The organism is Evansella vedderi (assembly GCF_030813435.1).
Taxonomy (GTDB): domain Bacteria; phylum Bacillota; class Bacilli; order Bacillales; family Salisediminibacteriaceae; genus Evansella; species Evansella vedderi.
Genome location: NZ_JAUSUG010000007.1, coordinates 173,015 through 215,783, shown reverse-complemented (window position 1 = coordinate 215,783; position 42,769 = coordinate 173,015). Strand labels below are relative to the sequence as shown.

General features: G+C 35.8%; 49 protein-coding genes and 1 rRNA gene (1 of these 50 only partly in view). 23 read left to right on the top strand and 27 right to left on the bottom strand.

The window, feature by feature from the left end; genetic code table 11:
- A 16S ribosomal RNA gene (locus J2S74_RS10935) occupies nucleotides 1-383 on the bottom strand; the annotation flags it as partial.
- A gap of 748 nt (nucleotides 384-1,131) precedes the next feature.
- Here J2S74_RS10935 and ade point away from each other — a divergent pair.
- Entirely contained in the window at nucleotides 1,132-2,877 is a 1,746-nt protein-coding gene (ade, locus tag J2S74_RS10930) for an adenine deaminase (RefSeq protein ID WP_307325388.1), read from the top strand.
- A 29-nt stretch (nucleotides 2,878-2,906) separates the two neighbouring features.
- Here the strand turns inward: ade and J2S74_RS10925 are convergent, their stop codons facing one another.
- Nucleotides 2,907-4,244 carry a flavin monoamine oxidase family protein gene (locus J2S74_RS10925; protein WP_307325386.1) on the bottom strand — a complete coding sequence of 446 codons (1,338 nt, stop codon included), beginning with the start codon at nucleotides 4,242-4,244 and terminating at the stop codon, nucleotides 2,907-2,909.
- Nucleotides 4,245-4,376: 132 nt separating this feature from the next.
- Between J2S74_RS10925 and J2S74_RS10920 the strand changes: the two genes are divergently transcribed.
- The 3 genes from J2S74_RS10920 to J2S74_RS10910 all read left to right on the top strand — a co-directional run bounded on the left by J2S74_RS10920 (nucleotide 4,377) and on the right by J2S74_RS10910 (nucleotide 6,405).
- On the top strand, nucleotides 4,377-4,811 hold the full coding sequence (locus tag J2S74_RS10920) for a MarR family winged helix-turn-helix transcriptional regulator (RefSeq protein WP_307325384.1): 435 nt from the start codon (nucleotides 4,377-4,379) through the stop codon (nucleotides 4,809-4,811).
- A gap of 171 nt (nucleotides 4,812-4,982) precedes the next feature.
- On the top strand, nucleotides 4,983-5,543 hold the full coding sequence (locus tag J2S74_RS10915; RefSeq protein ID WP_307325382.1) for an FAD-dependent oxidoreductase: 561 nt from the start codon (nucleotides 4,983-4,985) through the stop codon (nucleotides 5,541-5,543).
- Nucleotides 5,544-5,778: 235 nt separating this feature from the next.
- Nucleotides 5,779-6,405: an FMN-dependent NADH-azoreductase gene (locus J2S74_RS10910; RefSeq protein WP_307325380.1), complete on the top strand. Its 627-nt coding sequence runs from the start codon at nucleotides 5,779-5,781 to the stop codon at nucleotides 6,403-6,405.
- A gap of 61 nt (nucleotides 6,406-6,466) precedes the next feature.
- Here the strand turns inward: J2S74_RS10910 and J2S74_RS10905 are convergent, their stop codons facing one another.
- From J2S74_RS10905 to J2S74_RS10885, 5 genes are all read right to left on the bottom strand, one after another.
- A complete protein-coding gene (locus J2S74_RS10905; protein WP_307325377.1) occupies nucleotides 6,467-6,628 on the bottom strand; it encodes a hypothetical protein in 162 nt (53 codons plus the stop codon).
- 166 nt (nucleotides 6,629-6,794) lie between these two features.
- On the bottom strand, nucleotides 6,795-8,147 hold the full coding sequence (locus tag J2S74_RS10900) for an MATE family efflux transporter (RefSeq protein WP_307325374.1): 1,353 nt from the start codon (nucleotides 8,145-8,147) through the stop codon (nucleotides 6,795-6,797).
- Between the two features lie 272 nt (nucleotides 8,148-8,419).
- Nucleotides 8,420-8,617: a hypothetical protein gene (locus J2S74_RS10895; protein ID WP_307325372.1), complete on the bottom strand. Its 198-nt coding sequence runs from the start codon at nucleotides 8,615-8,617 to the stop codon at nucleotides 8,420-8,422.
- A 243-nt stretch (nucleotides 8,618-8,860) separates the two neighbouring features.
- Nucleotides 8,861-10,081: a PcsB-like coiled-coil domain-containing protein gene (locus J2S74_RS10890; RefSeq protein WP_307325369.1), complete on the bottom strand. Its 1,221-nt coding sequence runs from the start codon at nucleotides 10,079-10,081 to the stop codon at nucleotides 8,861-8,863.
- Nucleotides 10,082-10,253: 172 nt separating this feature from the next.
- Nucleotides 10,254-11,672: a Na+/H+ antiporter NhaC family protein gene (locus J2S74_RS10885; RefSeq protein WP_307325366.1), complete on the bottom strand. Its 1,419-nt coding sequence runs from the start codon at nucleotides 11,670-11,672 to the stop codon at nucleotides 10,254-10,256.
- 336 nt (nucleotides 11,673-12,008) lie between these two features.
- Between J2S74_RS10885 and J2S74_RS10880 the strand changes: the two genes are divergently transcribed.
- The 4 genes from J2S74_RS10880 (at nucleotide 12,009) to J2S74_RS10865 (ending at nucleotide 14,767) form a co-directional block, all read left to right on the top strand.
- Nucleotides 12,009-12,827, top strand: a complete 819-nt coding sequence (locus J2S74_RS10880; protein ID WP_370875999.1) for a squalene/phytoene synthase family protein — start codon at nucleotides 12,009-12,011, stop codon at nucleotides 12,825-12,827.
- 256 nt (nucleotides 12,828-13,083) lie between these two features.
- A complete protein-coding gene (locus J2S74_RS10875) occupies nucleotides 13,084-13,608 on the top strand; it encodes a hypothetical protein (RefSeq protein WP_307325364.1) in 525 nt (174 codons plus the stop codon).
- A gap of 173 nt (nucleotides 13,609-13,781) precedes the next feature.
- Complete coding sequence (locus tag J2S74_RS10870; RefSeq protein ID WP_307325362.1) at nucleotides 13,782-14,087, top strand: hypothetical protein; 306 nt, start codon at nucleotides 13,782-13,784, stop codon at nucleotides 14,085-14,087.
- 191 nt (nucleotides 14,088-14,278) lie between these two features.
- Nucleotides 14,279-14,767: a YkyB family protein gene (locus J2S74_RS10865; protein ID WP_307325360.1), complete on the top strand. Its 489-nt coding sequence runs from the start codon at nucleotides 14,279-14,281 to the stop codon at nucleotides 14,765-14,767.
- A 79-nt stretch (nucleotides 14,768-14,846) separates the two neighbouring features.
- Here the strand turns inward: J2S74_RS10865 and J2S74_RS10860 are convergent, their stop codons facing one another.
- The 4 genes from J2S74_RS10860 to J2S74_RS10845 form a co-directional block, all read right to left on the bottom strand.
- Complete coding sequence (locus J2S74_RS10860) at nucleotides 14,847-15,431, bottom strand: GNAT family N-acetyltransferase (RefSeq protein ID WP_307325359.1); 585 nt, start codon at nucleotides 15,429-15,431, stop codon at nucleotides 14,847-14,849.
- Nucleotides 15,432-15,464: 33 nt separating this feature from the next.
- Nucleotides 15,465-15,953 carry a hypothetical protein gene (locus J2S74_RS10855; protein WP_307325355.1) on the bottom strand — a complete coding sequence of 163 codons (489 nt, stop codon included), beginning with the start codon at nucleotides 15,951-15,953 and terminating at the stop codon, nucleotides 15,465-15,467.
- Between the two features lie 187 nt (nucleotides 15,954-16,140).
- Nucleotides 16,141-16,356, bottom strand: a complete 216-nt coding sequence (locus J2S74_RS10850) for a helix-turn-helix transcriptional regulator (RefSeq protein ID WP_307325350.1) — start codon at nucleotides 16,354-16,356, stop codon at nucleotides 16,141-16,143.
- A 158-nt stretch (nucleotides 16,357-16,514) separates the two neighbouring features.
- The gene (locus J2S74_RS10845; protein WP_307325348.1) at nucleotides 16,515-16,820 is read right to left on the bottom strand and encodes a TIGR04104 family putative zinc finger protein; all 306 of its coding nucleotides are present in this window, start codon (nucleotides 16,818-16,820) and stop codon (nucleotides 16,515-16,517) included.
- Nucleotides 16,821-16,995: 175 nt separating this feature from the next.
- Here J2S74_RS10845 and J2S74_RS10840 point away from each other — a divergent pair, with 175 nt between their 5' ends.
- On the top strand, nucleotides 16,996-17,625 hold the full coding sequence (locus J2S74_RS10840) for an HD domain-containing protein (protein ID WP_307325346.1): 630 nt from the start codon (nucleotides 16,996-16,998) through the stop codon (nucleotides 17,623-17,625).
- 336 nt (nucleotides 17,626-17,961) lie between these two features.
- Here the strand turns inward: J2S74_RS10840 and J2S74_RS10835 are convergent, their stop codons facing one another.
- The 4 genes from J2S74_RS10835 to J2S74_RS10820 form a co-directional block, all read right to left on the bottom strand.
- Nucleotides 17,962-18,165 (bottom strand): hypothetical protein, encoded by a 204-nt coding sequence (locus J2S74_RS10835; protein ID WP_307325344.1) that lies wholly within the window; start codon nucleotides 18,163-18,165, stop codon nucleotides 17,962-17,964.
- A complete protein-coding gene (locus J2S74_RS10830) occupies nucleotides 18,135-18,314 on the bottom strand; it encodes a hypothetical protein (protein ID WP_307325342.1) in 180 nt (59 codons plus the stop codon). Before J2S74_RS10830 ends, J2S74_RS10835 begins: the two co-directional genes overlap by 31 nt.
- Before the next feature lie 29 nt (nucleotides 18,315-18,343).
- Complete coding sequence (locus J2S74_RS10825; protein ID WP_307325340.1) at nucleotides 18,344-19,030, bottom strand: RNA polymerase sigma factor; 687 nt, start codon at nucleotides 19,028-19,030, stop codon at nucleotides 18,344-18,346.
- A 431-nt stretch (nucleotides 19,031-19,461) separates the two neighbouring features.
- Complete coding sequence (locus J2S74_RS10820) at nucleotides 19,462-19,770, bottom strand: hypothetical protein (RefSeq protein ID WP_307325337.1); 309 nt, start codon at nucleotides 19,768-19,770, stop codon at nucleotides 19,462-19,464.
- A 208-nt stretch (nucleotides 19,771-19,978) separates the two neighbouring features.
- On the opposite strand from J2S74_RS10820, the gene J2S74_RS10815 reads away from it, so the two are divergent.
- A complete protein-coding gene (locus J2S74_RS10815; RefSeq protein WP_307325335.1) occupies nucleotides 19,979-20,410 on the top strand; it encodes a YndM family protein in 432 nt (143 codons plus the stop codon).
- A gap of 45 nt (nucleotides 20,411-20,455) precedes the next feature.
- Here J2S74_RS10815 and J2S74_RS10810 read toward each other — a convergent pair whose 3' ends face one another.
- A complete protein-coding gene (locus J2S74_RS10810) occupies nucleotides 20,456-21,118 on the bottom strand; it encodes a 2OG-Fe(II) oxygenase (RefSeq protein ID WP_370875998.1) in 663 nt (220 codons plus the stop codon).
- A 352-nt stretch (nucleotides 21,119-21,470) separates the two neighbouring features.
- On the opposite strand from J2S74_RS10810, the gene J2S74_RS10805 reads away from it, so the two are divergent.
- Nucleotides 21,471-22,466: a DMT family transporter gene (locus J2S74_RS10805; protein ID WP_307325333.1), complete on the top strand. Its 996-nt coding sequence runs from the start codon at nucleotides 21,471-21,473 to the stop codon at nucleotides 22,464-22,466.
- Between the two features lie 137 nt (nucleotides 22,467-22,603).
- Nucleotides 22,604-23,608: a stage II sporulation protein D gene (gene spoIID, locus J2S74_RS10800; RefSeq protein WP_307325332.1), complete on the top strand. Its 1,005-nt coding sequence runs from the start codon at nucleotides 22,604-22,606 to the stop codon at nucleotides 23,606-23,608.
- A gap of 454 nt (nucleotides 23,609-24,062) precedes the next feature.
- Here spoIID and J2S74_RS10795 read toward each other — a convergent pair whose 3' ends face one another.
- Both J2S74_RS10795 and J2S74_RS10790 read right to left on the bottom strand, forming a co-directional pair.
- Nucleotides 24,063-24,461 (bottom strand): hypothetical protein, encoded by a 399-nt coding sequence (locus J2S74_RS10795; RefSeq protein WP_307325330.1) that lies wholly within the window; start codon nucleotides 24,459-24,461, stop codon nucleotides 24,063-24,065.
- Between the two features lie 113 nt (nucleotides 24,462-24,574).
- Complete coding sequence (locus tag J2S74_RS10790) at nucleotides 24,575-25,024, bottom strand: hypothetical protein (protein ID WP_307325328.1); 450 nt, start codon at nucleotides 25,022-25,024, stop codon at nucleotides 24,575-24,577.
- Nucleotides 25,025-25,538: 514 nt separating this feature from the next.
- Here J2S74_RS10790 and J2S74_RS10785 point away from each other — a divergent pair.
- Both J2S74_RS10785 and J2S74_RS10780 read left to right on the top strand, forming a co-directional pair.
- Nucleotides 25,539-25,820, top strand: coding sequence for a hypothetical protein (locus tag J2S74_RS10785; protein ID WP_307325326.1), 282 nt, complete (start codon nucleotides 25,539-25,541; stop codon nucleotides 25,818-25,820).
- 406 nt (nucleotides 25,821-26,226) lie between these two features.
- A complete protein-coding gene (locus J2S74_RS10780; protein ID WP_307325324.1) occupies nucleotides 26,227-27,153 on the top strand; it encodes a DMT family transporter in 927 nt (308 codons plus the stop codon).
- Nucleotides 27,154-27,289: 136 nt separating this feature from the next.
- Here the strand turns inward: J2S74_RS10780 and J2S74_RS10775 are convergent, their stop codons facing one another.
- Nucleotides 27,290-27,604, bottom strand: a complete 315-nt coding sequence (locus tag J2S74_RS10775) for a hypothetical protein (protein ID WP_307325321.1) — start codon at nucleotides 27,602-27,604, stop codon at nucleotides 27,290-27,292.
- Between the two features lie 362 nt (nucleotides 27,605-27,966).
- On the opposite strand from J2S74_RS10775, the gene J2S74_RS10770 reads away from it, so the two are divergent.
- Nucleotides 27,967-28,197: a DNA primase gene (locus J2S74_RS10770; RefSeq protein WP_307325318.1), complete on the top strand. Its 231-nt coding sequence runs from the start codon at nucleotides 27,967-27,969 to the stop codon at nucleotides 28,195-28,197.
- Nucleotides 28,198-28,298: 101 nt separating this feature from the next.
- Here the strand turns inward: J2S74_RS10770 and J2S74_RS10765 are convergent, their stop codons facing one another.
- Together J2S74_RS10765 and J2S74_RS10760 are read right to left on the bottom strand one after the other, a co-directional pair.
- A complete protein-coding gene (locus tag J2S74_RS10765; protein ID WP_307325315.1) occupies nucleotides 28,299-29,789 on the bottom strand; it encodes a spore germination protein in 1,491 nt (496 codons plus the stop codon).
- 158 nt (nucleotides 29,790-29,947) lie between these two features.
- The gene (locus tag J2S74_RS10760; protein ID WP_307325312.1) at nucleotides 29,948-30,277 is read right to left on the bottom strand and encodes a hypothetical protein; all 330 of its coding nucleotides are present in this window, start codon (nucleotides 30,275-30,277) and stop codon (nucleotides 29,948-29,950) included.
- A 258-nt stretch (nucleotides 30,278-30,535) separates the two neighbouring features.
- Here J2S74_RS10760 and J2S74_RS10755 point away from each other — a divergent pair, with 258 nt between their 5' ends.
- Nucleotides 30,536-30,913, top strand: coding sequence for a potassium channel family protein (locus J2S74_RS10755; protein ID WP_307325309.1), 378 nt, complete (start codon nucleotides 30,536-30,538; stop codon nucleotides 30,911-30,913).
- An 89-nt stretch (nucleotides 30,914-31,002) separates the two neighbouring features.
- Here the strand turns inward: J2S74_RS10755 and J2S74_RS10750 are convergent, their stop codons facing one another.
- The 3 genes from J2S74_RS10750 to murA all read right to left on the bottom strand — a co-directional run bounded on the left by J2S74_RS10750 (nucleotide 31,003) and on the right by murA (nucleotide 33,223).
- Nucleotides 31,003-31,185, bottom strand: coding sequence for a hypothetical protein (locus J2S74_RS10750; RefSeq protein WP_307325306.1), 183 nt, complete (start codon nucleotides 31,183-31,185; stop codon nucleotides 31,003-31,005).
- 408 nt (nucleotides 31,186-31,593) lie between these two features.
- Nucleotides 31,594-31,905 carry a TVP38/TMEM64 family protein gene (locus J2S74_RS10745; RefSeq protein ID WP_307325304.1) on the bottom strand — a complete coding sequence of 104 codons (312 nt, stop codon included), beginning with the start codon at nucleotides 31,903-31,905 and terminating at the stop codon, nucleotides 31,594-31,596.
- Entirely contained in the window at nucleotides 31,898-33,223 is a 1,326-nt protein-coding gene (gene murA / locus J2S74_RS10740) for a UDP-N-acetylglucosamine 1-carboxyvinyltransferase (protein ID WP_307325301.1), read from the bottom strand. Before murA ends, J2S74_RS10745 begins: the two co-directional genes overlap by 8 nt.
- 499 nt (nucleotides 33,224-33,722) lie before the next feature.
- Between murA and J2S74_RS10735 the strand changes: the two genes are divergently transcribed.
- From J2S74_RS10735 to J2S74_RS10725, 3 genes are all read left to right on the top strand, one after another.
- A complete protein-coding gene (locus tag J2S74_RS10735; RefSeq protein WP_307325299.1) occupies nucleotides 33,723-34,985 on the top strand; it encodes an aminotransferase class V-fold PLP-dependent enzyme in 1,263 nt (420 codons plus the stop codon).
- A gap of 166 nt (nucleotides 34,986-35,151) precedes the next feature.
- Nucleotides 35,152-35,373 (top strand): hypothetical protein, encoded by a 222-nt coding sequence (locus J2S74_RS10730; protein ID WP_307325297.1) that lies wholly within the window; start codon nucleotides 35,152-35,154, stop codon nucleotides 35,371-35,373.
- A 576-nt stretch (nucleotides 35,374-35,949) separates the two neighbouring features.
- A complete protein-coding gene (locus J2S74_RS10725) occupies nucleotides 35,950-36,837 on the top strand; it encodes a hypothetical protein (RefSeq protein ID WP_307325295.1) in 888 nt (295 codons plus the stop codon).
- Nucleotides 36,838-37,026: 189 nt separating this feature from the next.
- Here J2S74_RS10725 and J2S74_RS10720 read toward each other — a convergent pair whose 3' ends face one another.
- A complete protein-coding gene (locus J2S74_RS10720) occupies nucleotides 37,027-37,476 on the bottom strand; it encodes a hypothetical protein (protein WP_307325292.1) in 450 nt (149 codons plus the stop codon).
- Nucleotides 37,477-37,679: 203 nt separating this feature from the next.
- On the opposite strand from J2S74_RS10720, the gene J2S74_RS10715 reads away from it, so the two are divergent.
- Nucleotides 37,680-38,198 (top strand): CBO0543 family protein, encoded by a 519-nt coding sequence (locus tag J2S74_RS10715; RefSeq protein ID WP_307325289.1) that lies wholly within the window; start codon nucleotides 37,680-37,682, stop codon nucleotides 38,196-38,198.
- Between the two features lie 262 nt (nucleotides 38,199-38,460).
- A complete protein-coding gene (locus J2S74_RS10710; protein WP_307325407.1) occupies nucleotides 38,461-39,501 on the top strand; it encodes an arabinan endo-1,5-alpha-L-arabinosidase in 1,041 nt (346 codons plus the stop codon).
- A 219-nt stretch (nucleotides 39,502-39,720) separates the two neighbouring features.
- On the opposite strand, the gene J2S74_RS10705 is transcribed toward J2S74_RS10710, so the two are convergent.
- Both J2S74_RS10705 and J2S74_RS10700 read right to left on the bottom strand, forming a co-directional pair.
- On the bottom strand, nucleotides 39,721-40,371 hold the full coding sequence (locus tag J2S74_RS10705) for an SDR family oxidoreductase (protein WP_307325287.1): 651 nt from the start codon (nucleotides 40,369-40,371) through the stop codon (nucleotides 39,721-39,723).
- Nucleotides 40,372-40,512: 141 nt separating this feature from the next.
- A complete protein-coding gene (locus J2S74_RS10700) occupies nucleotides 40,513-41,409 on the bottom strand; it encodes a patatin-like phospholipase family protein (protein WP_307325285.1) in 897 nt (298 codons plus the stop codon).
- Between the two features lie 229 nt (nucleotides 41,410-41,638).
- Here J2S74_RS10700 and cyoE point away from each other — a divergent pair, with 229 nt between their 5' ends.
- Together cyoE and J2S74_RS10690 are read left to right on the top strand one after the other, a co-directional pair.
- Nucleotides 41,639-42,577 (top strand): heme o synthase, encoded by a 939-nt coding sequence (gene cyoE, locus J2S74_RS10695; protein ID WP_307325283.1) that lies wholly within the window; start codon nucleotides 41,639-41,641, stop codon nucleotides 42,575-42,577.
- A 145-nt stretch (nucleotides 42,578-42,722) separates the two neighbouring features.
- Nucleotides 42,723-42,769: the beginning of a hypothetical protein gene (locus J2S74_RS10690; RefSeq protein ID WP_307325281.1), read on the top strand. Its footprint extends 100 nt past the window's final position; 47 of the gene's 147 nt are visible here — the first part of the coding sequence; its start codon is at nucleotides 42,723-42,725; the stop codon falls past the right edge of the window.

Sequence of the window (42,769 nt, the reverse complement as noted above, 5' to 3'; positions counted from 1 at the left end):
TGCGGATGATTCCCTACTGCTGCCTCCCGTAGGAGTCTGGACCGTGTCTCAGTTCCAGTGTGGCCGATCACCCTCTCAGGTCGGCTACGCATCGTCGCCTTGGTAGGCCGTTACCCCACCAACTAGCTAATGCGCCGCGGGCCCATCTCACAGTGTTAGGATAAATCCCAACTTTTACAATCGGACCATGCGGTCCAATTGGTCATCCGGTATTAGCTCCGGTTTCCCGGAGTTATCCCAGTCTGTAAGGCAGGTTGCCCACGTGTTACTCACCCGTCCGCCGCTGATCTCATAAGAGCAAGCTCTTAATTGATCCGCTCGACTTGCATGTATTAGGCACGCCGCCAGCGTTCGTCCTGAGCCAGGATCAAACTCTCCAATAAAGTGTTGAGCTTGATGTTCTGACATCAAAACCAGTTAAACTGGCTAATTTAAAAATTCATTGACGGGATATTTGATCTGTCGTATAAATACGACGTCCATATCCCACTTCGCTTGGCTTTTTGTTTAGTTTTCAAAGGTCAAAATTTCAGTTTGTTGTTTCAGTGACAACTCTTATATTATATCAAAATAACATTTTGCTGTCAACAACTTTTTTCGAAGTATTTTTATCGGTCGTTTTTAGCGACAAAAATAATCTTATCATTTTCCAACACCAAAGTCAACAACTTTTAAAAACATTTTGTTAAGCAATGTTTTGTTGTGTTAACGACCTTGGATACTTGGATAAATAATATAACAATTTAACAAAGAATCTGCAATGACTAAATTATGGAAATTAATTATACTTTATAGCCATTTACAAAGGATGTACCTTTTGGATAAGGACAATCATTTTATTGGGAACTTATTTTTTCATCTATTTCAACAGAAATCAAACATTTTTTTACTAACGAGAAGGGAAGAATATATAATAGAAGAAAAAAATTTCAAGTAATAACCTATTATTTTCATTAAACTGTTTTAGATATTATTTAATAAGGGATAAAAATAAAATTTACTATTAATGGAATAGAACCTTACATACATGTTGACCTTCATCCCTCACTTCCTTAAAATAATGAACTAATATACAATCTTTCCATTAAATAAACTAGCTTCTCTAAATAATGATAAAAAGGAGACAATATTATGAAAGGAACAACTACAATAGAACAACTCCGAAGAAGAATAGCTGTTGCTGGACGAAACCACCCAGCTGATCTCGTTATAAAGAATGGTAAAATCATTGATATATTCAATCTAGAAATACTCGACCATAATCAAATTGCTATTGTCGATGGTACCATAGCAGCAATCGGCCCAGGTCCATACGAAGGGAATCATATCATAGATGCTAATGGCAGCTATATCGCACCAGGCTTTATAGATGGCCACGTACATATTGAATCTTCCATGGTCACACCAACAGAGTTCGCCAAAGTCGTCCTCCCACATGGAGTAACAACAGTCATTACTGATCCACACGAGATCGCCAACGTATCAGGTTCCAAAGGCATACAATTTATGCTTCAAGACGCAGAGAATACCCTTCTCGATATCTTTTTTATGCTTCCATCCAGTGTACCAGCTACATCCTTCGAAAATGCCGGAGCTGTACTAAAAGCAAACGATCTGGAACCATTATTTTCCCATCCAAAAGTAATAGGACTAGCAGAAGTAATGGATTTCCCTGCCGTTAGGAACAACGACGAACAAATGATCCACAAGCTCATAACAGCAGCAAATCACACAAATAACATCGACGGACATGCAGCCGGATTAGACCTCCATGGAATTAACATTTACCGAGCAGCAAGCATTAAAACGGATCACGAATGCATCACAGCCGAAGAAGCGAAGGAACGCCTCCGCAGAGGAATGTACATCATGATCCGTGAAGGTTCCACCGCAAAAAACCTAGAAGCACTCATCCCAGTCGTCCACAAAGGAAATTCGAGACGCTGCTTCTTCTGCACCGACGACAAACATCTAGACGATTTAATGAACGAAGGAAGCATCAACCATAACATCCGCCTAGCCATCAAACAAGGCCTAGACCCAATCATCGCCATCCAAATGGCCACCCTAAACGCAGCAGAATGCTACGAACTAAACACCAAAGGCGCCATCGCCCCAGGCTACGCCGCAGACATGGTCTTTTTAGATGACTTGAAAAAAATAAAGATTCTTAAGGTACTAAAGGAAGGAAAGATCATTGCAGAAAATGGAAAGCTTCTGCAAAAAGTTAATATGCAACCATCAACAAGTACAGCATTAACCAATACAGTGATTTTGCCTGAAATAACGGAAAAACATCTTCAAATCCCAATAAAAGATCCTAACAAAGCAATCATGATCGGGATTATTCCAAACCAAATCATTACGAAAAAGCTACTAGAAAAAGTGGAAATAACGGCAGAAGGTCATTTCATAGCTTCGATCCAGAAAGACCAGTGTAAAATGGCGGTAATCGAGCGCCATAAAAGGACAGGAAACATCGGTTTGGGAATTGTTAAAGGTTTAGGATTAAAAAAAGGAGCCATAGCTACCACCGTAGCTCACGACTCCCACAATCTTATAGTTGCAGGTACAAACGACAAAGATATGCTAAAAGCCATTTCAGAAATTAACAAGATGAAGGGTGGACTTGTGGTTATAAAGGAGGGAAAAGCGATCGGTTCCATTCCATTAGAAATAGCCGGACTTATTTCTAAGAAAGATTATGAAACGGTAAACAATGAGCTCCAAGCCTTGCATGATGCTTTACACGAAATTAGTCCAAACACAGGGTTTAATCAATTTCTAACTTTATCGTTCCTAAGCCTCCCAGTTATTCCGGATTTAAAACTGACAGACACAGGCCTCTTTGATGTCGTCCAATTTAAACATATTTAAAAATTAGGAAGACGGTTCCCAAGATTCTACTAACCTAAAGGGATCGTCTCCTGAATTTCTTTTGCAGCCCGTTCTCCCGATGCAAGTGCCCCTTCCATATATAAGCGCCATTCCAATGCCGTTTCACTCCCCGCAAAATGAATGGGGCCTATTGGTTTTAGAAATGAATCTTTAAACTTGGTTAATTGACCTGGACTAAAATGTACCCCATATCCCCCTACAATGAAGGGATCCCCCAACCAATTTTTGTCCATATAACAAATGGGTGATTTTGCTTCTTCCCCATACAATTTGATTAATAGCTTTATCACTTTTTCCCGCCGTTCAGACTCTGTCAACTTTTCAAATGACTTCCCTTCATTTCCAGCAACTATAACAGTTAAAATACCTGCTTCCTCATTTATGGAGCTGTCTACTGTCATGTAGACAGGCCCTTCTCCCACATAGGTGGTGCCGCTAAGTCCTTTTTCCCTCCAAAATGGTCTAGAGTAAATAACGAAACATTTAATTACAAAAGATGGACTAACGGATTCTATAAATTGTTTGTTTAGCATAGGTAATGGAGGGTCGAAGTGAATACAACGGTAGGTTGGAGGAGGAACTGTAAGAATGACCGTTTTACCTGTCCATTCTTTTCCTTTACTATAAACAGTTACACTATCTTTTTTCCAGTGTATTGCTTCCACCACTACTCCTATATGTAAACAATGTTGAAGCTCGTTACTAAGATGCTCAACTAAACGTTGGCAGCCTTCTTTCAACCAAAACGCTTCTCCAGTTAAAATATTATTTATGGAACCTGCAGTATGTATACACCATAATAAATCAAGTAATGATACATCTTCTAAGGTCTTACATAGCATTTCCTCCAATTTACGTCTAACTAACAGTTTACCAGTATCCGTTCGCAGTTCCTGGTTATGAAAGTCTTCAACTGATTGACTATCAAGGAATTCGGCATTTTGAGCTTCCCACGGGGCATTAACTGGAATTCTTTTGGCCAACTTCTCTAATTTTCTTTTGAATCGAAGAATATCCACCAACATTCTTAATGAAAATGGGTTGGTTTGAACTTCATTAGACATATTTATTTTGTAATATAAGGACTTCCCTTTTTTGTATGTTGGAGAAAGCTTTAGTTTAGCTTCTGCTATCAAAGAATGAACCCGATAATGTGTGGGAGCAATCCATTGTGCCCCCAATTCAACACGCCCACCATTATAAGGAAAAGATAATACCCTTCCACCAACTCTACTCTGACCCTCTAATATAATTACATTATAACCAGTTTTCGTTAGCTCCTTTGCAGCATAAAGACCAGCAAGACCGGCCCCCACAATAATGACATCAATCATTAAACTTTTCACTCCATGAAAACATTTTTTCTAGTTTACCCAAAAACAATCCTCTCGACTTAAATTTGACAGGATATTACTTTTTTTCTATACTTAAAAGTGACATAGTATATATAGCAACTAATTTTTTAATGGGGGATTCTTTTGAAGTTAACGTTTCAGGATTATATTAGTATTAAAATACATAAAACAGATTTAAATTTAACCCGTTTTGTTAAAGCTAAATTGGAACCGTTTAATCTTGCTCCAGAACAAAACTTAATTATGATGCTTCTTTGGGAAAAAGATGGTTTATCACAGAACCAATTGGTGGAAACGTTAAATAAGGACAAAACTAATATTGCACGTATGGCTGCTAGCTTAGAGAAAAAAGGCTTTATTAAAAGGTATAACTGCGATAAGGATCGACGATCTGTGAGACTTTACCTAACTGACACAGGAAGGAATCTCGGAAACGAAGTTATTCCGATAGCAGAAGAATTCGATGCCATCGTATGTAATGGAATTTCAAAGGAAGAGCTTAAGCAAATGGAAAAAATTTTGAGAAAAATGAACCAAAATGTAGAAAAACTTTTATAAGCTTTCTACAGGGTATATAGTTGCTATAACAACATAAATCCCTCATGCCCTTTAGTTGCTGCAACAACAAATTTATTTTCCTTTCATGATACATAATAGATGTAACTAGAGGAAGCCTTTTCACTCCTCTATTTATATAAATTAAAATTAGCAGATGGAGGTTTTATAAAAATGTATGATATTGCTATTATTGGAGCTGGTCCTGCAGGAGCAAGTGCAGCATTATTTGCAGCAAAGGCTGGTAAAAAGACTTTAATAATTGATAGTGGAAAGAGTATGACTCAACGAGCCTGGCTAGAAAACCATTATGGTGTCTCTGAAATATCTGGACCGGATTTAATTGAAACAGGAAAAGAACAAGCAAGAAAATTTGGTGCTGAAGTTATTCAAGACACTGTTGTGGATATTACCCCTGAAGATGCAGGATATAAACTTCAAGGTGAAAACCAAGAAATTACTGCCAAACATGTTTTACTTGCCACAGGTGTTTCAACAGATCTTGCTGAAAAAATTGGTTTAAACCTAATTCCAGGAACGGAGCCGAGAATTAAAACGATCATTCAAGTGGACAATGATGGAAAAACGAACAAAAAAGGGATTTGGGCTGCTGGCACTGTTGCAGGTGTCAGTGTACACACGATTATTACGGCAGGAAATGGTGCGGAAGTTGCCATTAATATCATTAGTGAATTAAATGGGGAACGATACGTTGACCATGATTTACTTAAATAATTTATTAAAAGGGAACATCCAAGCTTCCTTTTGTTGTTAATGGAACACCCCATACTAAAAATATATTATTTTATTAAACTTTCGATTTGACAATACCTCCACTCATATTTTATACTAGCACTTGTATTTTAGTATGTATAGCAACCATTATCAAAAAATGGATAGAAACACTCATATTTTTATCAAATTAAAGTTGCTACAACAACCATACAATATAATTCAGGAGGTATTATCAATGTCAAAAGTATTGTTTATTAAAGCTAATTCAAGGCCAATCGAACAAGCGGTGAGTGTGAAGTTATACCACACTTTCTTTGATCAATATAAAGAGTCAAATCCAGAAGCTGCTATTTCAGAGCTTGATTTGTTTGAGGAGAACTTACCTTACTACAATAATGATATGATGAATGGTATGTTCAAACTTGCCAAAGGTATGGAATTAACGGATGCTGAAAAAGAAGCAACTGAACTAGTTAACAAATATTTAAACCAATTCCTTGAGGCGGACAAAATTGTTATCGCCTTTCCACTCTGGAACTTTACTGTGCCAGCTGTTTTACACACTTACTTTGATTATTTAGCACAAGCCGGTAGAACGTTCCGTTATACACCAGAAGGCCCAGTTGGTTTACTGAACGACAAAGAAGTTGTCTTATTAAATGCTAGAGGTGGAATTTATTCTGAAGGCCCTGCACAGTCCGTTGAAATGGCCGTTAACTATGTGAAAACAATGTTAAACTTCTGGGGTATTCAAAACATTACTTCTGTTATTATTGAAGGACATAACCAATTCCCAGATCAAGCGGGGCAAATTATTGAAAAAGGTTTAACAGAAGCTGCGAGTCTAGCAAAGGATTTTTAAAGATAGAACCGTTACTAAAACAAGGGATGGCATAGCCTATCCCTTGTTTTGTTGTATGTAACTATTTTGCTTCTATTACATATGGAAAACATGGGAATTTTAGATCAATACTTACCCTGTCCGGCTTAAAAATGTAGTCTTTTTTACTATTTATTCCTATAACCTTACCATTGTTTAATCCACTTCCATCATAATAAGCTGGTGAATTCTCTCTTTTTGTCATTTGCTTTCCCCCTGAGTTATTAATAAAAAATAATCCCCTTCTATTTTAACATATATTTCCTTATTCCAAAGCTTAAAATAGGAAAAAATACTCATTAAAAAAGAAGGTACGATTTCCAAGAATACCTTCGTATTTACATGGATTTGTCGTACCCCTAAATGCTTATTTATGCAGTCTCTACCTTTTTATCATTTTGCTTAACTAGTGCTTTCTCCTCCCATTTTCTACTTCTCCAGCGATACCATAGGGCTAGTCCTCGTAACCATTCATCGGCTATGAAAGCAATCCAGATACCGATTAATCCCCATCCCATATAAATACCAAATAAATAATACATTGGAACACTTAGTCCCCAAATAATCAGCACGGAGACGAGCATTAAATAACGAGCGTCCCCCGCTGCTTGTAATGTGGCACCATAAACAAGATTAAAGCACCTTCCAGGCTCAAGTAAAAATCCCATTAAAAGCAACATGGTACCCATTTTTATAATCTCTGGGTCATTCGTGAATATCCCCATTAACGGATCCCTAACTAATACTATAATGGTTGTCATTCCTAAAGCGAGAAGGATACTCCAACGAACGTTTCGTACTCCCTCCCTAAAGGCTTCTTCCATTTTCCCTGCACCAATGAGATGACCAATGATAATTTGTGATCCTCTTCCAAGGGAAATTCCTAACACCATAATAAATAACAATATATTAATAGTATAGATTCTAGTTGCCAACATTTGTGTTCCAAGTAAAGTAATAATTGCTGTCGTAACTATTTGACTGCTTGAATAAGAAATAATTGTCATGGATGACGGAATACCAATACTAAAAACTTTCTTCAAGCGTTCTTTTTGTAATTCAATAAAGTCATTCCAAGTTAACTTCAAATTCACTCGATAATAAAGGACGAGGGCAAAGGCGATCAGTGCTAAAAACTGACTGAAAGCAGTGGCAATTGCTACACCTGGTACTCCCCATTGAGGAAACCCAAGTGCTCCATAAATAAATAAATAATTTCCAATAATATTAATGATGTTCATTCCACCACTAACAAACATTGTTTCCTTCGTAAAACCGTGAGTTTGAATGATCATGGACATAGTTACACTCATTGCCTGAAAAACAAGGGCAGACCCAACAATTATAAGGAAAATCCTTGCTTGATCAAAAAGTGCCGGTTCTAACTGAAATAAACCTAATAGTTGCCTACTAAAAACAATCAAGATTGTAGCGACCAGTATTCCAAAGCCGAAATTAATTAGAATACCATTTCCAGTATACTTCTTAATTTCATCAAATTTCTTTGCTCCTAAATATTGTGCTACCACCACAGAAGTACCTGTAGCAACAAATTGGAATAGAAAAAACATAAACATAATAATTTGATTAGCTACTCCTACGGATGCTACCGCTTCATCGGAAACCCTACTTAACATAAACGTGTCGGCAGTCCGTAAAGACATGTGTAATAGTGATTCTATAAAAATCGGCCAAGTAACGGCGATAATAGATAATTTTTTCACTTGCGAATTAGTCATAATGATCCCTTTCCAGTTTTAAAGTATAGAAGCACAAAAGAACAAGCGGCCTAGCTAGACCACTTTTTAATTGATTAATATTTTTATGAATTAATTAACACAAACAAATCGATACTATATATATTACTAAACATCTTATGATATTGAAAGGATTTCGTGGGAATAGTTTGGAATTTAATTTATTGATGTATTGATTATAAAACAACTACATTGCATCAAATAAAAAGAAGAATGGAAAATGCCCCATCCTTCAACAGTTAAGGTACTTCCGTATATATAACCAAGGCGTCATTGCACATATCTTCATCCGTAATAGTAGAAGTAAACTTGATATCGAGTACGAAAACATCATTTTTCTTCAACCAGTCATTAATATCATCATCAATATATGTCCCATCGGAATCAAAATGTTTTACCTTTATTTCATTAGATCTACCGAGACCCTTTCTAGCCATCGTATAGTCCCCCCTATATTCAAATTCCTACTATCATTTATATAATTCAAAATCGAATCAAATGCATAAATGTGTACAATAAGATGAATTTAATACGGTAATGTATCCCTTAACAGAAATCATATTAAAATAAAAAATCCTCACTTATGAGTACGGTTGCTCACAGTAAGGATTTATTTATGGAAAAATCTTTGGGCCTACCCCCAATAAAACATAGGAACCAGCCCTTATACACTCCATCTATTAATCTAGTACTCTTATTTGTACAGCCCTTACACCGAAGTTTATTACATCGTTGCGATCTGGCATAAAGATATCAATCTTACGACCATTGATGGCTCCACCAATATCCGCCGCCAAAAATGTACCATAGCCTTGTACTTCTACCATAGATCCTAAAGGAATGACATTTGGATCCACCGCAATGACCTGGGCATCAGGATTAGCCCTCAAATCAATACCTGTAAATGTTATCCCTGAACAGCCTGTGCAATAGGCAGTATATGCTGTTGCAATAAACGTTTCCCAATTTGCATTATTAGAAGAACTTGTACTAGATGGACTCTCCGTATTGTTTTCATTTTCACTTTCGTTGTTAGAGTTGGATTCTCTTTCCGCTTCCTCTCTAGCTTTTGCCTCACTTGCCGCTTGGCGTTCAGCTGCAAGGCGTACTTCTTCCTGTAGCCTTGCTTCTTCCTGAAGACGAACCTCCTCTGCGATACGGCTTCGAATCTCATCTTCTTGTGAAGCTAAATTTTCATCTTCCGCCATTAACTGACTAATGAGTCTCTCATGTTCTGCCTCATTAGCCTTCACCTCGTCCATAAGGCCAATCGTTTTTTCTCGCTGTTCTAGTATGTCTTCATTCAGAATCTGAAGGATTAATAACTGGTCGTCCAGTTCAAGTAGCGTCTCTTCATATTCCCCCTGCACTTCCAGTAAATTATGCTGGTTCGTCTCTAATTGTTCGATAAAATTACTATCGGCCTGTGCAATTCTAGAGATCATAAATAAGCGGCTGACAAAATCACCAAAGCTCTCCGCACCAAGTATTACTTCAATGAAAGAAACATTATCCGTGCCATTTCTTTGATAAGAGACAGCACGATCCTTTAATAGTTCATTACGTTGATCAATATCTTCTTGAAACAGTTCAATGTCAGCCTCTAACCCTTTGACCTCCAGTTTATTTTCAATGATCTTCTCTTCTACCTTTACAATCATTTCCTCATTTCTGGCAATGGAATTGTTGAGGTTAGAGAGTTCTCGATTTAATTCATCAATTCTACTTACTAAATTGACTAAAGCAGACTCTGCTTCAGATATCTGAGACTGGATTTCTTCTCTCTCCTGCTGAATCTGTTCTTCTTCTTCCTCCAACTCCTCCGTAGCAAAGGTTCCAGCAGCTACAACAAAACAAGCTATGCCGATAAACAGTGCTGTAATTATGTACTTTTTAAGCACACTATCTTCCCCCTAAGAGTTATTTAGTGTTTCTATTTTTTATAAATCAAAAACTGGTACAACTTATGATAACAAACAAACATAACAAACTAGTAAAACAAATATTATAATTTTGTAACAAAACTATAAATAGGGTTTAACAGCCAAAGAACGGAATCGTCTCCAAGTCTTCCTATATAATAAAGGTAACTAGTAGATATAACGTTGTAGTGATTCCTGCTGCTATTAACGCAGGTTTTAGTTTATACTTCGCATAGTCTATCACCGTCAAACCGAGAATCTTGGCGATAGTATTTGTGTCGTCACTTAATGGTGATGCAAAAGCTCCAAATGATCCGCTAGCAAATACAGCGCCTACCACTAGTGGTAAAGAAACATCCCCAACTAACGCCATAGATACACCTAACGGCATGAGAATTCCCCATGTCCCCCATGCTGAACCGATAAAATAAGAAACGGCAGCACCAAACACAAAAATCAATGGTGCAATAAACATTTGAGGAATCCACCCTGTATGTGCAGTAACAAATCCAGAGAAACCTAAATCATCCGTAATGGACGATAATCCCCAAACAATAGATAAGAGCAAGATGACAGACATTAACTCATTGCCTCCTTCAATAAAGCCACTAATTAAATCACTCAATTTGAATCGCTGTATCAAATAGAGGACAAAAGATAACAAAATTGTAATTAATAATGCCACAACCATAGCATCCAATACTTCCGCTTCAATAAATGCTTGAAGAAAGCCCACTCCTTCTGATTGCCCATCCCACCAGGTCAAAAATAATGTTAGTCCAATAACCATGATTAATGGCAGTAAAAGGTTCAGTGGTTTGATCGGTAGTTCCGTTGCCACTGCAGGGTGACACTCATGCCAGTCCTCTTCTTCCTCCTCTACCGCCTCTTCATTGATTTCCATAGGAGCATCTACCTTTTCCTTAGACTTATGGAAAAAACTTAAGTAAACCCCTAACAAAATCATAACAATGGAAAAAAAGTTAAAGGGGATGCTTTGAATAAAAAGATCATAAGGGTCCAATGTCATTCCTTGATTTTCCGTCGCTATTTGAATAATAGAAACCATGTATCCAACGAATGCCGTTGCCACAGGAATTAACACGATGACAGGTGTTGCCGTAGTTTCAATGACAAAGCCCAATTCGGCAGTGGACATCTTTACTTTTTTCAATAATGCCCTCATGATAGGTGCAATGGTCACAAAGCGAAATGTAGGAGCTGCAAAGGTACCAATAGTAGAAACATATGTTAATGCAAGAGCCTGCTTCCTCGTTTGAATCTTCTCTGCAGCCTTCTCCACAAAGCCCCGAATTCCTCCTGTCATTTTAATCATTCCAACAAGTCCAGAAAAAGCATATAAAAAAACAACTATTTTTATGTTGTTTGTATCAATCAACGCCTGAACTACATACACAAACATGGCTTGTACACCACCAAGAATCGTAGGTTCCAGTAAATAGGATCCAACTAATAAGCCAAGGAAAAGTGCAGGAAGCACTTGCTTTGTGTATATTGCTACAGGTATAACTACTAAAAACGGTACAATAGAAAGCCAACTTCCTTCCATTTCTATCACTCCAGCCTAAGGGAAAAATTATGGATTCACTTAAAAAAATTGTACCTTCATATGTTGTGATACAAATGGAAAATTATACTTTTCCTTTCAAAGGGTGATGTTAATCAAATTTAAAAGTAAATATGGAATATTTTCAAATGAACAAGGTAAAAGTTGTTAATACAACATCAATTGTTTTAAAATAGTAAAAAGGATATGAATTTAGGACGAGTTATTAGTATCACCCCATTAACAACTAGGGTATCAATTGCATAGGATAGCTCTTATCGCATGCATAATACCCCTTAAATAATAAAAAATAAATTTTTTATAAGAGGAGGCAGTTAATTGAGTACTGATAAGAAATTGCAAAAAGAAGCATTACATATGCTTAAACAGACGAGCAGAACCTTTTACATACCGATTACCCTATTAGAACCTACCTTAAAAAAGACTGTGTCATCTGCTTATCTTTGCATGCGAGCCATCGATGAAATCGAGGATCATGTCTTGCTAAGCTCAACTACAAAGCAGCATTTACTTCGGGAAACAGCCAACCTATTGAAAAGGCCCTTTGATAACGAAGCATACCTGCACTTAGTGGAACCTTATAAACAGCTCCTCCCTGAGGTGACATTGAAAATGGGCAACTGGATATCCACTTGTCCGTCAGGTATCGTCCAGAAGGTTCAAGACTCCACAAGTATTATGGCAAACGGCATGGCCGATTGGGTAAAAAAGAATTGGCATATCCAAAGTAAAGAAGACTTAAACGACTATACGTACTACGTAGCCGGATTAGTTGGTGTAATGCTGTCTGATATTTGGGAATGGCGAGACGGTACAAAAACGGATCGGGAATTAGCTATTGCGTATGGACGCGGCTTACAAACTGTGAACATTTTAAGGAATATCCAGGAGGATAAGGAACGAGGAGTTTCTTTTATACCTGAGGAATGGTCCATCCATGACACCTTTGAGTATGCTGAAAAAAATTTAGCCCTAGGGAATGAATACATGAAAGATATTAACAGTAAGAGTGTCCTTCTATTCTGTAAAATCCCACTGGCACTAGCAAACAAAACTTTGAAAGCCCTTAAAAGCGGGAAAGAGAAAATGACCAGGGCAGAAGTAGAAATGATTGTAGAAGAGATAAAAACAAGTTAGCTAGAAAAAGGCATGAACTGCTCATGCCTTTTTCTGATTCTTATTTATATTTCCATACATTTCGTTTAATAAGTTTTTAAACACATAGGATAGACTTTAATGCTCGATAATTAGAGTTAAAGAATTACCCTTTTATCAAATGTTTGTTCATGTTTAAAAATGTTTTGGAGAAAATAAAAATTAATAAATCCTACAAAAATAGATAAAAACACTTAAAACAAAAAAAAGATATAACAGTAAAGGATGATAATTTATTATGCTTGCCATACTTACAGTTAGGTTACTCTTTGCTCTACCTTGGCTGACTTTAATATTTATGAAGAAAGAAATTATTAAAAGATATACACCAGTGGCAACCTTTTCTGCCTTAATCGTAACGTTACATGGTGAAATGGCCTATACTCAAGAGTGGCTTAAACAAGAAGTTCCGATCACTGATTGGTTAATTACCTTCGTGCCATTTACTTTCGGAAGTTTTCTTATTGGGACCATTTGGATTTTCGCCTTTACCTACGGAAGATTTTGGCTTTATTTAATAGTGAATATACTTGTTGATGCATTTTTCGCTTTCGGTCTACATAAATTCCTTATTGTTCCATTAGGAATTGTTACAGAGCTGAAGCATGGCAGCCTTGAAGTTTTTATTGCCTTTTTGATCATGGCATTGTTCCTTTATGCATATCAACTATGGATAGACAGTGCCCTATTTAGAACTGAAAGTACAAGTAAGGAGAAAGGCTTTAAAGCCCGTTTCCCATATATAATAAGAAATTTAAAATAGAAAAAAGGTACAACGAAGAAGAATAATAAACAAAATGTTCCTTCTCTCGTTGTACCTCTTAGCTGACACCACATATTTCCCCATCCTTTCCAGAATAAATTAATGTATTTTTCCAACCTTGAAATCATAGTTTAGTAGAAAGAAGTCCTTAAACAAATGAAAGGGTGAGGAATATGGATATTCAAGAAAAAATTAATGAACGGACAAACCTTGGAAAAAAACTATTCCTGTACGGCCTATTTGGAGTTATTGTGCTGCTAGGTATAACATTTACGTTCAGTCACCTATTAAAACCATTAACGATGCTGCAAATCCGCTTATCCATTATTGGCATAGGAATTGTATATTGTTTAAGCATTTCGGTATATTTACACTACTTTATAAACAACCTGCAAACGGAAGAAGAAATACCTTCAAAACGAAAGAACGATGTCATTATTGTCTTTAACGGTAAACAGTTGGGTCCAAATGAGCAGTAATTACCTTTTCTCATCCTCTTTCTCCTTAACCCCAAAGGGAGTAGGCTGGTTGATCAAATTCTTCAAATTCCACCCTCTCCTATCACATCACACCCTAATTTCAACAAAAATTCACATTTTGTTAATAATTATTATGACTATTTTCCTAAGAACGATTATAATGGATGTATATTGAAGAGAAGGAGGATAAAATGAGAGAGAAGACAGTTCATCCAACCAATTTTGATTTAAGGGAAATACAAGTGGCACTTTATACGGTGAATCGCCATGCTAAAACAGCAATTGATTCTTCTGAATTATATTATTTGAAGAAGACTGTTTTGAAAAAGCTTGTTCATGAGAAATTTGCAGAAAAAGTTAGTCTAGAGTTTAGTACAAACCCAAGATCAGGACTTCAAAGCTCCGTGGTACTTGTCCGAGTAGGTGCTGCCGACAGTGAACAGCCATTCTTTTTTCACACCTTGGCTGAAAAAGGTGATTTCAAACTGGAACACAGAGGTAAAATCAATCATAATCTTCAGAACCCTCGAGTCCACATGGGCCTAGAAACTGCAAAAAGTATTCTTTATAAATACTTAGGAGAGAAACCCCCGCGCAAAAGAAAACACCCAAACTCTAAAAAGAAACGTCTCGATAATATTTTTATATCATCCTATTTAGATGGAAGAAAAAGATACTAAATAATTTTAAAGCATATACTTTTTTGGACAGGTAAAATCCCCATTGCCAACCGCTGACAATGGGGATTAACTCAAAGCCTTAATCATTTAATGCGTTGGACTTTCTGTCAAAATCTTCTTTAAGAATAGAATATACTGCCATACCCCTAAATCTCCCCTTTATAAAATATTCCTTTCTCAGGACACCTTCTAATCTCATCCCGAGTTTCTGAAGTACTCTTTGGGACTGAACATTCTCTACCATGCAAGGGGCCTTTATTTTGTTTAACTCCATATGTTCAAAACCAAACTCCGTTACTTTCTTTGCTGCTTCAAGAATTAAACCTTTTCCCCAATGTTCTTTAGATAATATAAAACCTATTTCGGCACGGTAATGCCACGGGAACCAAGCAACAAAATCAATAGTACCAATGACTTTTTCGTTCTCTTTTAATTCGATTGCCCAAGGAGCCAGTTTTGCCTCTTCATATTGTTTTAGAATGTATTGGAGAAAGTGATAGGAGTCTTCGATTGATTTATGAGTTTCCCAAGGTACATATTGCGAAACTTCAGGAATAGAAGAATATTCAAACATATCATGGGCATCCTCAATACGAAATTTCCTAAGTATAATTCTATCTGTCTCTAATGTTGGCAAATCATGAAATATATCTGAGATTTTCAATTACTAACACCCTCTCCCATTTAATCTTACTTTTTAATTTATATCATCACTTTCTTTTGCTTTCTTGCTATAGACATTAAATCCCAAGAAGATGGCTGCAATTAGAACTAATGTGAACAACAATGGTAACGGACTTTTTCCTTCACCAGGTTCTCCAAAAAGAAAATTTAATAGATCATGAAAAGGACCAGAGTTTCCGAATAATGGAGGAAGAACGAAAGCTCCTATACATAATCCCATAATAAATAGTAGTCTACGCTTGCGTTTTTTAATTAAATACTTATGATCTACCTTCTCACAGAAATTTGAGATTTTGAGATAAAAGTTATTGTTGAATTGATATTTTTGGGCAATGAGGAATGTCATGATCGGATGTATTACCATTGATAAACCTAATAAGATTAGTAGGAAAATATTCACAGTTCCATTTAATAATCTATCACCAATTACAGCTGCTAAAATAAAAATAACCAGGAAAAAGTAACTAATATTAGAACTTTTATCGGATATCCGTTTCCCCAATTCTTCTTCTAACAGGATCCCATCCTTATCTTTTTAAGAGCCCCAAGTTATCGTATAAAAGAAAAACATAATAAAGGTACTAAGGAAGAAAATATCGTTAAATCCAATTATTTCGCCAACGCTTACTTTATAAATCATATAAACTATCAATCCAAGACTTCCTAAACCAAGCAATATACCAATCACTTTACGAATATTCATTTGTCTCAACACCTCCATTTAAGAATAAACGGTCCATCGTAACCCCTAAGTTTCTTGCAATGTCAAAAGCCAATTGCAAACTGGGGTCATACTTGTTGTTTTCAATGGCATTAATGGTCTGCCTGCTCACATTACACAAGTCCGCCAGCTTCCCTTGTGATATGTTTTTTTGTTCACGATATTTTTTAATTTCGTTTTTCATATAGTACACCTTCTATGTAGGTTGAGTGTGTAAAAAATGTTTTACACTTATAGTGTAAAATAATGGCACTTTAATTGTCGAAGATATCTGACAATTAAAGTGCCATTATAACCAATTTTATACAAAGTAAAGCTTGCAATTACAACTCAATTTTTGGATTATGAAAACCAGCGTTTTTCTGGTTCACTAGATAACTCCACAAAGTAGGTGCAGATAACTAAAATTGATAAAACACCAGCTATAAAGGTTATAATTGTAGGGATTAATGAAAAATTTAAAATATTAGTAACTGGAAAGATAAAGAATATAGGAATCGTCACGAAAAACGTCATTTTTCTAGCTTGTTTAGTAAGGTATTGCATATGACCGCAATGGGGGCATTTCATTCCGATGTCGAGTGTAAAACTACTTTTAATGGTTTGTATCCTACTCCATTCCTTTAAACAATTTTGACAAGTAGGCATTTTGTTATTCTTCCTCTCCTATTCGCATTTGTCGTTTCAAAATCATTTAATTTCATTATAACATCTATTCCCAAATCGTAATTATAATAATAAGAGCATGAAAATCCGTCACTAATGGAAATAATATATAAATGTGCTGAGTAGACAATCGCAATTTTAACGAGGTGATTTTACAATGGGTATTCATGTTTACTTACAATCATTATCGAAACTCGAGCGAATTTATCGTGCTCCTGGTGAATTTAAATTTGAGCAGCATAATGTGGCTGCTCATAGCTTTAAAGTAGCACAGTATGCACAACTCTTAGCTACAGTCGAGGAACAAAATGGTACAACAATCGATTGGAAATCCCTTTACGAAAAAGCCCTTAACCATGACTATAGTGAAGTGTTTATTGGAGACATCAAAACACCTGTAAAATATGCAACGCCAGAACTCCGGGAAATGCTTGCACAAGTGGAAGAAGGAATGGCGAAGAAGTTTATTGAAGCGGAGTTTCCTCCTGACTTACTCCCCATCTACCTAGAAAAACTAAAAGAAGGAAAAGACGAAACAATTGAAGGAAGAATCTTAGCCGTAGCAGACAAGATGGATCAAGTATACGAAGCCTACAATGAAATAGAAAAAGGAAATACAGAAAATGTCTATCGGGAAATGTATAAAGAAGCATTACTTGCTATAAGAAAAACCGACCTTCACTGCGTTTCCTATTTTTTTAAACATATCTTGGCGGAAATGCTAGAAGACAACTCCGAAACAACCGAAGGAATTCGTAAAATTACAGAAAAAATATTAAACCAATAATAGATTGGCTTTCGTTGTCAAAGCTATTTTGTGAAAAATCCCCCTAATCAAACTTTTTAGTATGTATTTCATACATAAAATAAGAGTAAAGTCGATATCCAATTGGGATAATTGCTAAAAAAGCAAGCCAAAGATTATCTCCAAAAAACAACCAAAAGGTAGCGGAAATGATGGATAGTATAAAAAGAAAATTACCCCCAAATCCGTTTATTGGATGGTGTTCAAGAAAAATTATCGAGCAAACCTCCACTTCTATACGCTTAACCAAACTCTAAATAATACTTATGTTCATTTTAACATTAATTTCCTATTACAGAACGTATAAAAGCATTTCTTTTATAAAATTTGGTAGTATGTGAAGGCAATGAACAGTAATAGAACAAAGCAAAAGGAGAGTATCAGAGTGAGCATGGATTTGACTCCTTTTCGTACTGCTTCCTTTGTAGACATACCAGTCCCTTTCTTCAGTTCATCGACTCGAAACCAAAAGTATACAAGGAACATTAAAATTAGTAGAGCAAAGAAACCGCTGTATCCCATTCTTTCTCCCCCTCCTGTAGTCTTATTCCCCCGCCACGTGATGTATAAAAGATTGGACTGAAACCAATGGCATCTTCCTCGCTGTGTCCATCTACTAAAAAATAATCAACCACGTGAACAAGGTCATTTAATCGAATATTTAATCTCATAACATCAGTAGAGTCCCGTTTATCAAATTTTACGTGGAGCCCAGACGGGTCCCTATGGATAAATTGTCGTGAATAGGAACATGAACGGTTTTTCCCATGATTTCCGAAAGCTCTTGTTCCATTTTTTCATGATCGGCTATACCGGAATAATTCCCCCTATTTGGTTCACCTAGAAATAAGTTATTATCTTGAATAACAAGGCTTACAATGAAGAAACAAACGGCAAGGAAACCCGTTATTTTCATTGTTGGCACAAGGAACTTCATAAACTTAAATTTTTCTGATCGGCTATCAATGTCCGACAATATTCTATTTTTCAGTTTTGAGCGATAGCGGTTATCCCATACACTATCTTCATCAAGCGTTTTTAGATCTTCTTTTAAATCAGGAAAATCATGTAATCCTTTCACTGATCGATCCCTCCTGTCGTAATTTTTTTCCAAAGCGAACATCTCCCGATGTAATGTCGTTTTTACTTTACTCTCGGACCAATTTAATATTTCACATGTCTCTTGGACGGAAAAACCTTTTATATAACGTAAAATGATTACTTCTTTGTAGGAAGTTCGTAATTTTTCTAATGCCTCATGCAACTCCCTTTTATTCTCTTTAAGAAATAGAACTTCTTCCGGCAATAGCCCTGGATCTCTCTTCATTTGCAGGAGCTCTTCGATGATTCTAAGGGGCTTTTTCTTTCTTAAAAAATCAATAGTCAAGTTGTGTGCATGGCATCTCCATATAGCTCATACCATCTCGCAATGATTTCCCTTCTGTAGTCCGTCAAATTCCCCCCTCCTTTACTACCGTTATTACTCAGACGAATTAGTATTAAAAACGTTACACTTTGATGTAAAAAATTATTATTACAAAGGCTCTGTTATAGGTCATTGTTGATTGTAGCGAAAGACACGAGACTCCTGCGGGAAAAGCAACTACTGAATACCCCGAAGGGACGAGCGTTACTTCAAGAGTAAGCTTCGAGTTGTCACGACGGATGCAGCACCGGAGCGATACTAGCAAATTTTTTTGCGACGAGTAATCACAGGAGCGTCCTGAAGTGAAAATCAACATCAAAATTTAACAGAGCCATTACAAAAAAAGATAGGTAAAGCCTTATTATGGCTACCTATCCTAATCTTCTTTTAATTTATATATACGGGAACAGAAAACTAATGAGGAAGTAGGCTACAGCACCAATAAGGAAAGGATTTAAAGAAAGCTTAGGCTTTTCATTCTCCTGTACGTAACTACCATTCGTACTCTCAATGACCGCAGCCGTTGATGCCCTTGAAAATCCATCCCCCGAGCTAGAAAAAAAGAAGGAAATTAGCATCCCACCTGCACCTACAAAAAATGAAGCCTCTGTCCAATGCATAGTAGTTACCATACCTATACCAATAGTAATAAGCAACAAAGTTAAAAAACTAAGTAACGTATAGAATAGATATTTTTTCATGTTGTAAACCTCCTGAATTAGGATGGGGACAAAAGGTAGCTCATCCCTTTCTATTTATATACGGATTCGCCACAAAAAGGATTCATTAAATTACGAAGTTATTTTACTTTTTTAAAATCCCTAGGCCAATAACTTGCAAATGCATTAAACATATGACGTATGTTCTCTCCTCCTTTTGGCGAAAACTAATAGAAAAAGGAGTTTTTTAATGAAGCATATAAATTTTTTACTGATTAAATTTGTTGCAAGCTTTTTTATTTTTTGGATTAGTTTAGATTTGTTTTTCAATACCACTTTCCCTGTAATTATAGCCTTCAGTTTATTAGTCACCATCATTTCTTATTTTATTGGTGATGTTGTTCTACTACCACGAATCGGAAAAAGAAACGCCGTTGTTGTGGATTTTTTTCTGACATATATCATTGTTTGGGTGTTCGGTGCCTTTTTCCTACCTAGCATTTTGCAAATTGCATGGGGCAGTATTATTGCAGCTACTCTAGTTGCCGGTTCTGAAGTGTTTGTCCATTCCTATATTGTGAGAAATATAAAGCCCGTTCCTCGAGAAAAACAACAAAACTTAAATCAACAGTTTGCTTACGAGTTTGCAGAAGAAGAGGAGCCAAACCCTGACAAAGAATAGCAAAAACGAGCTATATTTCATACGTAGCTCGTTTTGTTTATGAATTTATACTGTTTTTTGTCTTCTCATCCATTGTGTTGCAGCCCATTTATCTCCAATAATAACCGGTGCTCCGCCATGTAATGTTAATTCATTTAGGGTTTCATCATTATAGAAATACTCGAAATACACAGCCATCCCCTTTTGTGGTAACACGGAAAAATTCAGCTTAGGAAAGTAAGTCTCTCCCCCATGCTCTACATCATTTAAGTACATAACCAATGTACTAATTCTAGGATTGCTCACAGGTTTACTAGCAGAAGAAAAATAATCAAAATGGGCTTTATACTCTTGCCCGATTTTGTAATTCAGTATTTGCAGTCCCTCCCCGTGTTCAACAGGAATGTTCATGATCTGAGAAACTCTTTTTTCTATTCTAGCAACAATGTCATTTTCCCCCTCTTGTAAAAATGTGCTGCTGCTCGTTCTAAGATCATGCTCTTGCCGTGTATTACCTATTTTTGAACGGTTCATTCTATCCTTGGATAACCGTATCAGTTCATCACATTCTTCGCCACTCAGTACATTACCTAAAATTACGATTAGTGGTTCTTCCAATCGAGCAATAATATTAATTTCCCGATCGTCCGTTTTAATTTTATTACCAATATGATCAAAAATAGTTGGTTCTTTAATTGGTAATTCTTTAGCATCCATTGTCAATTTCATCAACCTCTTTTAATTATTTTAATTTTCCGAAAAAATGGATTGATTTTAATACATCAGGCTTTACATTTACTAAACTGGTATTTGTTCATTCTCCCTTCTGCATTAAAAAATGGATGTTTGATAGTCCTTATGACTTACAATTTTGCAATTTTATTTTACACCTTGCCAGATACGATTTCTACATAAATTTATTTCTAAAAAACTGGATCGTATACCTCTAATAATGATGATCTTAGGTGTATCTCGAACTTAATCCTTCCATTTGATAAAATTTTAATACTGCTAATAAATTCCAACGTATGATATATTATAAATTATATCAGAACTTTCAGCAAAAGGATGGTGTGGTTGTATGAAAGAAATCGGGCTTGGTTTGTTAGCCTCCATGTTCTTTGCAGTCACGTTTGTTTTGAATCGTTCCATGGAGCTTGCAGGGGGAAGCTGGGTGTGGAGTTCTTCTTTACGATTCCTCTTCATGGTCCCTTTTTTATTAATAATTGTTTTATTCCGAAAGAATTTAAAAGAAGTATTAAATGAAATGAAAAAACAACCATTGCCTTGGCTTGTCTGGAGTTTTGTTGGATTCGTTTTATTTTATGCACCTATTACCTATGCGGCTGCCTATGGCCCAGGCTGGTTGATTGCCGGTACATGGCAGCTAACCATTGTGGCTGGAGTATTATTAGGTCCTATATTCTTTGAAAAAATTCAAACAAAGCACGGCTTGATGAAGGTGAGACATAAATTACAATGGAAGGCTTTATTCATTTCCTTATTAATCCTACTTGGCGTTATGCTAATCCAAATGCAACAAGCAAACCAAGTTCCTATTCAAATGGTTATATTCGGTGTTTTGCCTGTGATAATAGCAGCATTTGCTTATCCTTTAGGAAATCGTAAAATGATGGAGTTATGTGGCGGAAGATTAGATACCTTTCAACGCGTATTCGGTATGACTATAGCTAGTCTTCCATTTTGGTTCCTAATTAGTGTATACGGGATCGTGAAGGTAGGGGCTCCTTCTTCTGATCAAGTTCTCCAATCCTTTATTGTGGCTATTTGCTCAGGGGTCATCGCAACAACGTTGTTTTTTATCGCAACGGATAAAACTAGAGAAAATCAAGGGAAACTAGCTGCTGTAGAAGCAACTCAATCTGCTCAAATAATATTTGTCGTTATTGGTGAGGTTGTACTCCTTTCCTCTCCATTACCGAATGGTTTAGCTGTAGGTGGACTTTTATTGATTATTCTAGGGATTTTCATTCACAGCTTTATAACGAAGAAAACAAAGGTCAATCGAAAGCAAAAGTTAATAGTGGCTGCTAAAAGAAAAGAACAGCATATATAAAACTTCGATATTTTATAAATTAATTTATTTTCCTTTATCTCATAAAGAATTTATTCGTTAGGTCTAATTAGTAGATTATTTAATAGATATAGTTAATAGATACTATATTTTCAGAGGAAATAAGGTGAAGGAAACGAATGAAATTTATTATAGCTATTGGCATTATATTTATCACATCCGTTCTTGTACTTCCGTCTATTATTGTTATTGGTTTTTCAAATGAAGAAGTCTCTCCATATGAAGATCCAGAATTTGTAAAACAAACAACGAGTGAAACAATGTATTCGGAGTTCACTGTGGCTGTTTATCGTAACGAAACCAGTGTAATTGAACAAGTGGCCTTTGAAGAGTATATCGTTGGTGTTGTTTCCAGTGAAATGCCAGCGACATTCGAAATTGAGGCATTGAAAGCGCAAGCACTCACTGCAAGGACATATTACATTAACCTTTTGACCTTTGAAAATCTTGATCTTCCTAAAGGTGCCTATATAAAAGATACAGTGGAACATCAAGTTTATAGAAATAACGATGAATTAAAAGAAATATGGGGAGATAATTATAACAGAAACATAGCGAGGATAAGGGAAGCAGTATATGAGACTAGGGGTGAAATTATAACTTACGAAGGTCTCCCCATATCCGCACAATATTTTTCAACAAGTAATGGGTACACGGAGAATTCTGAGGATTATTACGAACACGAATTCCCTTATTTACGTAGTGTGGAGAGTCCCTGGGATGTAGAATCTCCCCATTATGAAAGTGAACATGTACTGTCTATTTCAGATTTCCAAGAAGCACTAGAAATTACACTCGATCGTAACAGTAAAATAAAAGTATTGGGCCGTACAAATGGTGGAAATATCAAAAGGATTAGAGTTGCTGATAAGGAATTTACGGGCAGAGAATTAAGGGAGCTTCTACCATTAAAATCAAGCGATTTCACTATAAATCTAGTGGATAATGCCGTTTCTATTCAAACTAGAGGATACGGCCATGGAGTAGGTATGAGCCAATATGGAGCGAATGGAATGGCCAAAGAAGGAAGTACGTATAAAGATATAATTCACCATTACTTTCAGTCCGTTAAGATTCAACATAAAGAAGAAGTAATGGGTTTAATTACTGAAACAAATAATTAAGCAAAAAAGTGTGACTCAAAGTAAATAAAACCTTTGGAGTCACACTTTTTCTATTGTTGACACTCTTCTTTATCTCACATTTGGAAGTTCCCTGATAAACTGCCGAAAATTCGGTTCCTTCTACTTTAAACGATCCTATCGATCTCCATTTTCAATAGGCTTCCCTTCTCCCATGAATTCCGGTCCTGCTTCAATATAAGCTACTTCATCGTCGTTCGACTCAATTACCATTAATGTAAATTCACCATTCTTTCCTTTAATACTAATGCCACCAATGGTTTGAATCTATCAATAAATATTTATGGAATTACTTACTGTTGATTTTCTGCAATTTCGTCGATCCATCTCTTATATATTACTTATAGTCAACAAAAAAATATCAATTACCGTTAGAGGGAATATGTGAGGGATTGGATTAAATTTAGCTTTCTTAAAGCATTGTCCATTAAAATCTTTATAAAAACACAATCATTTTTATAGATATATTTCCATTAAGTGTTGCCCATGTTTTAATTATGGACATCATACTAGCATATAACGGTTCCCCTTTTAATTGTTCTTTCAAGGAATGGAAAACTCCCCTTCCAAACGTTAATATTCGAGGGACCTCTAGAACAAATAAACTATTGATACTTGTGAAATTAACCATATTATATAAAGTGATTTTTTGAATAAATGTATCCCCTTTTTTTAACAATTCTAACCATTTATCACTAATAAAAAAGTAAATAAAGATTAAAACAAATGTATAGGTCGTTCTCCAACCCATTTTTTTAAATATTCCAAAGTGGATAAATATCTTTTCAATAATTAAAATCATTTGCAAACATAGTAAGTAAGATGATAATTGCAATGGTTAAGCTCACTAGATCACTCCAATCTATTTTTGTTCCATGTATGCCATGAACCTCAACTCGAGAAATTAGGTTAAATAATATAAACTAATTAAATGAAGAGTCAGGTAGGTTATGAGAACTCCATTTCGTTTTCCATGCTATTAATTATTTCTTTAGTTCTCTCCATTGCTTCTTCCCATGTGAAGAAATCTCGTTTATATCCAATTACATACCTATTATCATTAACTACAAACAAATGAAATTGGAAGAGGTCCTCAGTCACCGTCTCCTGCATTACAACCTCTATATCATTTACAATAATTCTTTCCCCTGTAACATTACCAATAATACCTTTATCAAAAGTATACATTATAACTGTATCTAAATCATACGGTCCATAGAGGAATTTCCTATCTTGATATTCCCTAATCTCAACGACTTCTTCATCAACATCCTCACTATAATGAATATCGACGTACCTTGCATCGCCGTTGTTGTAATAAGTTACATATACAAAAGAAATGTCCAAATCCTCAAATACCGGCAAATGTACTTCTGTATCCATCTCTTCATTTATCATTTTCTTAAGTTTGGCCAAATCTGATTCCTTATTGTTCGTGCTGCAACCAATTACTATTGTAATGAGGATTATAAATAGAAATACTGGTCTCATAAAAATCACTTCCCATTTTGTGTATCAAATTGTTATCTATTATCGAGTTTGGAACAAATACTATCAAAATTTACGTTCTTAGGATTGTTCTAGGAACACGTTTGGTACTTTCAGACCTAATCCCGTTCCTTAAACCGTTCTTCCTACCTTTTCGTAGTTTACTTTCATCCACCTAACTATTACATCGGATTTATATTTTCACTCCCTAAGAATTGGTATACAAGTATATACGGTGAATTCCTCCCTGAGGTTTCACTGATATCAAAACATACACATTTCTCCTTGCTAGTTTCTAACGAAAAAATCTTTATTAATTCCAACAACCACAATTTATTGATTTTATAATTTAAATTGGATATTTATGTTAAAATTATTTCAAGTGGGAAGAGACAGTATTTATACTGAGAGGGAGGTTTAACAAGTGAAAGAATTTCCAAATTGGTTTTGGTTTTCTATTTTAGCTTTTGTGGTAATTGCCTGGCTTGCTATTCCAATTTCAGCTTTGTTAACTGACCATGCGAGAAATGTAGCAAGAACGATTGTTTTTATTGGATTAATCATTTACCCCTTATTTTATGTAACTTTATTACTCCTTTTGTTTCGAAAAACAAAATTAGACTCTGACAAAAAGATATGGGCATTTTTTATTTTGCTAGTACCAATAGCAATTTACTTCCCATTTTGGTCAGTAATTAGTCACTAGTATTAGTTATCAATAAAAATTTATTGGGAGTTGATATTTTAATGGTAGAAAGAAAAAGTTCCGGATTGAAGGAAATAGGAACAGCTATTGCCGCCTCCTTACTGGTGGAATACCAGGAACTATCTATTATTTAGTAAAAGAACCTACAAGAATGTTACGATATCTTCTTATTTTTATACCTATAGTGTTTCTTGTATTACTATTCATCATCCATTTTGAGTAGTAAATGTAAAAAATTCAAATTAATGAAACTTTAAATATATTACCAATTAATGGGTGACCTATACTTATTTGTTGTGTTATAATGCCAATGGTTCAAATTAGCAAGCATTCATAATTAATAACATCATTTTGCAAAGTCATTATACGGAAACCTTTAAAAATAGAGAGAGAAGAAGGTGAAAGTATGAATCATTACATTGCATACCTGATAACTATTATTGGGGCTAGTTTTTGGGGACTAACTGGTTTATTTGTGGAATCTTTATATCAGCATGGCTTTACAGCTTGGGAAATTGTGGCACTGCGACTAAGCAGTTCAACTATTATTTTAATCATCTTAATGAGTTTATTTTCGCCCAAGCTCCTCCGTATTAACGTAAGACATCTCCCCTATTTTTTTGGATTAGGAGTAGTGAGTATCGTCATTTTTAACTGGTGCTATTTTACTGTAATAGAGCAGACTTCCCTATCGATAGCCGTGGTCCTACTTTATACATCTCCTGTATTTGTGACAATTTTATCCAGGATGATTTTTAAGGAGCAGATCACCCGCGAAAAAATACTCTCCCTCATTCTTACTTTTACAGGCTGCGCACTCGTTATTCAATTACTGCCAATTGGGAATGCTACCGTACCGATCACTAGTATTATCCTCGGATTACTATCTGCTTTTTTCTGCGCACTGTACAGTATAATTGGGAAATTTATCAGCTGGCATTATAACTTTTTAACCATAACGGTATATGCTCTTTTAATGGGATGCTTATTCATTTTTCCTACAAGTGGCCTGTGGAAAAAAACAGAGGCATTTCAATCAACCGATGTTTGGCTGAATATTATCGGCGTTGCCGTCATTTCAACCATTCTTGCTTATACTTTATATACATTTGGACTAGTGTTCATTGAATCTAGTAAAGCAGCAATTCTAGGTGCAATGGAACCGATTGTTGCTGTTTTAGTCGGCGTCTTCGTTTTCAAGGATGCCTTAAACTCTTTACAAGTTGTAGGAATTATCTTCGTCATTACCTCCGCCTTTATCACTGTTTTTCATAAAAAACGAAAAGTTAAGCTTAAAAAGAAGATTTCCAATCTAACAAGCAAAAGTGTCTAGTTCATTTCTAGACACTTTTTATAAATTCAAATTACTTCACACGTTACCTGCTTGTTCATCTTTGAAAAAATGATAGAAATATATTTGTTTGTAAGCTTAAAAAGAAAAAAATTCCGAAACATTTAATGTTATTCAATTAAAGTATGTAAGATCTCAGACTAGAAAAGTCCTTGATAAATAGAAGCGTAATGGCAATGATGTATTTCCTATAGTTAGTAATAATGTTATAGCAAGTTGAAAAATTCTTTTTTAGTTCTTTTAATGGTAATTGTTTTTTGTTGATTACATTAGCTGCTAAAAATTTATTATCAGCAATATTTGTTGCTATTCTAATAGCCGTTTTTCGTGTCTCCCTATCCTTTGGACAGAAACGAGTTAAATCATTAAAACTTATCTTGTATTCCTTCAATAATTTCTTGTATTCTTCTATTTCGTCCTTTATATTACTCATCACTTTATGGTATCCTACCTTTCATTTAACAAAAGTTGTCCCATAAAACACAAAAATTGTAGACCATTTTTACCTTCCCTATAATATCAGTTATTTTAGAGAATGGACTTTACAGTTTAATTACGTGTTTATTACATAGGAAGAAGAAAAGTATCCAAGACTTTTCACTTTATTAGAATTAATTTTCTGAATATTTAAACTTTAAACATCCCCCCCTTAAATAAAAAAATGCCCCCGAATTTGATGTGTGAAGAAAAACATTATGGATAAAAATGGAATATTTTTATTGAAACTACCATATTGTTTTTCTTGTGAGTATTTTTCACATACAAATCTATGTTATTTCAAGGAGGAAATTTATTATGAAGAAGAAACTATTTTTGTCGGTACTATCTAGTGTATTTGCAGTAGGAATGCTAACGGCGTGTGGAGACGTTGAGGAGGACCCAATCAACGAGCCAGGAATAGAAGAAGATGGGGATTTAGACAACGATGGTTTCGAAGATGAGGATCAAGACGATGCTGTTGAAGTCGAAGAAGACGAAGATGGCTTTGATTTTGATGAAGAAGATGACGAAGAGGAAGGCTTTTAATCTTACAAATTTGGGCTATATCATAAAATAGATATCCCTTTAACATGATACGGAGAGTGTAAAAAATACACTCTCCGTATACAAAATAATCTCTTTCCCCTTTAGTTACTGTTAGATTGTTTTGTTGTATTTTTCGGATTGACTATACTTGGTCTCGTTTTCATAGATGGTGTAGCAGCCCTAATAAGAATATGCCACAAGGCTTTAGGGTCAAATGGCAGGAAAGGCCACAAGTAAGGTTTTGCAAAGACCTTTAATGTTGTTAAAAACAAAAGAAAAGCGGTCGTACCAATAATAAATCCAGGTGCCTTAAAAATAGCAACAATAAGTATCAACAATATTTTAACAGTGCGCAGGGCTATGGCCAATTCGTAGCTTGGGGTTGCGAACATACCTATTGCACTAAGGGCAACATACAAAACCACTTCAGCTGTAAATAATCCAACTTGAATAGCAATATCTCCTATTAACAGAGCTGCAACTAAACCAAGTGCTGTGGCGAGTGGACCAGGTGTGTGAACAGCAGCTAATCTTAGCAAATCTATCCCTAATTCAGCAATGAGAATTTGTACAACTACAGGAATGTTAGTAATTTCACTTGGACCAATAAATTCTAAAGCACCGGGCAATAGACTCGGCTGAATGACCATGAGTAACCAAAATGGAACAATAAAAAGGGAGAAAAAGATACCTGCAAAACGGACCCATCTTAAAAAAGAACCAACAAAAGGTGCTTGCCGATATTCTTCTGCATGCTGTACATGATAAAATATTGTCGTTGGAGCAATGATTACACTTGGTGACGTATCAACAAAAATAACCACATGCCCTTCTAATAAATGAGTAGCGGCAATGTCTGGCCTTTCAGTATATCTTGTTAGAGGAAATGGATTGAGACCTTGTTTAACAAGATACTCCTCCACTACTTTATCTGTCATTGTGAGCCCATCAATGTCAATGGCAGCAAGCTCTTTTTTCAAGATTTTTACTAAATTAGGATCAACAATTCCATCAATATAGGAGATGCTAATATCTGTTTTGGAACGGCTGCCAACCTGCATCAACTCATTACGAAGTCTTTCATCACGAATTCTGCGTCGTGTAAGTGCCGTATTTAAAATGATATTTTCAGTGAATCCATCACGGGAACCACGGACTACTTTCTCTAAGTCCGATTCACCTGGATCGCGATCCGGGAATTTTCTCATATCGACAATGATTGCCTCATCGACACCTTCAAGCAGTAGGAATATATATCCCGAAAGAACTTGTTTGATTGACATATCAAGTGAAGAGGTCTCATCCACAATAACATGAACTAAATGGTTATTTATTGCCTCTTTTATTTTTGAGGAATGTACAATCCGTCCTCTAGCATCTAGAAACATTAACTGCTTTAATAATTCAATAATAAATTGTGTATCACATAAACCATTTACAAAATAAAGATGAACTTCTTTACCAAGAATCGATAGCTTGCGAACACCCACATCAAAAGAAACTCCAAACCCTAATCGCTCTTTGATAAGCTTCTCATTATCCAATAAATGCTTTGAAATTGGAGTTACTTTATCTGGTGGTTCTAAACTCATAAATCCTTCCAACCTTCCCTTTCAAAATCAAGAATAGCTTATTTATCTAGTGTTAATTATTTTATGGGTATTATTCTTATTTTTTTCAATAAGGGAACAAAAGACCAATGTGGAAGAAAAAGTAACAAATTTTTTCAAAAACACGTAATCATTTCTTGTTATTCTAAATAACGCTCCACTGTGAACCATGAATAAAGTCTAATAAGGGGGAAAATGAATAGAATGAATGCAACGATCCAAAAAGGTCTACTTATGAAAAATAGAAAAAGACCTAGTAACAATGCTGCTATTGATTTAAAGTTACCAAAGAAGCTATTAACCGGTTGGTTGTTGACAAAGAAGGATTGCCATCCCTTCAAAACTTGTGAATAACACGTATCGTGATAGGTAACAAGGAATATAAAGTAGATTGTCACAATAAGGCTATCCCTATCTGTAATTTCCCGCGCACATTCCTCACAAAAAAACACCTTTTCTTTCTTTGCCATAAACTCCCCCTCCTGAAATCATGATTATTATAAATACGTTTGTATACCTTAAAAATTTCATAATAAAATACGAAACCCCTTTTTCCCTTCAATTAATTTCATATTTATGGTTATTTGTGGTGGACCTTTATATGAAGGAGGTCCTGGTCTATGTTAATGATTTTTGAGTTGATACGGATTGTGATTAAAATTCGAAAATAACCCTTGTATTCATTACGATTATATTTTTAATTTTCTAGTTCCTATATAGTTCATTTCTTGGAACCGGATGTATTTCCAGATCCCTTCATTGGATTCTGGTATGTGATGACAACCATAACTACAACCGGATATGGTGATTATGTCCCTGAAACAGTTATTGGACGTCTATATGGTTTGTTTTTGTATTTTTTCGGTATAGGATTAATTGGTATTGTCATTGGTAAGATTGTGGAAGGCTATGGTTTGTTTCGAAAGTTAAAGGAGGAAGGCAAATTGAAATTTAATGGGCATGACCATTATGTGATCATTGGTTGGTCCAATAAGGCACATCATACGATGAATGAGCTTCTGGAGATTGATGAACACGCAAAAATTGTTATAATTCCTAAAAGACCAATTGAAAATGAGACCCTTGTCTATATACAGGGCAGATGATGCAGAGCTATTTGTCATTTGCAGTATAGAAACATATCAAAAAAAACCACAAATATAATTAGACAGGTGCCAGGCACCTGTCTAATTCTTTATGTGAACAATTCGTTATTTGTATCTCTTTTTCCTTGCAGCGCTTCGTTTAATTCGTCCTTGGAAACGGTGAACAGTAAAATTGACCCAAAGACAAATAGAATGGCACCAATAACAAACATCCCTGTCGCTGTATAGGTCATTTTATGTTTATCCAAATTTGTTAATGAAGGCATGGACATATAAACTCCCCTCCCTTTTCCTTCCGTCAAGACCAGCATTTTTATTTATAATATATAAGTATGAAACTACCAGAAAAATGATTGTACATAGACCTCCTCTTATACTGCCAATTTTCATTCCATACCTCGCATAACACTGTAAAAGCTACAAATAATACAAAAAAATACTAGCCAATCAAGATTTGTTACAAAGACACATATTAGAGCCCTTACTAAATTACTCTACTGATAATAAGAGGGGCAACTAAAACGAATGAAGAAACCACACAATGAGACTGACTCCAAATTAGAGGCAGCCTCATTGTAATTTGATAGGTACCTGTATCTTAACCCTCTACCTTTGAATACCTTATCGAAAAATAAAACTCATTAGTCTATGAATATTTTACTTTCGCTCTTCCCTTCTGTCTAAGCTTCTGTATTTTTATACCAACAAAAACCAATACAAATAGTTAAGATGAAATAAATTGTATTTTGATACTCCAGAGAAATTACTCCAGCAGAAAACAAAGAAAGAAGAAATACAAATACGGTATTACCAATAAAAGTAGCAATAACATAATCTTTAGCCTTTATTTTACTTAAACCGCTTCCGATATTAACAATGCTAGCTGGCATAAAAGGAAACAATCTCATAAATAATACTACCTTAAAACCATTGTTTTCAATGTCCTGTTTTAATTTTATATGGTTGAATTTATGTCCCCAATGTTTATGCAAAGTTTGGATTTATTTTATATGGTGCTGGTGCTTCTAAATTTTCTAAGTTCCTTTCATCTAATTCGTAAATTCGCTCAATATCAGCCCCAAGGGACTTTAGTTTTTCTGTAAAGTTGACATAGCCTCGATCGATGTGTTTTAACTTCGTTACTCGGGTAGTTCCATCTGCAACAAGACCTGCTAAAACAAGGGCAGCACCTGCACGGAGATCTGTGGCAGCTACTTCCGCTCCCCGAAGCTGATTTGGCCCTGTAATTATGGCGGAATTACCTTGTATTTTAATATCCCCGTTCATTCTCCGGAATTCCTCTACGTGCATATATCTGTTTTCAAAAACTGTTTCCGTAATTACACCTGTTCCTTCTGCACATAGGAGCAATGTCATCATTTGTGCCTGCATATCCGTTGGGAAGCCCGGGTGAGGCATTGTTTTAATATCTACTACCTTAAGCTTTTTTGGGCCAATGACTCTAAGACCATTTTTCTCCTCTATAATCGTTACACCCATATCTTTCATTTTCGCAATTAAGGGACGCAGATGTTCTGGAACTACATTTTCTATGAGGACATTCCCTTTTGTAATGGCGGCAGCCACCATAAAGGTTCCAGCTTCAATTCGATCTGGAATAATCGTATGATCAGCTCCTGATAACGCTTCTACTCCTTCGATGCGAACTGTTCCCGTTCCTGCTCCTATTACCTTGGCCCCCATGGAATTCAAATAGGTGGCTAGGCAGACGATTTCCGGCTCCTTAGCTGCGTTCTCAATTACAGTTGTCCCCCTCGCTAATGTAGCCGCCATCATAATGTTTTCCGTTGCCCCAACACTAGGAAAGTCAAGATAAATTCGATTACCTTTAAGCTGCTCCTCCACCTTAGCCTTGATAAATCCATTGCCGATTTCTACTTTAGCTCCCATTGCTTCAAATCCCTTTAGATGCTGATCTATTGGTCGAGAACCAATGGCACAGCCTCCAGGCAATGCAATATTAGCGTGCCCTATACGTGCCAATAGTGGGCCCATTACTAGGAACGATGCCCTCATCTTTTGAACATATTTAAAGGGAGCTTTTGTGTGTAATGCCCCTTGAGCGTCTACAGTGATTTGTCCATTATGAAAAACTACATCTGCATTTAAATACCTTAATACTTCGTTTATGGTAAAAACATCAGCAAGTGCTGGTACATTATCAATGTTGCTCTTCCCTTTTTTAGCTAAAATGGATGCTGCGATGACCGGCAACACGGCATTTTTTGCTCCATCTACTTTGACAGAGCCATTCAAACGCCTGCCACCACGAACAATAATTTTTTCCAAAGTAACCCCTCCAACGACCATATTCTATATTAATTATTAATATTCAGAGGCAATGATTGGTGTTCAAGTCCTAACGGTTGTTTAAGTGCCCAAAAATAAGGGTATATCCTAGGGGGAGAATGTGAGTAATTATAATTTAGTTATAATTATTCTAATTTGGTAGATTTTCACTGGGTTTCGATAGATTATCCAAACTACTGGAAGATTTAAATTTTACCCCCTTAATTTTAAAACCAAAGGCGAATTTGAATAGTGAAGAGAAGTAAATGGAAAATAGTGTCAGATACGAACGTCTACACCAAATGGTGAAGAATTAAAAAGAAAGATTTTAAAGGGTACATAGGGGTATAAGGATATCCCTTTTATATAGATTCAGAGGGTGCTTAAAGGACTGATTTCTCCTAAGACACCCTCTTTAGCTTGGAAAAAATTTAAAGATCGACAAAACGCGTAACTAAACGTTTTAATTAGGCATATATTGTGGGCGAGGGGGATGTGTATGAACTACAGAAATCTTTTTATTGGCGTTGATGAATATGTTTTATTAAGTACTGGAAATTACGTGATACCGGTAAACTTTGACAACGCTACCACTACTCCACCTTTGGTAAGTGTCGTTAATGAAATAAATACTAACCTTCGATATTATAGTGGGCTCGGCAGGAGCTCTGGTCAAAAAGCTCTTTATAGTACGTATAAATTTGAGACCGCCAGGAATGATATCCTTCACTTTTTTCATTTAAAATCCACGGGTGATCACACAGTGGTTTATGTTAAATCAACTACAGAAGGTATAAATCTGCTTGCACAAGTCCTTACCCAAGATAGTAATGAAGTAATTTTATCTACTAGAATGGAGCACCATGCAAATGATCTCCCCTGGAGATACTATGGAAACAAAGTAGATTATGTTGAAATCAATAAAAACGGTCGCCTTCCTCTACAGGCATTGGAAAACAAGTTGATCCATTATAATGGTAGGGTCAATTATGTAACTGTAACAGGTGCTTCTAATGTTACGGGATATGTGAATGACATTCATAAAATAGCACGCCTTTGTCATCAGTACGGTGCTAAGATTATTATTGATGCAGCACAATTAGTTGCCCATCATGAAATAAATATGGCAGGAAATTCACCTGAAGAGCAGATTGATTTTCTCGTATTTTCCTCCCATAAAGCCTATGCTCCTTTTGGTGGAGGTGCGGTAGTCGGATTAAAAAAAGTCTTAGATAATGTTGATCCTTTTTTAAAGGGTGGCTCAGCAGTAAATCAGGTTTTTGATTACACGGAGACATGGAGTGATGCTCCTGAACGATTAGAAGCTGGAACACAAAATTACTTTGGTATGATTGCCTTAGCCGCAGCTTTAAAAGAATTAAAGAGAATTGGATTTAATACCATTGTCCACCATGAAAATCAATTAAAGGATTATCTCATTCAAAATATGATTCAAATGCCCCATATACAATTGTATGGGGATAATCAGGACACATCAGATAAGCTAGGTATCATCGTCTTTAATATTTACAAAAGAAATCATGAAGAAGTGGCGGAAAATTTAGCAAGGTACTTCGGGGTAGCAACTCGAAACGGAAAATTTTGTGCTCATCCCTATGTGACAAGACTATTAGGTGTTAATAACACACCTGAAAATAGGAAAGAACAAGGTGAATGTGGGATGGTTCGCTTGAGTCTAGGATTGTACAATACGATGGAAGAAGCATATCGCTTTTTAAATATTTTAAACCACCTCAAATAAAGCTTTTCATTTTTGAAAATGGTTTACCTCACCCTTTTGAGTGCTTTTGTAGAAAATTAGTTTCATTGCAGACAAAATTTTGTGTTTAAATTTAAAGGGCGTCATATATTTCCTATAGTAGGGATACTTCATGTTATTACAAGTATCCACACACTAGACGAAATGGGTGAGGAAATTGTTTTATGTTACTTACTTTGAAAAAACAAATCTTCTATTAAGCCAGATCTTAAAAAGGGCACCATCAGAAGGGGAAGAAATTAAAATTAAAGGGCGAAAAGGGAAAGTCGTAGGTGTAAATAGTATAGACGAAAAGAATGTACACGTACAAATTATCTTTGAAAATGTCAAGAAAAATAAACCCACTGTAGATCCCAAAAAAAGAAAGTAACTTCATAGAAATTTGTATACTGGTAACGAAAGGACCGTTCAGTCTTCTAGTGTGAACAGTCCTTTCTTTTGTTTACAACAATTTTTCTAGCAGTTTGTTGATTACTTTAAAATGAGACAGATAACAGAATTGTTAAATAATTATATTTATTGTTATTAAATAGTAATCTTAGTTCGATAGATTTTCTGTTAATTTCGATAGATTACCCTTTGAATTCGATAAATTATGAGTCCAATTCGATAGAATATCCATAAATTTCGATAGATTAGCCAATTAGATGGAAACTAAAACAATAAAGCTTAGTCCAAGTATCGGAAGTTTGCCTTCTTAACTTAGAAAAACATGATGATACAATCCTTGTATGAGGATGTATCATCATGTTTTTCTAAAAAAGTAAACAAAAACAAACTATTTTTGTTTTAAACGCTAGCATCGATTAGCTAAAAAGCCATTTTTTCTTTTATTCTTCGTTATCCTTTCGAAGCAAATAAATAAAAGGTTTCACCAATGAAACCTTTTCATTTTTTTCTTCGTCTATTAATAGAAGGAATCTGAATTTGAATTAGGAGGAGCTTCATGAAAAATTTCCAGATTATTGTAACTGTTGCTTTATCCATTATCTTGATTATGAATTACAATTTAACAACAAGGGTTAAGGAACTTGAAAATCAGTTAGTTCACATTTCTCTTGATCAACACCAAATCATAAATACTGTTCATGGGCAAACAAGCAATATCCAAAATATAATCAATGATATACGTGAAGAACAGAGCTGGATAAGTCATATCAACATAGATGTTGAAACATTATCTACCGAAGAGCAGCAGATTTTAGGAAAATTTGAATGGCAAATTAAAGAGCTTCCGAGTAATGCCGAAGTCGTATTCAACTATTCCGTTGGCAACAATGGGTATTACACAACAATCCCTGCAGAAGAAATTCAAAATGGGCTATTTCAAGTATTAATACCATTCGAAACAGACCTAGAGCCCCGATGGCATATGAGTAGAGCATACTCTCAGCAAAGGGGAATGGTTGTAGAAGAATATGAAGAAATGGTCCCCTATACTGAAGAAGAAATGAGGTTCTTTGTATCCATGTCCTTTGACGGGATGGTGAAGAGTGGAAATCAGCAGGTTGCAAACATAGGACACTATGCAACAAACTATTATGGAACAATTTTCACCCATATTCATACTCGAAACGAAGAAGTTACCATTGACGTTACTAGTGAACTCTATGACTCTCCTATTCCTATTGAGAAAGTCTATCTACTAAAATATCAAAATGGTGAGTTAATAAACGAAATACAAATGCTGACTGATCAGGACCCTAATAATAACTACCGTCCATTTCATTTCTGGTTGGACCAACCACTGGAAACAGGAACCTTTACCCGCCTCGTTATTAAAGCTGTTTATAACAACGGAGAAACATTTGAAAAAGAAGTTTATCCACACTAATCAAAGATCAATTTTTTTATGATTAATTAGTTGGATAGATTTAAATTCATGATTAGCTTTGTTTTTATATACAAAATAGACTTCCAACAATTTGGAAGTCTATAAATTTTGTTTTGGATAATCTAGATAATTTTGCTTATCTATTCCTGCCAAATGTTTAATTGTATATTCCTCTTCCAGATTTTCTGACTAGACGGCAAAATGGTAAGAATGAACACCTTTCCTTTGCTCCAAAAAGTTTTGTGTAATTGTTGTTGTTTGGAGATATTCTTTTTTTGTGACCATCGTATGGACTGTAAATTTCCTAAGATATCTGTTATAAACATAGTCCTCATTGTAAGCAAAACCTGCGTGTTTCCATTTTAAATAACCTAATGTTAATGGAATAGGTAAAAAAGCAATAAAATATACAACTGCCCCAAGCAATATAACTAACAAAATTTCAATAGCAACAACCATTAAAAGCCCTTTGAAAGTATAAAAAAGGATAACGTTCTTTTTAGGTTGATGCATTTCTTTTGGCAACTGGAATTCTGATTTTATTTCAGCTAATATGAGTCTGGATTGATCTTCCCTCTCCCACCACTTATACTCTTTGTTTAGCAATTCTTCTTCCGATAATTCATAAAAGCGTTTCAAATGACTTCCCTTCCCTTTTTAAAATGTATTAACCCTACTCACATTTATTGGCTTACTTTTCTTAGGGATCCAATTCTAAACTTTTCAGGAATTGGGGCACCTTACTTTCAATTTAGACGTATCCAATAATGGATTTTTTTACAGATTGAGGTCGTATCCTATGGTAATACTATAGACACTATGAAAGTTAGGGAGCAATGAGGATGATTCACCTATTTTTTGCTTTGTTCACAATCGGAGTTGCATGGAAATGGGGAGATTGGAGAAAATGGCGTCTATATCTTCCTACAATCCAATATTTCATTATTGGTGATCTACTTTATAACTTGTTTACTTGGGAATACACATTATGGTGGTATCCGCATCCGGCGAATCTATTACCGAATCATTTGCTAAATAACCTTTTTATCATGTTCACGTTATATCCCAGTACTTTATTAGTTTTTTTATATCACTTTCCAAAAAAGAACCGAATACATCAAATTCTACATTTATTAGGATGGATTATATTCTGGGTTATCTTTGAATTTTTTATGGTTTTCAAAGGGCAATGTGTATATGAAAACGGCTGGTCCTTTGGTTGGTCCATCGCTTTTGCTACTATCATGGTAACGATGTTGGCACTGCATCATAACCGTCCAATGTTGGCCTATATATTTTCCATACCAATTACACTTTTCCTATTATGGTGGTTCCAAGTGCCAGTACTTCAAGCCAAATAAGTATTTTGAGTAAACTTACCTTAAATTGAGTTATATATATCATTAATAAGGTATTGAGCGGTTTGCAGGAACTGTTCTTCTTTGCTCTCGTGATCTACATAATGATAAAATACTAAACATGTTTGAACATAAGTAGTTGATCCATACTATGTATTTTGATAACCCTTTACTCAAAAACTAATTCAAGACATTTCCATTAATAGTTTTTTTAGGGGAGGTAAATCGATGAGTAATGTATATTCTGAAAGGAGAAACATTTTTGATGAAGATAAAATACCTTAATTTTTTATTACTTTTAGTATTTATTATAGTAACATTAATTGCTTGTACTACATCTAATACGCCAGATTCCGATAATACCACCGAAACATCACCAGTAGGAAAATTGACAATGATTGGTGATTATGGCGATTTTGTTCCAGGAGAAATAGACGACCCAGTTCATGATCCCGCCTTGTTTAAGGATGGAAATACATATTACGTGGTTTCAACTGGTATTCTTAATCCCCAAAATCCAGGTGGTATTTACCTCCGTAAATCTACAGGAACCCTAGAAGGGCCATGGGAGGCACTTGGAGAAATCCCTGTTCCAGAGTGGACTCATGAATATAATCACGAACACCTTTGGGCACCCCAAGTTGTGAGAAATGACAACACATTTTATATGTATTATGCAGTTTCTTCTTTTGGGTCCAATAATTCCGCAATTGGAGTAATGTCAACAGAAACTCCTGAAGATCTTAACAGTTGGATAGACCACGGTCCAGTTATAACATCTCAAACAGGAATGGACTTTAATGCTATTGATCCATCCGTTATGAAGGATGAGGGGAAATGGTGGATAACGTTTGGTTCCTATTGGACTGGCATTAAACTCCAACAGTTAGATGAAAATATGACCGAACCAATTGGTGAAGTATATGATATAGCTTCAAGACCAAATGTACAACATAACCCAATCGAAGCACCTACCGTCTTTAAAAAAGATGAATACTATTATCTCCTAACATCTTGGGATCGCTGTTGCGCAGGGCTGGATAGTACTTATAAAATTGCTGTAGGCCGTTCTGAATCAATTACAGGACCTTATTATGATAAAGAAGGAGTACCTCTCATGGAAGGTGGAGGTACAGTAATTCTTGATAGTCATGATAATCAAATAGGTCCTGGTGGCCAAGACTATTTCCATGAATCTGGAATAGACTATTTGATTTACCATTACTATGACGGAGATGCAAATGGAGTTATTCGAATGCAGATATGGAGTATGGATTGGGAAGATGGTTGGCCTTTCTTTAATTAGAAATCAAACAGTTTCTTGGTACTGGATATGATAATTTAGGCTACATTAGTAGTCGTTTATATTTATTCCGAAAGCTATTTTCGCAACTTTTTTTAGAAAAGATATTGACAAGTTTGGTGGCACTTGCCCTATTCTTTTATTTTTAAAAAAAGGAAACCACAAATTAGCTCGACTAAAGTGTGGTTTCCTTTTTACTACTTTCAAAACATGGAGACAGTACTACAATGCAGCGATTGCTTCTTTAATCGGAGTCGTTCCTGACACTAACTGAAATTCCTTACCGATCGTTTTCTCGTTTTCCAAGCAAGCAACGATGACACTTGCCACGTCCTCTCGAGGGATTTGCCCTCTCTCCACTTCCTCTGCTGCTTTGACATGACCGGTGCCTTTCTCATTGGTCAGTCCACCAGGATGGATAATCGTGTAATCCAATTCTGTACGCCGGAGCCAATCGTCTGCGTAATGCTTTGCAGCAACATATGGTGCAAAAGAAGCAGACGCACTCTGAATTGCCTCCCGACTTGTATCAAAGGAACTGATCATTACAAACCGCTTGACCCCGGCCATTTTCGCCGCCTCAATGGTTTTTACCGCCCCATCCAAATCGACCATAATCGTTTTATCTTTTCCTGTGTGCGGTCCAGAACCTGCTGTGAATACAATCGCATCGACGTCTTTAGCTGCTTTGGCAATTGGCTCAATCTCCCCTTCTAGATCAATCAGGACTGTTTCCGCACCGATTTTTTCAAAATCTGCAGACTGCTCCGGCTTTCGAATCATTGCCTTTGCTTTTAGACCGTCCTTATTCTGAAGAAAGGAAACAAGATGTTTTCCAATTTGGCCATTGGCACCAACTACAAGTACATTCATTTTCTCCACCCTTTCTATTTCCATTAACTATTACTATCGTATACAAAAAAGAAGGTTAATGTCCAGAATCTGTGCCTGTCACCTCCTGAATAATCTTGTTTCACGTAAATGTTCCACAAGAAATTTGGATCACAGGTTTAGTTAAGTACGATATGTTCTTATATATTCCTCGAAGCTCCATTCTTGCAAAAATAGCTCTGTTGCTATTTTTCCCAATTCTATTAAATGTAACTTTCCCTTAAGCTGGATGTTAAAATCGATCGTTCCTACAGCAATTCCTTCTATAAATACCGTCCTTGCAGCAGCTTCCTTATTGACGTATTTTTTATCGTGGGCTTCTAGCATTGTTCGAATAATGGAAATGGTTTTCGATACTGGACCTTTTATTTTGAAGGCTTCTGGATCGATGTTTTGTCCTGATAAGCGGAATCCTATTGTCGGCCATCTTGGAACTCCCTTTGTATCAAATATCCAGATTGGGTAATTACTAAGTATGGCACCATCAATAATGATATGATTTTTAATATGACCTGGAACAAAATAGTATGGGATAGAACAGCTTAACTTAACAGCTGTTGAAATAGGAAAAGATTTTGGATCTACCCCATAGAAAGGAAGATCATCGGGAAGTATAGACATTCTATTATTAGAAATATCGGATATAACAATTTTCAATTTATTTTCTGGCAAATTCCCAAAGGTAAGTATTCCTTTCCTTCGAAGTGCCTCGTCCATCCACTCCTCTATATAGGAAAGCTTATACATTCCATTTTTCACACATAAACTAACTAGTGGACCTACTAGGGGGAATTTGCTTAGGCTTGTTTTTTGGGCAATGTTTTCGAAAGGGAAATCTAGCATTAATTCTTTTAATTGTTTGGAATTATATCCAGCTGCCAGTAATGCTGCAAGGATAGAACCAGCCGAAGTACCAGCTAATCTGTTCCACTCGTAACCAGCCTCTTCCATTACATCTATTGCACCCAAGTGGGCTAAAACCTTAATTCCCCCACCCTCAAACACTCCATCAACCTTCATTTAACCACCAGCCTCTTCTTACTATCTTTCAATTAAATGGGTATTCTTTATTGCAACGCAAATTTCCTGCCAATAGGGGCATTTTGTTATTTTTTCATTTATGCTGTATTCCTTATACCCTTGGTGCCTAAAGGTGATGCAAGTCACCTCTCATCTTTGTTTATCATGCTACGTTATGTATATGTACAATTGAATACGGTTTATATTTATAGTAGAGGAGTGAAGTAAGATGAATAAAATAGAGGTTCCCTCTCCATGGAAGTCCGCTGCTGAGCATGAACAGAAAACACCACCAGTCATTATCTCTTATTTTTTTGATATAGTTTATTTATTAAAGGGGCCTGTTTTACTTGCCAATGTAATCCCTGTTTTCACCGGGTTTTGGTTAGCTCTCCACTTTGCAAATACGTCCTTCATGGAACATTTAGCTATATTCTTTCTTTTGTTGTCCGGAAGTACCTTAGTTATGGCTGGTGCTCTTGTTATAAATAATTGGTACGATGCAGATATAGACAAAATCATGGCTCGCACCCTAAAACGTCCTACCGTAACGGGGAATATATCCCTGAAAACAACCCTCTATATAGGGATCACCCTAACGGTCTTAGGTTTTTTCCTTCTTCTTATCACTAGTATAGAATCAACTATCTATGCCTTTATTGGGTGGTTTACTTATGTGGTCCTTTATACGATGTGGTCTAAACGAAGATATACTTTAAATACGGTAATTGGCAGTATTTCTGGAGCTGTAACTCCGTTAATAGGCTGGGCAGCCCTAGAGCCGGCAACCCATATGGTTCCTATCGTCCTGTTTAGCATTCTCTTTATTTGGCAAATGCCACATACCTTTGCCATTGCCATGAGAAAATGTGAAGAATATCGTGCTGCCGGGGTAGCTATGCTTCCTGTTGTCCATGGATTTAATGTAACGAAGCGGCAAACGACCATCTATATTGCCTCCTTACTTCCCTTACCTTTTTATTTAGGCGAGCTAGGTATTTCCTTTATTGTCATTGCCACATTACTCAACGTAACTTGGCTGGCTTTAAGTTTATTCGGTTTCCTTACAAAAAATAATGGGAAGTGGGCGTATATGATTTTCTTGTATTCCGTAAATTATATCACACTGTTATTTGTTCTTATGGTTCTTGTCACCTTACCTTTCTAGTTAAACCAAATGCTGTGATCAACGCTGACAGTCTCCTGTTATGCAATGATGACAGCTTTTTTATTTTTATGGTGATTCACCTCACCTCCTTGAATTTCATTATCAATTACGATGATAGTAAGAAAAACAAAGGAGGTTGATTTAAATGGAAAAACTTAAAGCAACACAAGGAGAAAAAGCAGAAGAGAAATA

Coding starts and splice junctions, on each gene's coding strand:
- ade (WP_307325388.1), top strand. CDS start 1,132: ATGAAAGGAACAACTACAATAGAACAACTCCGAAGAAGAATAGCTGTT.
- J2S74_RS10915 (WP_307325382.1), top strand. CDS start 4,983: ATGTATGATATTGCTATTATTGGAGCTGGTCCTGCAGGAGCAAGTGCA.
- J2S74_RS10910 (WP_307325380.1), top strand. CDS start 5,779: ATGTCAAAAGTATTGTTTATTAAAGCTAATTCAAGGCCAATCGAACAA.
- J2S74_RS10905 (WP_307325377.1), bottom strand. CDS start 6,628: ATGACAAAAAGAGAGAATTCACCAGCTTATTATGATGGAAGTGGATTA.
- J2S74_RS10895 (WP_307325372.1), bottom strand. CDS start 8,617: ATGGCTAGAAAGGGTCTCGGTAGATCTAATGAAATAAAGGTAAAACAT.
- J2S74_RS10885 (WP_307325366.1), bottom strand. CDS start 11,672: ATGGAAGGAAGTTGGCTTTCTATTGTACCGTTTTTAGTAGTTATACCT.
- J2S74_RS10875 (WP_307325364.1), top strand. CDS start 13,084: ATGCTTGCCATACTTACAGTTAGGTTACTCTTTGCTCTACCTTGGCTG.
- J2S74_RS10870 (WP_307325362.1), top strand. CDS start 13,782: ATGGATATTCAAGAAAAAATTAATGAACGGACAAACCTTGGAAAAAAA.
- J2S74_RS10865 (WP_307325360.1), top strand. CDS start 14,279: ATGAGAGAGAAGACAGTTCATCCAACCAATTTTGATTTAAGGGAAATA.
- J2S74_RS10850 (WP_307325350.1), bottom strand. CDS start 16,356: ATGAAAAACGAAATTAAAAAATATCGTGAACAAAAAAACATATCACAA.
- J2S74_RS10845 (WP_307325348.1), bottom strand. CDS start 16,820: ATGCCTACTTGTCAAAATTGTTTAAAGGAATGGAGTAGGATACAAACC.
- J2S74_RS10840 (WP_307325346.1), top strand. CDS start 16,996: ATGGGTATTCATGTTTACTTACAATCATTATCGAAACTCGAGCGAATT.
- J2S74_RS10835 (WP_307325344.1), bottom strand. CDS start 18,165: ATGGGATACAGCGGTTTCTTTGCTCTACTAATTTTAATGTTCCTTGTA.
- J2S74_RS10830 (WP_307325342.1), bottom strand. CDS start 18,314: ATGAGATTAAATATTCGATTAAATGACCTTGTTCACGTGGTTGATTAT.
- J2S74_RS10820 (WP_307325337.1), bottom strand. CDS start 19,770: ATGAAAAAATATCTATTCTATACGTTACTTAGTTTTTTAACTTTGTTG.
- J2S74_RS10815 (WP_307325335.1), top strand. CDS start 19,979: ATGAAGCATATAAATTTTTTACTGATTAAATTTGTTGCAAGCTTTTTT.
- J2S74_RS10810 (WP_370875998.1), bottom strand. CDS start 21,118: ATGAAATTGACAATGGATGCTAAAGAATTACCAATTAAAGAACCAACT.
- J2S74_RS10805 (WP_307325333.1), top strand. CDS start 21,471: ATGAAAGAAATCGGGCTTGGTTTGTTAGCCTCCATGTTCTTTGCAGTC.
- spoIID (WP_307325332.1), top strand. CDS start 22,604: ATGAAATTTATTATAGCTATTGGCATTATATTTATCACATCCGTTCTT.
- J2S74_RS10790 (WP_307325328.1), bottom strand. CDS start 25,024: ATGATAAATGAAGAGATGGATACAGAAGTACATTTGCCGGTATTTGAG.
- J2S74_RS10780 (WP_307325324.1), top strand. CDS start 26,227: ATGAATCATTACATTGCATACCTGATAACTATTATTGGGGCTAGTTTT.
- J2S74_RS10775 (WP_307325321.1), bottom strand. CDS start 27,604: ATGAGTAATATAAAGGACGAAATAGAAGAATACAAGAAATTATTGAAG.
- J2S74_RS10770 (WP_307325318.1), top strand. CDS start 27,967: ATGAAGAAGAAACTATTTTTGTCGGTACTATCTAGTGTATTTGCAGTA.
- J2S74_RS10765 (WP_307325315.1), bottom strand. CDS start 29,789: ATGAGTTTAGAACCACCAGATAAAGTAACTCCAATTTCAAAGCATTTA.
- J2S74_RS10760 (WP_307325312.1), bottom strand. CDS start 30,277: ATGGCAAAGAAAGAAAAGGTGTTTTTTTGTGAGGAATGTGCGCGGGAA.
- J2S74_RS10750 (WP_307325306.1), bottom strand. CDS start 31,185: ATGTCCATGCCTTCATTAACAAATTTGGATAAACATAAAATGACCTAT.
- J2S74_RS10735 (WP_307325299.1), top strand. CDS start 33,723: ATGAACTACAGAAATCTTTTTATTGGCGTTGATGAATATGTTTTATTA.
- J2S74_RS10725 (WP_307325295.1), top strand. CDS start 35,950: ATGAAAAATTTCCAGATTATTGTAACTGTTGCTTTATCCATTATCTTG.
- J2S74_RS10715 (WP_307325289.1), top strand. CDS start 37,680: ATGATTCACCTATTTTTTGCTTTGTTCACAATCGGAGTTGCATGGAAA.
- J2S74_RS10710 (WP_307325407.1), top strand. CDS start 38,461: ATGAAGATAAAATACCTTAATTTTTTATTACTTTTAGTATTTATTATA.
- J2S74_RS10705 (WP_307325287.1), bottom strand. CDS start 40,371: ATGAATGTACTTGTAGTTGGTGCCAATGGCCAAATTGGAAAACATCTT.
- J2S74_RS10700 (WP_307325285.1), bottom strand. CDS start 41,409: ATGAAGGTTGATGGAGTGTTTGAGGGTGGGGGAATTAAGGTTTTAGCC.
- cyoE (WP_307325283.1), top strand. CDS start 41,639: ATGAATAAAATAGAGGTTCCCTCTCCATGGAAGTCCGCTGCTGAGCAT.